At 57.9% G+C, this 45,728-nt stretch carries 31 protein-coding genes and 5 pseudogenes; 20 read left to right on the plus strand and 16 right to left on the minus strand.

All coding sequences use genetic code 11. The features are described from left to right. A partial coding sequence (locus tag XF30_RS10870; protein ID WP_146207789.1) for a transposase occupies positions 1 to 492 on the plus strand: 492 nt, incomplete at its 5' end. Positions 493 to 623: 131 nt separating this feature from the next. Continuing rightward, positions 624 to 812 carry a hypothetical protein gene (locus XF30_RS10875; RefSeq protein ID WP_349644137.1) on the plus strand — a complete coding sequence of 63 codons (189 nt, stop codon included), beginning with the start codon at positions 624 to 626 and terminating at the stop codon, positions 810 to 812. A gap of 38 nt (positions 813 to 850) precedes the next feature. On the opposite strand, the gene XF30_RS40070 is transcribed toward XF30_RS10875, so the two are convergent. Genes XF30_RS40070 through XF30_RS10885 form a run of 3 tightly spaced genes read right to left on the minus strand, consistent with a single transcriptional unit; the run spans position 851 to position 2,499 of the window. After that, the gene (locus tag XF30_RS40070; RefSeq protein ID WP_502696087.1) at positions 851 to 1,159 is read right to left on the minus strand and encodes a Pycsar system effector family protein; all 309 of its coding nucleotides are present in this window, start codon (positions 1,157 to 1,159) and stop codon (positions 851 to 853) included. After that, the gene (locus tag XF30_RS10880) at positions 1,141 to 1,386 is read right to left on the minus strand and encodes a Pycsar system effector family protein (RefSeq protein WP_109142671.1); all 246 of its coding nucleotides are present in this window, start codon (positions 1,384 to 1,386) and stop codon (positions 1,141 to 1,143) included. The genes XF30_RS40070 and XF30_RS10880 overlap by 19 nt, the downstream gene beginning before the upstream one ends. A gap of 9 nt (positions 1,387 to 1,395) precedes the next feature. Continuing rightward, complete coding sequence (locus XF30_RS10885) at positions 1,396 to 2,499, minus strand: Fic family protein (RefSeq protein WP_349644138.1); 1,104 nt, start codon at positions 2,497 to 2,499, stop codon at positions 1,396 to 1,398. A gap of 511 nt (positions 2,500 to 3,010) precedes the next feature. On the opposite strand from XF30_RS10885, the gene XF30_RS10890 reads away from it, so the two are divergent. Beyond that, positions 3,011 to 3,295, plus strand: coding sequence for a helix-turn-helix domain-containing protein (locus tag XF30_RS10890; RefSeq protein ID WP_109142672.1), 285 nt, complete (start codon positions 3,011 to 3,013; stop codon positions 3,293 to 3,295). Next, on the plus strand, positions 3,295 to 4,575 hold the full coding sequence (locus XF30_RS10895; RefSeq protein WP_244608904.1) for a type II toxin-antitoxin system HipA family toxin: 1,281 nt from the start codon (positions 3,295 to 3,297) through the stop codon (positions 4,573 to 4,575). Before XF30_RS10890 ends, XF30_RS10895 begins: the two co-directional genes overlap by 1 nt. Before the next feature lie 151 nt (positions 4,576 to 4,726). On the opposite strand, the pseudogene XF30_RS10900 reads toward XF30_RS10895, so the two are convergent. Next, a pseudogene (locus XF30_RS10900) lies at positions 4,727 to 5,367 on the minus strand (helix-turn-helix domain-containing protein). A gap of 469 nt (positions 5,368 to 5,836) precedes the next feature. Here XF30_RS10900 and XF30_RS10905 point away from each other — a divergent pair. Genes XF30_RS10905 through XF30_RS10930 form a run of 6 tightly spaced genes read left to right on the plus strand, consistent with a single transcriptional unit; the run spans position 5,837 to position 12,288 of the window. Next, entirely contained in the window at positions 5,837 to 7,156 is a 1,320-nt protein-coding gene (locus XF30_RS10905) for a lysine N(6)-hydroxylase/L-ornithine N(5)-oxygenase family protein (RefSeq protein WP_244608905.1), read from the plus strand. Further along, positions 7,153 to 8,433: an MFS transporter gene (locus tag XF30_RS10910; protein ID WP_109142675.1), complete on the plus strand. Its 1,281-nt coding sequence runs from the start codon at positions 7,153 to 7,155 to the stop codon at positions 8,431 to 8,433. Before XF30_RS10905 ends, XF30_RS10910 begins: the two co-directional genes overlap by 4 nt. Further along, positions 8,423 to 9,202 carry a phytanoyl-CoA dioxygenase family protein gene (locus XF30_RS10915; protein WP_109142676.1) on the plus strand — a complete coding sequence of 260 codons (780 nt, stop codon included), beginning with the start codon at positions 8,423 to 8,425 and terminating at the stop codon, positions 9,200 to 9,202. Before XF30_RS10910 ends, XF30_RS10915 begins: the two co-directional genes overlap by 11 nt. Before the next feature lie 54 nt (positions 9,203 to 9,256). Then, positions 9,257 to 9,556: a cupin domain-containing protein gene (locus XF30_RS10920; protein WP_244608906.1), complete on the plus strand. Its 300-nt coding sequence runs from the start codon at positions 9,257 to 9,259 to the stop codon at positions 9,554 to 9,556. 1 nt (position 9,557) lies between these two features. Beyond that, positions 9,558 to 11,135: a class I tRNA ligase family protein gene (locus tag XF30_RS10925; protein WP_109142678.1), complete on the plus strand. Its 1,578-nt coding sequence runs from the start codon at positions 9,558 to 9,560 to the stop codon at positions 11,133 to 11,135. Between the two features lie 19 nt (positions 11,136 to 11,154). Continuing rightward, positions 11,155 to 12,288 (plus strand): aminotransferase-like domain-containing protein, encoded by a 1,134-nt coding sequence (locus tag XF30_RS10930; protein ID WP_109142679.1) that lies wholly within the window; start codon positions 11,155 to 11,157, stop codon positions 12,286 to 12,288. Positions 12,289 to 13,379: 1,091 nt separating this feature from the next. On the opposite strand, the gene XF30_RS10935 is transcribed toward XF30_RS10930, so the two are convergent. Both XF30_RS10935 and XF30_RS10940 read right to left on the minus strand, forming a co-directional pair. After that, entirely contained in the window at positions 13,380 to 13,799 is a 420-nt protein-coding gene (locus XF30_RS10935) for an SET domain-containing protein (RefSeq protein ID WP_109142680.1), read from the minus strand. An 819-nt stretch (positions 13,800 to 14,618) separates the two neighbouring features. Further along, a complete protein-coding gene (locus XF30_RS10940; RefSeq protein WP_244608907.1) occupies positions 14,619 to 15,764 on the minus strand; it encodes a hypothetical protein in 1,146 nt (381 codons plus the stop codon). Between the two features lie 1,462 nt (positions 15,765 to 17,226). Between XF30_RS10940 and XF30_RS10950 the strand changes: the two genes are divergently transcribed. From XF30_RS10950 to XF30_RS38440, 4 genes are all read left to right on the plus strand, one after another. Further along, positions 17,227 to 17,850: a J domain-containing protein gene (locus XF30_RS10950; protein ID WP_109142682.1), complete on the plus strand. Its 624-nt coding sequence runs from the start codon at positions 17,227 to 17,229 to the stop codon at positions 17,848 to 17,850. Between the two features lie 1,127 nt (positions 17,851 to 18,977). After that, positions 18,978 to 19,763 (plus strand): helix-turn-helix transcriptional regulator, encoded by a 786-nt coding sequence (locus XF30_RS10955; protein ID WP_349644139.1) that lies wholly within the window; start codon positions 18,978 to 18,980, stop codon positions 19,761 to 19,763. 1,998 nt (positions 19,764 to 21,761) lie between these two features. Next, a complete protein-coding gene (rpoN, locus tag XF30_RS10960; protein ID WP_502696088.1) occupies positions 21,762 to 23,306 on the plus strand; it encodes an RNA polymerase factor sigma-54 in 1,545 nt (514 codons plus the stop codon). Positions 23,307 to 23,517: 211 nt separating this feature from the next. Beyond that, complete coding sequence (locus tag XF30_RS38440; RefSeq protein ID WP_192893103.1) at positions 23,518 to 23,685, plus strand: hypothetical protein; 168 nt, start codon at positions 23,518 to 23,520, stop codon at positions 23,683 to 23,685. 681 nt (positions 23,686 to 24,366) lie between these two features. Here the strand turns inward: XF30_RS38440 and XF30_RS38030 are convergent. The 3 genes from XF30_RS38030 to XF30_RS10985 form a co-directional block, all read right to left on the minus strand. Then, the gene (locus XF30_RS38030; RefSeq protein ID WP_244608908.1) at positions 24,367 to 26,622 is read right to left on the minus strand and encodes a di-heme-cytochrome C peroxidase; all 2,256 of its coding nucleotides are present in this window, start codon (positions 26,620 to 26,622) and stop codon (positions 24,367 to 24,369) included. Between the two features lie 72 nt (positions 26,623 to 26,694). Continuing rightward, entirely contained in the window at positions 26,695 to 28,050 is a 1,356-nt protein-coding gene (locus XF30_RS10980) for a cytochrome c family protein (RefSeq protein ID WP_244608909.1), read from the minus strand. Positions 28,051 to 28,174: 124 nt separating this feature from the next. Beyond that, positions 28,175 to 31,399, minus strand: coding sequence for a hypothetical protein (locus XF30_RS10985; RefSeq protein WP_244608910.1), 3,225 nt, complete (start codon positions 31,397 to 31,399; stop codon positions 28,175 to 28,177). A 793-nt stretch (positions 31,400 to 32,192) separates the two neighbouring features. On the opposite strand from XF30_RS10985, the gene XF30_RS10990 reads away from it, so the two are divergent. The 3 genes and pseudogenes from XF30_RS10990 to XF30_RS40075 all read left to right on the plus strand — a co-directional run. Next, positions 32,193 to 33,494, plus strand: a complete 1,302-nt coding sequence (locus XF30_RS10990) for a T6SS phospholipase effector Tle1-like catalytic domain-containing protein (protein WP_109142685.1) — start codon at positions 32,193 to 32,195, stop codon at positions 33,492 to 33,494. Positions 33,495 to 34,063: 569 nt separating this feature from the next. After that, positions 34,064 to 35,593 (plus strand): YbaK/EbsC family protein, encoded by a 1,530-nt coding sequence (locus XF30_RS10995; protein WP_146207674.1) that lies wholly within the window; start codon positions 34,064 to 34,066, stop codon positions 35,591 to 35,593. A gap of 90 nt (positions 35,594 to 35,683) precedes the next feature. Next, positions 35,684 to 35,791: pseudogene (locus tag XF30_RS40075) on the plus strand (hypothetical protein); the annotation flags it as partial. A 120-nt stretch (positions 35,792 to 35,911) separates the two neighbouring features. On the opposite strand, the gene XF30_RS11005 reads toward XF30_RS40075, so the two are convergent. The 6 genes from XF30_RS11005 to XF30_RS11030 form a co-directional block, all read right to left on the minus strand. Next, positions 35,912 to 36,817 carry a HesA/MoeB/ThiF family protein gene (locus XF30_RS11005; protein WP_158284346.1) on the minus strand — a complete coding sequence of 302 codons (906 nt, stop codon included), beginning with the start codon at positions 36,815 to 36,817 and terminating at the stop codon, positions 35,912 to 35,914. Next, positions 36,814 to 37,368 carry a Mov34/MPN/PAD-1 family protein gene (locus XF30_RS11010; RefSeq protein ID WP_146207675.1) on the minus strand — a complete coding sequence of 185 codons (555 nt, stop codon included), beginning with the start codon at positions 37,366 to 37,368 and terminating at the stop codon, positions 36,814 to 36,816. The genes XF30_RS11005 and XF30_RS11010 overlap by 4 nt, the downstream gene beginning before the upstream one ends. Further along, positions 37,326 to 37,733: a hypothetical protein gene (locus tag XF30_RS11015; protein ID WP_109142688.1), complete on the minus strand. Its 408-nt coding sequence runs from the start codon at positions 37,731 to 37,733 to the stop codon at positions 37,326 to 37,328. The genes XF30_RS11010 and XF30_RS11015 overlap by 43 nt, the downstream gene beginning before the upstream one ends. Continuing rightward, positions 37,733 to 37,981, minus strand: a complete 249-nt coding sequence (locus XF30_RS11020; protein ID WP_146207676.1) for a hypothetical protein — start codon at positions 37,979 to 37,981, stop codon at positions 37,733 to 37,735. Before XF30_RS11020 ends, XF30_RS11015 begins: the two co-directional genes overlap by 1 nt. 112 nt (positions 37,982 to 38,093) lie before the next feature. After that, on the minus strand, positions 38,094 to 38,792 hold the full coding sequence (locus tag XF30_RS11025) for an ImmA/IrrE family metallo-endopeptidase (RefSeq protein WP_244608911.1): 699 nt from the start codon (positions 38,790 to 38,792) through the stop codon (positions 38,094 to 38,096). Further along, positions 38,789 to 39,178 (minus strand): helix-turn-helix domain-containing protein, encoded by a 390-nt coding sequence (locus XF30_RS11030; protein WP_109142690.1) that lies wholly within the window; start codon positions 39,176 to 39,178, stop codon positions 38,789 to 38,791. The genes XF30_RS11025 and XF30_RS11030 overlap by 4 nt, the downstream gene beginning before the upstream one ends. Positions 39,179 to 40,206: 1,028 nt before the next feature. On the opposite strand from XF30_RS11030, the pseudogene XF30_RS11035 reads away from it, so the two are divergent. Both XF30_RS11035 and XF30_RS11040 read left to right on the plus strand, forming a co-directional pair. Continuing rightward, positions 40,207 to 41,399, plus strand: a pseudogene (locus tag XF30_RS11035) (EAL domain-containing protein). A 1,933-nt stretch (positions 41,400 to 43,332) separates the two neighbouring features. Then, positions 43,333 to 44,220 carry a TauD/TfdA dioxygenase family protein gene (locus XF30_RS11040; protein WP_244608912.1) on the plus strand — a complete coding sequence of 296 codons (888 nt, stop codon included), beginning with the start codon at positions 43,333 to 43,335 and terminating at the stop codon, positions 44,218 to 44,220. Positions 44,221 to 44,667: 447 nt separating this feature from the next. Here the strand turns inward: XF30_RS11040 and XF30_RS40080 are convergent. Then, a pseudogene (locus tag XF30_RS40080) lies at positions 44,668 to 44,880 on the minus strand (IS110 family transposase); the annotation flags it as partial. Positions 44,881 to 44,972: 92 nt separating this feature from the next. Here XF30_RS40080 and XF30_RS11050 point away from each other — a divergent pair. Next, positions 44,973 to 45,242: pseudogene (locus XF30_RS11050) on the plus strand (integrase core domain-containing protein); the annotation flags it as partial. Positions 45,243 to 45,728 lie beyond the last annotated feature (486 nt).

Raw genomic sequence — 45,728 nt, forward strand, 5'->3', positions numbered from 1 at the left:
GTCTTTCCCGGCACGCGCCACCAGCGATGCTGGGTGCACAAGACGGTCAATGTCCTGGACAAGGTCCCGCTCTCGGTGCAGGCCGCCATGAAGAAGGATCTGCGCGAGGTCTATTGGGCGCCGAACCGGGCATCTGCCGAAGCGGCGATCGATGTCTTCGCCGAGAAATACCGCGCCAAGTACGGCCGGGCGGTTGAATGCCTGATCAAGGATCGCGACGCGCTGCTGGCCTTCTACGACTTCCCAGCCGAACATTGGGATCACTTGCGCACCAGCAATCCCATCGAGAGCGTGTTCGCGACCGTGCGGCACAGGACGGTGCGCACGAAGGGCTCGTTATCGCCCACCACCGCCAAACTGATGGTGTTCAAGCTGGTGGTCGCCGCATCAAGGACCTGGCGGCGGCTCAAAGGCACAAATCAGTTGCCGAAGGTCATCGCAGGTGTCGACGGCATCGAGGTCATCCACGTGCCGGCAAACCACGCCGCCTGATCACCTCGTCACCCAAAATCCCGCATAGCTCCCCTCGGCTGCAGCGCTCCCACATAACTGGCGGGCGGCCCGGATAGCGCCGGGCAAGTTGAACGCCTTCGTTGATGCTGGCTCGCCGTATGGGGGGCCGGGTGAAGATTGAACTTGTGGACAAGGTAAGGCCGGCTTCGAACATCACCATTCAGGAGCGTCGATCAGCAGACGGGCTTGATGGACATGTCTCCATGATCCTCGGGAACGGCGTGCTCTACGATCCTGATCTGGAGCGTTTCTTCCGCGATCTTCCTCTCAATGGCGTTCGCTCACGTGTCGCTGAGTAATGCTGAGGCTTCGCGCTTTAAAGGCGCCCTACGCGAGGTTAGCGCAGCAAGTGTCGGATACCCCACCAGATTGGCGGCAGCGAAAGGACCAAGACTGCTGCGAACACGAACCCAGCCGCGATGTTGAACATCGTGAACTTAGGCGTGGCAATGCGGCCATTGACAAATATCTGCACACATAGATCATCGAGGTAACGCTCGGTGACGCTGTGGTTCTCTTGCGGCTTATAGCGCTCTGTTACTCGCGCATGATAGCGCCCGACTGGTATCTCGGCGACGTGCCGCCAATAGAGAAGGCTTTTGTCGTCGTCATCTTGCTGAAAGCGGTCTAAGACGACAGAATGCACACAAGACCGGCCGCGGCGAATAGGGGCAGGGCAACACAGAAGGCTACAGCGTAGCCAGCGGGTAGGGTGGCCTGCCCAGTCAGCAGGTTTATGGAGCCGATGATCCATGCTGAGGAAAACGTCAGCAACGCAGCGTTCTTTGTCTCCGCGAATCTAACGAAGTCGATGTTGCGGCTAAGTTGGGTTGAGAGGCGTTTCTCAAACGCTTCTTCCTGGTCGTCCTTCATCGTTCGCCATCAGGTTTGTGTGTCGACGAGCGAGTAGCTGGTGCTTCTGCCGCCGGCCGCATCTTTCTTGAGGATGCCGTGTGCAATCAGTTCCTCAATGTCCCTTGCCGCCGTCGCCTGGGACACCTTCGTGAGCTTTGCCCACTTCGAGGACGTCAGCTTCCCCTCAAATCCATCGAACAGGCGGTTGAGGACAATCCGTTGACGTGCATTGAGCTGGCGAGCCGCGTGACGATCCCAGAAGTCCGCTTTGCGGAGGATTCCCCCGAGAATGGCATCCGCGCCATCAAAGGCGCGATCCAGGCAATCGAGGAACCACGACGTCCAATCGGTGATGTCGAGGTCTCCTTTCTGGGTTCGTTCGAGGATGGTGTAATAGTCACTCCTCTGGCGCCGGATCTGCGCGGACATGCTGTAGAACCTTTGCGCGCTCTGTTCTGACCGGGCGAGCGCAAGGTCAGCGATTGCACGGGCAATACGGCCGTTTCCATCTTCGAACGGGTGGATGGTCACGAACCAAAGATGCGCGAGAGCGGCCTTCAAGACGGGATCGATGCCGGCGGCCTCGCCGTTGAACCACTTCAGGAAACCTCGCATTTCCTCATCGAGACGATCGGCCGTTGGCGCTTCATAGTGCACGCGCTCACGACCCATCGGACCCGAGACAACCTGCATTGGCCCGGTCTCGGCCGTGCGCCACGCGCCAACCACGATCTTAGTCATACCGCTTCGACCGGTGGGAAAGAGCGCCGCATGCCAGCCAGAGAGGCGTTCAGCTGTGAGCTCGTCCGCGTAATGTTCGGTGGCGTCGAGGATCATCTCCACCACCCCTTCGACGTAGCGGTCGGAGGGGGTGAGGGCACCAATGTCCATGCCTAAGCGACGGGCAATGGACGACCGGACTTGGTCACGGTCGAGAACCTCACCTTCGATCTCGCTCGACTTCACCACTTCTTCGGTGAGGGTCTGAAGAGTAGCTTCAGCTTTAAGCTGGAAGCCGAGGCGCTCCATGCGGCCGAGCAGACGACCCTGCTTATGACGCACGGCAACCAAGCAAGCGGTCGGCAATTCCTTGCATATTCCAGCGAAAAGTCGGCCATTGCGGTAATTCATGGATATACGGCATAATCTCATCATTCCTTGCAGAGATTATGGTGCGCATCCTCATCACCGGCAAGCTTATTCTCTTCAAAAGGTGCAGAGGAAAGTACGGCCGACCTCTGCATGGCGGACCCGCAGAAGCTGCTCCGCAGTGTCCTTAAAGGTCTTGCGTTCGCGAGGACGAACTTCTTGATCACTGCGAACGTGCTTCCCGTGCAGCTCTAAGGTGCCACTCCTCTGCAAAATGCAGGGCGCTGGTTGGGATCCCAGGCGCGCCGCGTGCGCGTGCCCGCGAGGAGCCGCCACTCGGTGTCACATCCGAGCAGGAGAACCGAACAGCCGAGGAACTTGCCGTAGCGGAGCAGGATTGGCGGGCAGTGCCAGGGGGTCTACTTTATGTCTCTGAAAACGTTGTGATTTTTGATATGTCAACGATCGGAATGTCGCCGAATGGCGACATGTTGAATTGTCAGCGAGCGACGACATATGCTAATGTAAGTGAACGCTGACATTTGGAGTTGTCATGCTTATCCGTACGCCTGCCGACCTCGGCGCCGTCATTCGAGACAGACGCAAACGCCTCAAGCTAGACCAGGTGACACTGGCCAAGCGGATCGGCGTCAGCCGTCAATGGGTGATTAACGTCGAGCATGGTCATCCCCGCGCGGAGCTGGCCCTTGTCCTCCGTGCTCTCGACGTTCTCGGCATCCCGGTGGACGCCAACAGTGAAGGGCCCAACAGCCGCAGGTCAACCTCCGCAGTTGATATCAATGCCATCGTCACCAAAGCCAAGAAAGGCAAGACATAATGGCCGAGCTCATTGCACTCTTGGATGGCACCGAAGTCGGTCGCGTCCGCAGTGACGCGCGCGGCCGGCTGACCTTCGTATATGACAATGCATGGCGCAACTCGGAGGGGGCCTATTCCCTGTCGCTTTCCATGCCGCTTGCCGCGGAGGAGCACGGTCCAAGCACTGTTCAGTCGTTCTTGTGGGGGCTGCTTCCTGACAACGAGCAGGTGCTCGAGCGCTGGGCCAAGAAATTTCAGGTATCGGCGCGCAACGTGTTTGCCCTCATCTCTAACGTCGGAGAGGATTGCGCCGGGGCCATCCAGTTCGTCACGCCTGATCGATTGGAGGCTCTGAAAACAGGCAAAGACGATAAGATCGAATGGCTGGATAAGCCGGAAATAGCAAATCGGCTTCGAGTCTTGCGCGAGGATCACGCTGCCTGGCGTCTGCCCAGCGACACGGGTCAATTCAGTCTTGCAGGCGCCCAGCCGAAAACCGCGCTTGTCCTCAAAGACAACAAATGGGGCATTCCGTCCGGGCGCATACCAACCACCCACATTTTGAAACCACCGACGGGCCATTTCGATGGTCACGCCGAGAATGAGCATATCTGCCTGCAGCTCGCACGCGAACTCGGGCTGCCAGCCGCCGAAACCAAGGTGATGCGCTTCGAACAGGAAATAGCGATCGTGGTTGAACGCTACGATCGGCAGGTCAGCGGGAACGACATTATCCGCGTTCATCAGGAAGATATCTGTCAGGCCCTGGGTATCCCGCCGACCAAGAAATACCAGAACGAGGGCGGACCTGCGCCTGCCGATGTGGTCAAGCTCTTGCGGACCTACTCGACAGACCGCGAGGCTGACGTTGAGACGTTCGTCAGCGCTTTGATCTTCAACTGGCTCATTGGAGGCTCTGATGCTCACGCCAAGAACTATTCATTGCTTCTGGGCAGCGGTCCTCTCGTGCGTCTCGCTCCCCTTTACGATATCGCCAGCATTCTTCCTTACGACCACGTCGGTCAGCGCAAAGTCAAGCTCGCGATGAAAGTCGGGGGTGAATACAAGCTCGATCACATTGGCTTGCGTCACTGGCAAAAATTTGCACGTGAGACGCGCGTCGATGCGGACGTGCTCATCACCAGGCTGATCTCCATGGCCGGGCAGATTCCTGACCTGGTGACGGACATTCGCACCGACGCGCAAAACGAGGGGTTGGAAAACGCTGTCATCGAGCGGTTGGCAACGGCATTGGGCACGCGAGCCAAGGATTGCGAACACGCTCTGAAGGGGATCTAGGATACGGATCATCCATCAATTGAAGGGAGTCTAGCGCAACCACGAGGTTGTTCATGCTGATTCGCCGCTCGCCGAACGGCTGCCTGACAAGCCCGTTGCCGCGTCACCTTTGCTCGTCCCGAGTTACGGCTTGCAAGCACTCGGCCGTCGCTCAACTTCGCAGGTCGAAACTAGCGAGCCGCTGCCGGTCTAGAATCATGATCTCGCGTTGAGTTTTGCCAACGAAAGCAAGAACACCACTATTGTGCAATTGCAACACTGCGCGTGAGACGGTCTCGATGGTCAAGCCAGGGTAATCCGCGATGTCTCGGCGAGACATTGGCAGTGACATAACATCAGCAGTCATGAGCCGCGCATCCATCTCATGCAAGAATGCGGCAACGCGCTCCAGAGCAGTCTTACGTCCAAGCAGCAGCATTTGGTTCTCCGTGTGCTGCAATTTAGCCTTGGTCATGCTGAGCAACGTGCGCCAGACAACTGCGTCAGTGTGGGTGATTGCATCAAGAGTGTGCCTCTTGGATCAGCCGAACAGCGCCCTGCGTAACGGCCTTCGTGGCAAAATCGGTGTACCCCACCATTCTCGAATCCGAAAATATCACCTGGTAGGTGAAACGGGCCAATCTGGCGTCGCCCGTCGGAAGGCAGCTTGTAGGCCCGTACCGCTCCTTTACTGACATGATAGACGTACTCGCCGAGTCCACTCTCGATGTAGATCGTCACCGACACTTGTTGTAACGCTGACGATGCGTGGAGGGTCGTGGTGATTTGCGCATTGTCGGCATAGATGGGCATTCCCGGTGTGTTGATTTCTTCCTACGAACCTCCGCGCTTCGTATTCCGTATGTTATGTCCGATTGCTGCCTCAATGTCGTAAATCCGACAGGAGCTGTCGGAGCAACTCCGCACGAAACGCCGTACGTGGGCATGTTCTTCTCGTCCAACAAGGCGCAGCTCGAGATCTTGTGGGTGGCACGGCGGTTGCTAATGAGCACAGAGATCACCGGATGAGGTGGGTGAAGAAGGTCGCAGGCGGACTTTAGTGTTCACACGTATGAGACTGTTGCCGGTTTCAACAGACGTCTTGCCAGACGCGGCTATTGCGGATGCGTCATTCACCACGCCTCCCGCGGCTACAGGCCAAGCCGCTGCCCCATCCCAAGTCACACAGACGTGCTTCGGTAATGAAGCGAAGGACCCGGAGAGGACTTACACGAGCGCGAAGGGCAAGAACTTACACGAGCTCAAAGAGACTTCTGTGGAAATGTTGGATGTCATCGGAATTGGGATCGGCCCATTTAACCTCAGTCTTGCAGCGCTTATTGAACCTACTCCGCTCCGCGCACTTTTCCTGGAGAGGCGAGAAACACTTTTCTGGCATCCAGGCCTCGCACTGCCGAACAGTCGCCTGCAGGTGTCGCCGCTCAAGGATTGCGTGACCCTCGTCGATCCTACCAGCCCATACTCATTCCTAAACTATTTGGCACTGCATGGCCGGCTCTACAGCTTTGTCAACAAGCGCAATGCTTCAACGTCCCGGCAGGAGTTCATTGATTATTACCGGTGGGTCGCAGGGCGACTCAATACGCTCCGCTTCTCGGAGGACGTCACGGATGTTGTTCCGTTTAGGAACGGCTACCGCATCAGCACAAATACAACCACATACCTGGCGCGCGCTGTTGTTGTGGGTGTTGGCGTGGAGCCCAAGATCCCTCCCTGCGCGAGATCTCTTCTATGTGACACTGTCTACCATGCAGCCGACTATCTCGAGCGGCAGCTTCCGCGTGCAAACGAGCATGTGCTCGTCGTGGGAGGTGGTCAGAGCGGGGCTGAGATTATTGAGGACATGCTTACTCGTTCTTTATCCACCCAAATCACGTGGGCAACGTCGCGTTCAAACTTGTTCTCCATCGACGACAACAGCTTTGTGAATGAGGCTTATACGCCCTCCTATAGCCGTCGCTTTCACGCCCTACCACTTCAGCAGCGCCGGGACCTGGTCGAGGGCGAGATGCTTACGAGCGATGGTATTTCGGTCGATTTGTGCAATCGCCTGTATGAAATGCTGTACGAACGCAGCGTGGATGGCACGCTGGCCGACCGTTTTCGTGTGTTGTCCAGCGTAGTCGTGAAAGACATCACGTCCCACAAAAAGCGCTGGCGAGTAGATCTAGATGAGATCGCAACGCAGCGAAATAGCTGCATCGTTGTCGATCGTATAGTGCTTGCTACAGGTTTCCAGCCACGTACGCCGCCCTTCTTGGAGGGCCTCCTCGAGGGCGCGTGTACGGAAGATGGCCTGCCCATACTCGGCCCGGACTACGCAGTCCGATTCGGTCGGCACATGCCAGGACCAGTTTATCTTCAAAATCAAAGCCGGGTGCAGCACGGATTGCAGAGTGCCAATCTATCTTTGGTGGCGTACCGCAACAGCCAAATTATTAATAGCCTCCTCGGCCGACCGTTCTATTTGAATACATCCGACAGGCAGATGATTGAGGTTTGCGCACCTTCAGACCCGTCTGAACGAGACAGCGGTGTGGTTGCGATGCGATCAACCCGACAGGTATTGGGTAGCACATGAACGGCGGCTCGACCTCACCGCTGCAGGGCCGGTTTGCGGATGGAACGGCCAACCCCGCCGACCAGCTTCCAGGCACGCTCGACTACCGCGCCTTTGTACCATTTTTGATTGCCTCCATCGTCATTGCAGCAGCTTACGGCACTAGCTTTCTATTGCCGGACTACATGGATGCGCTCGAAGCGGATAGTGGAGCCGCGGGTCTTATTATTTCCAGCGGTATGGCTACGACTCTCGTTTCCTGTTGCTTGGCTGGGTGGCTGGCAAAGCAGATAGGCCTATCACCCACGTTGACTGTCGCATCGCTCATTATGGCGGTAGCCATGCTAGCCTTTGCCGGCGCTGCCTTCGATATGCGAGCGGCGTACGTTGGAGGACTACTGGTGGGCGCTGCTTGGTCAGTGTTCTTCATTCTGGCGCCGCTGCAGATCATTCGCCATCTACGGCCATCAGCGCGTATTCAGTATTTGACGGTCCTATCCGGATCACAAATGGCTGGGCTCGGCCTAGCGACTCCACTTGGTCACTTGCTTGCGAAATACACTGGTTCGTTGGCCACGATTTATGCGGTGCTTGCGATTGCGTGCGTGATCGCCGCCGCCTGCGTAGACCTGACAAGACTCGCGATGTCGAAGCTATCGGCACTGGCTATGCCGGATATCGCGATTACACTTGCCGCGACTACGGCACTGCTTCAGCAATGCACAGCGCTCCCGATCGCCATGATTGCGATTTCGGCCTGTATCTTCGCGGGGCTGTCCACATATCAGAGCGCGTATTCCGCATCACGTCACTTGAATTCCGATCTGTTCTTTCTCGTTTTTACTGCTGCAAGCGTGGTACTGCGCTTCTCAGTCGCTCACATCATGGGCGGCCTGCCGTTACGCCGACTGGCGCTCACGCTCATCCTCCTGACTGCTGCGTCTCTGGTGCTGTTCCTTCTCAACGCTGGCAGCACCTCACTCTATATTGCGGCCACAGTGCTGTTTGCCGTCGGCTATGGGTTAAGCTATTCAACCTTGAACACGATAGCCGTCAATCTCGCCGGCGAGCACGGCGTATCGGTGCCCACCACCTCGCAGATCTTTACCCTCGCATACTTCCTCGGGCTCTTCGGCTTTCCTATGGTCGGAGGGCAGTTGGTCCGTGGATACGGCCTTGACGTGATGTTGCTGAGCTTATTGAGCGCGGCCGCTCTTAATGCGGTGCTAGCAACCCGCCTCGGGCAAAGCACAAGTGATCCGCCTCATCTTAAGAAGGAGCTCACACATGCTGACTGAGGCACAACAATCGAAATGGCATCAGGATGGATATCTTCGATTGGAAGGGTTCTTCGATCCAGCCACGCGCGACAAGATTTCTCGTTACGTTGAGGAAGTTGCACGTTGGAATGTAAGCTCCGATAAGTGGATGTTGTGGTTTGAGAAGACGAGTGACAGCCGGAAGATTATCTCCAAGGCCGAGAACTTCTTAGACTACCATGGCCCTCTACGGGAGGCGCTCCTGGCCGATGGGCGCATTCGTATAGCGGTCGAGACACTCTTGAATGAGAAGACACGGATGTTGAAGGAACTTCTGATCTTCAAGTATCCGGACAGTGGCGGATACCGCCCTCATCAGGACATCTACCATGTGCCGCACAGGATACCCGACCGCATGGTTCACGCAATTGCATCCATCGCCGTGGACGACTCCGACCCGGGTAACGGTGGGCTCTTCTTCACGCCAGCTCGCCATAGGGAAGGAATGTTTCCGATGGATGCCGGCGGCGTGATTTACCCGGAGATCGCCGAAACCTTCGCATGGGAACCGGTGAAATTGAAAGCTGGTGATGTTTTCATTTTCGACGATTATGCGCCCCATTACTCCTTGCCAAACAAGAGCGATCGGTCGCGTCGTGCGATTCACTTGGTATTCCAGCGCGCATCCACTGGGGGGCCGACACGCACCGAATACAACAGCATGAAGCGCGCCTACAACCCACCAGAGGAAGCGGTAGCCGATCTTGAAAACCTAAAGCGTCCCAATGGCATATTCTATCGCGACTGATAGCCACGTCCGAGGAAGACCAACGTGTACACGAGGCAGCTCGATCATTCTCTGATGAGATCCGAATACGGAGTTCTGGTCTGGCGCCTTTTGGAGCATCTGCCGGAGGGTCTCAGCCCGGCATTTGGCGCGTCAGTCGTGGAGCTCGCTCCAGGTGATGCGGTCGACCCGCACGAACATCAGGAGCACGAGCTGTGGCTGCTGATCTCTGGTCGCGGAGAGTTCGAAGTCGACGGCCACGTCCGTAATGTTAGCGAAGCGACCTTGTGTTACATGTCGCCACATCAGACGCACACTATCCGCAATATCAGCCAAGACAGCACTCTCAAGTTTATCTCGATCTGGTGGGAATGACGTGCGCACTTACTTTGTCTGCCCTGCGCCGCCTTGCCCTAACGGCAAACTACATCTGGGCCACATCGGCGGCGTGTATTTACTCGCTGATATCTTCGTCCGCTTCCAACGCATGACCGGCCATCGGGCCTATTACATCACCGGCTCAGACGAGCACGGCACACATACGCTCGAAACGGCACGAACGCTCGGCCGATCATTTAGCGAGGTCGCAGAACAATACGTTCATCAGATCCTAGAGTGTTTGCGTGCCGTGCAAATTACGCCTGATGTGTTCGTGCGCACATCTAGCGAGAGTCACAAGGAGAATGCGCTAGCGATATTCCGCGAGCTGCAAGAGGCCGGCTACATCGACGTACGGCAGGGCGTCCAGCTGTATTGCGAACGTTGCGATGAGCTCGTTGCGGACTCGCTCGCAACTGGCCGTTGCCCGGCCTGCTCATCGCCTTGCGACAGCAATCTGTGTGAGAGCTGCGGGCTGGCTGTTCAGCACGGCACAATCCGTGACGCACGGCACGTCACCTGCGGCCGCAATCTTGTGCTAAGGGCCATCAAGCAGGCCGTGTTCGACATGCCACGTCTCGCTTGCCAGCTGGACGAAGCCATTGGAGAAAGCGCGTGGCCCGAGCCGATACGCGCCAAGGCGCGCGCTTGGCTGCACCGGGAGGTGCGCGACTTGCCGATGACCCGCCATTTTAGGCACGGAGTTGAGGTAAGACAGCCTGAATCTCTAGCCGGCCAAACGCTGCTTACATGGTTTGAGGGCCTCTGGTGCTTCGACACCGGAATTCGCGAGCAATGCGACCGCTTAGGTCTGGACGCAAGCGCGACGTTGCACGACCAGAACAGCGAGCTTGTCTTCTTCATGGGCCAAGATAATCGCTTCTATTACACGCTAGGTGTGGCCGGCGCTCAGCTCGCCCGCGGCTACCCAATCCCAAAGAATCACTCCGTCCAGGATTTCTATAAGCTGGAAGGCGAGAAGTTTTCCACCAGTCGTGATCATGCTCTTTGGGCCGATGAAGTGGCGCGTGACGTGGGGCCAAACGTACTCCGTTATGCATTGGCGCGAGTGGCCAAGCCCTTTGGAACCGACGCAAACGAATTTAATCTCGACGGACTCATCTCGGCAGCGTCACGCATTGGGGTCTGGGAAGATGCGTTACGGCGGTGTGCAGAAAAGCCCCGTACAGTAGAGAGCACCGAACTCTCCCCGAATTTCCGCCGCTTCGCTGAGGATTATGCCGATTCGGTCACAGCACTGCGTTTCTGGGATGCGCTTGATATCATCGACAGCTACTTCGAGCTAGCTGGCTTCGCACATGCAGACGATTGGACATGGAATGCTGCGCAGATCTCACTGTTCCTGAGCCTTCTCTATCCCGTAGTACCTGAGTTGGCGGTGGCCTACGGCCGTCATTTCTTTGGCGGTGCGTGGCGGCCGTCCCTCGAGACATCGGCCATAGCAGCTCAGCCAAAGACGTTGGTGGACTTTCCCCGTTTCAGCGCGCCAATACCCGAAAGCTTCGCCGCAGAGTACAATAAGCGCTTTTGCAAAGAACAGATTTCGCAATCATGACGATCCGAATGACGAAGCCATGAATTCCCGCATCTCAAAACGCAGCGCCATCGCTCAGGGTTTCGCGCCGTTCGACTTCTCTACCGCGAAGCATGGTATTAATTTCGGCTACGGGCTTGCCGACCCGGTGATGTTTGCAGAACTGCCGTGGCCAGGCGCGTTTGATGGAGGTACAGGTGTGGCCCTCTCCGATCTACCGCAGTATACGGATGCGGCGGGTTTGCCGGAACTTCGCACAAGGCTCGCGCTGAGGTACGGTGTGGGGCATGACCAAATTATGCTTACGGGTGGAGCTTCACAGGCCTTGCAATTGCTTGCCGATGGCTGGATTGACCCCGGCGACGTGGTCCTGACGGAGGACCCCTCCTACTTGGGTGCACTGCGTACATTTTCGATCGCGGGTGCAACCGTGGTCCAGCTAGGTCTGGCTGCAGAGGGAGTGGATCTGAACGAAGTGGAGACAGTGCTGCAGACCATTGCCCGGGTGAAGCTTTTCTACACGATGCCAGCATTTCATAACCCAACCGGGCGCCAGATGTCGTGCGACCATGCGGCCAAATTGGCCGCACTGCTAGCCCGCAGTGGCGCTCTCTTGGTGCAAGATCTTGTCTATGCTGAGCTGCCCTATAACGGTCCAGTGCATTGGTTGGCGCCGGGCGACAACGTGATCAATGTCCATAGCATCTCAAAAGTTGCCGGGCCCGGACTACGGTTAGGCTGGGTGCTTGCGGAGTCGGACATTATCAACAGGCTTGCGCACCTCAAACGCGACGGCGGCGTAAGTCCGGTTCTAAGCAACGTCGTTTTGGGATTGTTGCAATCGGGCGCTCTTGACTCGCACATAACACGCTTGCGGGAGCACTACCGAGCGAAGCGAGACGGCGTACATAGGTTACTGCAGCGCAGCCGGATTTGCGAGCCGGACTATAGTGTGCCAAGCGGGGGCTTCTCGTTCTGGGTACGCCTTACCGCGGGTACGGATCCGGAGAGGTTTATTGACGCTGCAAGCCGCGAGCACGACGTGCACCTTACAAATGGTCGGATCTATGGCCCACGAAGTGGCCGTCACATGCGCGTGTGTTTCAGCTATCTTCCAATTTCTCTCATTGAGCAGGGGCTGGAGCGGTTAGGTAATTTGCATGCTAAACTCTAGACGCGCGTTGTATGCTTCAGCGGAGTATTCCCATCTGACGCGGGGTCGCAAGTCCAGCTCCAAGCGCCGACACTTCTGAAGAGAGCGGGGCTTACGCGGGCACACGAGTCGCTCCTTGCTTTGTTGCTCGCCGGCAAGATCGCATTGGGGCGTTCTAACCGATCCTCCCATCACTCGTCCGGACCTGGAAGGAATGTTTGAGCTGTATAAGGGGGCTTCGTTCCCGCGCACTGGAGGCAAAGTATACGATCCCGATTTGGAGCAAGAACGGCTCGCGACGAGCCGATTACTGCAGAGCCGGTCAGGCGTCTCATACCACAATCAGTGCAGCGCAAATGGAAGCTCCATACGTCCGGCTTGGCCGCCGCGGTACGGCCGATCCCGATGCCCCGTCCACTGACAGTGGTCGGATTGCGTGCTTACGATCTCATCCTGACGGTGCAAAGCTCGTGCAGGATTCGTCCCTTCTCGCGTCGACCGATGACGCTCGGCATGGCTGGTGTGATCTCGCGCTTTGCGCGCATGCTGATCGTCCCTACGGTAGCCACCACACCCGTGCGTGCATCTGCGGCGCCGCCGGGATGCCACTTTGTAATCCAAGCAATGACGAGTCGTCGGCTCCCATGCCGCCGCAAGACTTAAGTAATCGAAGGGCAAAGATCGAGCCGCAAGCGATCTCATCAAGTGCGTTTTTGAACAGCACATCTGCGACTCTGACGTTGCACAATCAGCGCATGCTAAGATACTTAAGGGCGCAGCTCCTGCACCATCTCAGCAGAGAATGGGGATTAAAGGAGCGTCGTCAGATTCTGAAGTAAGTGCGAGATCATCTGCGGAGATCTCATCTACGGTATTCTCTGGAGAGTTGTGAACTCCGCGTCGCGGCTATACGTCATCGAAAGCACGTTTCGGGACGTGCGGGCCAGGGCACTCTGCGCGCCAGAGATGTCGAACAAGGCTACACTCGCAATAATTTCAGGCTCGAGGAGGCAGCCGCAAAAAGCTGCGTCGGTCGATGGCCTTGCCGAAACTCTGCCCGTAAATTCGCCGACGAGTCAAGTTGTCAGACGGCGAATTCAATCCACTGCAGCCTAGCCCGTTGGGGCATCAACATTCACCGATGGTTCTTTATTCCACCATAGGTCACACGTTGGATCCAAGGACAGGTAATCGCAAGTCAGTTCTTCACCCGGTTGTACATCACGCGCGGTTAAAATTCGGCAATGATCGTCCTGATATGTGTTTGGCTGACTGCTGTGGTTCATGAAGCGGGCGTTGTCAGCATTGTACTCTATAACACCATCATTGGCCTTGTAGTTTCTTGGATAGGCATGCTTATCAAGCAGAGCTTTAAATGTTGGAGCTAGAGTATCGTACTGCTCAGGCGTCACCGCGATGTCAACGATCGGGTTGTGAATCCAAATCAGCGAACCTTTGGGCAAAAGGGCAGCGGAGAAAAGTCCAATACCGCCAAACTGGTCTGGCTTCAAAACAGTTTCAATAATCAACATTGAAGAAATCTCCTAACACCCAGCAAAGCTAACTGACATGAGCCGCGAAATCTCCTGCACAAATCGGTAGGGTCGTCTAATCGCGCCTCACGCCCCAAATCGGAATTTCGCATTCGTTGCGGCAGCGGCTGCTACGGATCGCCTTCCGCGTTACTGTCATCTTGGCGGTGCTGGAAGGGGCTGCAAGTCAGTGGGATCCGAGCAAAGATCCGCATATCAAGGCGGCGAGTTCATGTCGCCCGATCGAGACTGTAAGCCTACCAGCGTCGCGATACGCTTACTTTCCGGCGGTCCGGCAAGCCGCCGACAATGGCTTCACACTCTTGGGTGGTCTAAAGTTCGGTCTCCTGAAAATCCCGAGATATAACTGCTGCCATGCGGAACTCGTCGGTTGGGGTATCAGCGGACGCCTTTTCGAGGGGGCGGGAAGCAGCCTCTTTTCTGGGATGATGCGCCCCTGTCGCGGAGCCGAGGCCCCCGATCAATGGCAATGGTGTACAACGCAACGGCAATAACACCGTAGGTGTTCTTCGCAGCTTTGGCGTTCGGAAAGATCAAAGGGCGATGGCTGTGCGGCTCAACGAGGAGCCGCACAGCGATGATCGCGCAGGTTAAACGGGCAGGGTAGCGCTCACCCGCGCCCCCGAGAACCACGCCAAACTCGCAAGACTCGCTTTAGCAAGCTATGATCCAATAAGACGTCCAATACCGGGGCTATGTGAACGGGTTCTGAGCGTGGGATTGTCCCTCGGCATCTAACATTCTCGGCTGATGGATGTGCCAAACGTCATTGCGGCCTTCCGGCCTCAAGAGGGCGGTCTAACTCTCGCCCCGCCGCGGGGACGTCCTCTCAGCCCTGGAGGAGGACGCCGCAGCGGCTTGCCCCATCGACGGTCCAGGCAGCGATGGTGAGGCTCGATTCGCTGGCTGCGCGCTGGGCTGCGGATCGTTTTCCGGTCGCGATCTCGCAGGAATGGCAGGACCTGGCGGATTGAAAGGGGTGCTACCCCTCATCGTCGACGCGGGCACGAACAGCGCCGTGTAGCGGTCGTTGTGAACGATAAAACTGTTGGGTCGGCTGTCCTGGCTCGGCGGGACGTTGCTATGACCAAACGCAGCGGACGCCTGCTGGCCGCCCTGCCGGAAACTGAAGGGACGAAAGTCCGATTCTGAATCCAGGGCTTGGTGATGACCCTCGGTTGGCTCGAGAGACGACGATGGACCGGCGTTTCCCACCGTAGCCCACAGCAGATCCTGATCGTAGCCTTCCGCAGGAAGGATGAGCCGACCGCTGGCCTGAAACGGTGCTCCGGCGTCTTCGATCAGCTCGCGAACGACTGAACTGCCGGGCTCGCTCAGCTGGCGTCCGATGGCATCCCCTTCCGTATGGCTTAGTGTTCTTTGCCTCTTCGCAGGGTTCAACTCCCCGGTGTAATCCTCACCCATGAGGACCGCGTGACTTGAAGAGGGAGCGCTCCCGGTCAGCTCGTTCCGAGCCGGTTGGTAGCCGTCGCCCCAGTTGAACTGGAGTACAGCTTTTCCGCGGTCCGGTCCCTGGTGATCGCGCGCGGTTGGGAGACACGATGTCAGGGTGGGCTCGCCCATCATCCCCCGCAACGGGTTCTGATCGTGACCTTCCGCAGGTAGCTCTTTCGGCCAAGTCCAAGCTTCCCGCGGCGCGCTGTGCTGGGCGGCGGTGTCGCCGAGGTGTCTGGTGACGGCGTCTTCGGGATGAGGACCGTGGGCCCCCTGGTTCCCAAGTTCCAAAGCCTCGATGAGGCTGCGCTCTTCCTCAGACAAAGGAAAATAGTAGGGATCTGAAGAAGCTGGAATCTCTGCAACGGCAGGGGCATCAAGCTGCGGCACTTCATCCAAGTACGGCTCAAACTCCGCTTGCTGCTCTTGCGGTTGTGACCCTGCGGCGTGGTCACGGTCGAATGAGTTGATGCGGTTAAATAGGCCCATGGCAACTCCCCGGGTTTGAGTCGATTGGCGATGCCCGCCGATAGCGCCACTCTCTTTCGCTATATCAGAACCAGCTGTCGACAAGCTGACGCGCCTAGAGACTTACCGGATTGTGATCTCAGAACAGTCATTTCGCCGCTCTTGACCGCGATTCGTGACGGAACCGAGCAGGCGGCATGGCTTTGCGTCGTCGGGACGAGCACAATCGCGTCGGCACTCTGACGCCGCGACGATCTCGGCAACTGATTGTGGTTCTTCAGTCAACGCAGCGCGTTTTCGACGCCACCCCATCACCTTGCACCATCAAGCGTGTGGCGACAACGCTTCCTTGGCTCGCAGGCTCGTGTGCTGCACCGCGGCGGATGCTCTCGATTGGATTGCAGTTCTCAGCTGGCTCTGGTGCTCGGCGGGAAAGTCATAGAAAGCCAATGGGCTCCAGATTGGCGATCCTTGTCCGGTATTTAAGGTCACGCGCATGTTTGGCGCGGCTTTCGGCGAAGGTATCAAGTGCATGCTCCGCGACCGCCCCGGCTTGGCGCCATTGAAGTCTTGTATAGCCTTCTTGCCACTCCAAACCAGCTCGGGATGTCCTTGAGCACGTTGACGGTCTTGTGCTGCCGGCGCTCGTATTCGACCTGCGATTGGTCATTCAGGCCCGACATCATCGAAGGCGAAAGGTTCGGTGCATTCCCTCCAGCAGAGCCGAGAGCGCCTCCTGGATCGCCTGTCGACATAGCGCGCAGCTAAGGGGCGGGCAGCAGGGGATCGATGCTCCCAGTTCGCAGCGTTCAGACTGGAAAAATCAACAAGGTGAAGCCCATCCAACGCGAGCCGCTCGCGCCCCGGTCCTCACCTTGAGCCTGGCAATCTCGATTGCGCCGATATCCGTTGCGATGTTGCGCGCCGGCCATGGCCGTGCCGCACGGCCCGGCGCGACCATCCGCTCCGGCTTCAGCTCGCCAGCGTCTCCGAAACGCGGCAATTCCGTCTGGACGGCCCGGACGAACAGATGACGCGCTATGTTGCGGAGAATTTGTAGCAGTGCATGATCAACCGCAGACGGCTGACCGAAGGGCAGGATGTTGATCGCCTCGTCGGGCCACATCGGCTCCTTGAAGAAGTTCTCGCAGGTTCGCCATCCGCCCTGGATACGCTGACTCTCTGAGCGCGTATTCACCCAGATTCCTGCGCAGCTCCCGCTTTCTTCGTATTCACCCGGTCCCGTTCAAGACCTCTATGTGCAGAACCCGACAGCAAATGGCAGTTGAGTCGATTTGAATCGCAAAGAGATGCTTGCCTGAACCAAGCTCGCCAGTCCTGGCACGTCGATTGCTAAGAACCGCCTGCTACATCATGCCACTAACTAGACGCACAGGCCGAGACAAATCCAACTCGCCGTCCAAACCAATTCTCTAGCAGACAAGCGGCGCTGTTAACTGCCGCTCCGCTAACGGAGCCAGTCATGCTGATCGACACCTCCAAAATCTTCGACTCCATTCGCATCAACAAGAAGGAAGCGCGGGAGCGCCAAACCGCAGCGCTATGTGAATGGCCTGGTTGCCAGAACAAGGCTACCCATCCCGCGCCCAAGGGCCGCGACAATGCGCGCGAATATTGGCACTTCTGCATCGACCATGTTCGCGAATACAATGAGTCCTACAATTTCTTCTCGGGGATGGACGCGGAAGCGGTCGCGCGGTACCAGAACGACGCGCTGACCGGCCATCGTCCGACCTGGAAAATGGGCGAGAACATCAGCGCCCGCAAAATGGCCGGCAGCGCGGCCGATTTCGAGGACGACTGGCATGCCTTCTGCACGCAACTCGAGCTGAACGGACGCGCCGGTGCGCGCCCCCGCGCGGAGGCCAAGCCTGAGGCGCGCAAGATTTTAAATGCCGAGCGGAAAGCGTTGCAGGTGATGGGCCTAAATGCCAATGCGACGCTCGGCGATATCAAGGCGAAGTACAAGGCGATGGTCAAGCAGCACCATCCCGATGCCAATGGCGGCGACCGCTCTACGGAGGATCGCCTGGTCGAGATCATCAAGGCCTACCATTACCTGAAGACCGTGGTGCGCGAGAGCTAGGACGGACACGACTTGAACGGCTTCACCCCACCGGCCGCTACTAGCCCTTCATCGCGTGAAGGCTGCATCCGAGCTGGCGTGTAATCCGCTTCAGACCCCCACGCCTAGGCCGAGAGGCGCAGCATCTCCGCCACGCCGGAGTCTTTATCAACAGCGCGCCCCAGATCAATCCACGACGAGCCTTCAGTGGTTCTTTCCTCTTTCATTTGCTCGCTCCTCGGGGTTGCAACGAGTGGGCAAGTCCTCACGACGACGAAGGGGGCGGTTCGCAAAGGCGCGCCACAGCGAAACGCTGAAAGCGCCGGTCCTCGACTGCTCAAAGACCCCGCAAGATAAACTGCTGCTCCGCTGCTCGATTTCAAGGATGGAAAGGCCCGTACTGGAGTTAGGACCGAACTCACAGGCAGCTTCCATCCGGTTCCGCGTCAATGCAGGTGAGGCAACCGCAATCATGCTCTTGATCTATATCAATTGGATGTCGCGCCTGAGACGTTGTCGCATGTTTGACGTATGTCGCATCCGCTCGAAACACCTCAGATGAGACCGTCTTTCTCTGAGTGCCTCTATCTTAAGGGGCCATTTTGCCAAATCGGAAAGTGGTACGAGAATTGCTGTGCCCGCCATGCTGGTTCTTGGAAGTCCTGAGGATCGCATGCACGTTGTCGTCCTTATCAAGCAGCTGGTTGTCAATGTCCGCGAGTGGCGGCCCAACATGCGCAAGCGCCTGAGAGGGGCTGCACCGGTCCGTGACCTGGGGTGTGCCGAGTTGCGCGAAGAGTTCCGTGCCGAGCGCACTTCTTTACGTCGGCGCTCCAGACGTTGGTATGTTCTTACGAGAAGTGCTGACCTTGTCCGCCGCAACCGTTGCATCATTTGCCAGCCATACTTTCGAGGGGCTGGATACGCACGTGACGGTTCGGTAGCTCGGTTAGCAACCGGACCGGCCGGCAACGAACGAAGACAGCTCCGTGTTGGCTCAACCTGCGGGCGGCGCGCATCGGTTTGTTCCACCTATCTGATCGGCACGCGCTGGGACCCGGGCAAACATTTCGGGCCCGGCGCTTTCCCACCGCGTCCAGCTGCAAGAAGCAGAGCCAACACCTGTGCAAGTAAAATGAGAAATAGAAATGGATGACCAATCGCACGGCGCAATGCCACTCTCTTCAATCAGACGGGAAAGCCGCGGGCCAGACCTATTCAGCTTCGTCGATTGCGCTAAACAGACAAAATCAATCAAAGCGCTGTTCGATCTTCTTGTGAGTTGCGCAAGCAATGAAGGCTTTAATAAAGTCGCGTACGGAGCACTCACCTGCTCGAATGAGCGTCGTCTGCTGGACTATCTGCCGCCTCCGCCAACTATAAACTTCCCGTCTGATTGGTGCCAACGCTATGCTGAGCAAGAGTATCGAGCGATCGACCCGGTAGTCCGGCGGACAGCAATGCTGCCAAGCCCCTTTCTTTGGGATGAACTAACCCGTCGATACAAACTGCAGCCCCGTGAGCTGCGCGTCTTACACGAGGCCAGAGAAGCAGGTCTTAAGCATGGCATGAGCGTGCCATTGTTTGGATCGCAAGGCCGATTGGCTTTCGTATCGTTCGCATCTCCCTTCGATGATGCCGATCCACAGGATCGCATGGCTCATCTCACGACATTGGCGTCGGCATTTCACAACGCTGTCGCGCAGATTACACCGCCGCTTGATGAAGATTGCGCGACAGACATTCCGCTAACAGAGCGAGAAACAGAGTGCCTATACTGGGTCGCAGAAGGAAAGTCAGCCTGGGTCATCGGGCGACTTGTGGATGTCAGCGAGAATACCGTCAACTTTCACATGAAGAACGTCGTCAGAAAGCTAGGGGCGGCGAACCGGACAAATGCTGTACACAAAGCAACCCGACGCCGCCTGATTTAACTCCGCGCCCGTTTAAAGGCACGATCAAAGGCCCCGTCCTCGGGCGAGCTCTTCTGTTATTGCCGACGATCGGGACAACCGATCTCAAGTGGCTTCGACGATGTACTTCAACGAAAGCGGCTCAAACCAGATAGTTGGGCAGGCAAGCGCACGCGCGCGTATGCGGTGTCCCTCAACAACGCCCGGTGTGGACTTGGGGCGTCGTCGTTGCAGGCAAGTCTTGTTGCGCCAGACTCAATCCGCCTCCCAAGCGATCTAGTGTTGCTAAACAGGCGGCTCAACGCGACGGCGGAAGACGCCGACATGATCTTCATTCTCTCCAGCAACCGCTCGAGGCGATCGAGGCCGCGCCAGCCGTCCCGGCCTTACCGATCAGGCAATCGAGGTGCCGCTGCCTGATGTGATTCGCCGAGGCAAGGTGGTTCGCCCTATGGCAGCGGCTTGCCGGTGGACGAAGCCATGTCGCTGAAGCCGTGCGCTTCACCGAGGGGGCAGCGCACGGCTTACAATTGTGGCGCGATTTCCATCCACGTAGCGACCTGCTCGTGCAGCGAGATGAATCGCCTATCTAAGCATTGTGGTAAGGGTTCTCCAGCGCAACGACCTTGCCGCATGTTGATCTAGCAGGAGGTGAGCAGCCCAGGACAATATTGCCGTGGCGGCGACTGATGGCAAACTGTCTTGATCTTGATCCGCCGCTTGAGCTTTTCGTTTGGCCGCTCAATGGTGTTAGTATCCGGCATGAGATCTGCCGGTGCCAACGTTTCGCTGCGGTGTTCTGCAGCGTGTTGTATCGTGCTACCATCGGCACAGAGGCAGCGGGAGCACGAAATCCGGGTCCGGGGATATAGGCAATGAGCCGGGAGTTCGAGGTGGGAGCTGGTCACCTCTGCGACTCACTGCGTTGTAGCAAGAGCGCTAACTCGCAGTTGTCGTCTCGCCGCAGCTCAGATAGCGATGAGACGAGCGATTGGACTCGGTATCCAGCGAAGCTTCGGAGGGATGTTGTTTTGGGGCAGGCTCCGCCGGCAACACTGATATGACGCGGAGTGCGCTAAAGCGCCGGCAAGACTCTGCTGGCCAGCGATGAGGTGGTGCTCGATGCCATAGGCAACAGCATGGCGGTCTACGCCCGTGCGGACGCCCTTCGCCTCGTGTGAAGCAACTCGCGCAGGCTCTCGACAAACCGACAAGATCGTCCCGGCCACGCCGGCCAATTTGGAGGAGGAAAGTATCCTTCCCAGATTCGGATGCGTGAGAGGCCCAGAAGCGACATCGCGAATGCGTTGGGACCTTCGCCAGGATAAGTCGAAGCGCAGGCACAATAGTGCCCGCTGTTCGATCTTCCGCCGATTTGCCTCAGCAATTTGGGCGAGGGACTGGTTTTCGACGCACATGGGGCAGGCGCTGCGCTAACAAGCGGCGGACTTTAGGCAGCCGAACGCGACGATAACCTCGCAATCTCTTTTGGCGCACGGCCGATCTCGCGGCCATTTCAACCCGCCACCTCAACTGTTTTGACCGCAAGCCTTAGTGCCAATCCGTTTGGGGACGTTCTTCCATGATTGGCTTCAAAGTTCGTGTCAATTCCGACCGTGCAGCAAGGCTCTATGTCAATGGACTGTCGGAGTGACGGGCAGGTACCAATGAAGCCCAGCGCACCTATTGCCGGTGGTCCTACGGGATGGTGTAGGATCGCGGATACTCTCAGGACTCACCGAAACTGCCGCGGACTGCCAAGTCCTTCATCGGAGTGTCGCCACAGTGAAACTGTGGTGGTTCATGTCCTCGGGTCAAAGTGCCACCTCCTAATCTCTAGTTCTCTAGTTTCACGGAGAACGGAACTTGAGTTCTGCAAGAGTTTCGGTGTCCGGCTGTTGGCTGCCTTCATTAAATATCTCACCTCGCACCTGCTTTTGCGCGACATCAAATACGCGTGGATCAGCTCCTGACTAGAAGGGCAAAACGCGGGCCAACTTCAGTAAAGGTTCTTGCTTCATGGCGCTCACGCAGAGATTAGAGTTCCGGCAGTCGCAGTCGCTGGTCATGACGCCGCAGCTGATGCAGGCGATCAAGCTGCTGCAATTGTCTAATCTCGATCTCACGAGCTTCGTGGAGGAGGAGCTCGAGCGAAACCCACTGCTCGAGCGAGCCAATGACGATGTAGCTGGCGCCGAAGCCCCGACTGAAGTCGATCAGGTCAGCGGCGAACAGCTGGCCGAGGCAGTTGCGCGGAACGCCCAGGATGCCGCGCCGACCACCTATACCGAATGGGGCGGCGGCGCCTCCGGTGACGAAGACTACAATCTTGAGGCCTTTGTCGCGGCCGAGACAACGTTGTCGGACCATCTCGCCGAGCAGCTCTCGGTGGCCTTCACCACGCCCGCGCAGCGCATGATCGGCCAGTACCTGATCGACCTCGTCGACGAGGCCGGCTATCTGCCGCCCGATCTCGGCCAGGCTGCCGAGCGTCTTGGCGCATCGCAGGCCGAGGTCGAAAACGTCCTCGCCGTGCTGCAAAAGTTCGATCCGCCCGGCGTCTGCGCGCGCTCTCTGAGCGACTGCCTGGCGATCCAGCTCCGCGAGCTCGACCGCTACGACCCCGCGATGCAGGCCCTGGTCGAGCATCTCGATCTGCTCGCCAAGCGCGACGTCGCGGCGCTGCGCAAGATCTGCGGCGTCGACGACGAGGACATCGCCGACATGATCGGCGAGATCCGCCGCCTCAATCCCAAGCCCGGCATGAAGTTCGGCTCGGCGCGCCTGCAAACCATGGTGCCCGATGTCTATGTCCGTCCGGGTCCCGACGGCGGCTGGCATGTCGAGCTCAACAGCGACACCCTGCCGCGCGTGCTGGTCAACCAGACCTATTATTCCGAGCTGTCGAAGAAGATCGGCAAGGACGGCGACAAGTCCTATTTCACCGACGCGCTGCAGAACGCGACCTGGCTGGTGCGCGCGCTCGACCAGCGCGCCCGCACTATCCTGAAAGTGGCGACCGAGATCGTGCGCCAGCAGGACGGGTTCTTCACCCACGGCGTCGCGCATTTGCGCCCCCTCAATCTGAAGGCCGTCGCCGACGCCATCCAGATGCATGAATCCACGGTGTCGCGCGTCACCGCCAACAAATACATGGCGACCAACCGCGGCACATTCGAGCTGAAATATTTCTTCACGGCCTCGATCGCCTCGGCCGACGGCGGCGAAGCGCATTCGGCGGAAGCGGTGCGTCACCACATCAAGCAGCTGATCGATTCGGAGGAGCCCTCCGCGATCCTATCGGACGACACCATCGTGGAACGCTTGCGCGCCTCGGGCATTGATATTGCCCGCCGCACGGTCGCGAAGTACCGCGAAGCCATGCGCATACCCTCCTCGGTGCAACGCCGCCGCGACAAGCAGTGGTCAACGATCAACAGTCGAGCATCGGCAGGAACTGCCGTCCATGAAGAACTCCCAACCGTCGATTTGGACTCCACAAGTGACGCTTTGGATTTCCCTGAAAGTGAGTCTTTGACACGACATTTGTTGATTGGTGATTGAACGAAGCCGCTCGCGCCGACTGCCGTCTGAGAGGATCCGAGCGTTCTCAGAGCAGACCCCTTCATACAGGAGGTTTTCTGTTGCCTCAGGTGAGCCGCCGCATGCTCGAGGACACGACGGTGGGCAGTTTGTCGCCGGCAACGCAACCTAGCCGATTGTTTTAGCCGATCGCCCGTTTGGAGGAAGTTCATACGTTCCAGGTTCACTTGGTGTGACAGGGATCTCTTGGCCGCATCTCAACCAGATGGTCTGTGCGTCGCACCTTTTCCACGGCGTGACGCTCGGCCACGGCGAGATTGCCGAGCGCATCGCCTGCGCGCGAGAGCCTCGCAAGCTGCCGGTCGTGCTGATTACGGAGGAGGTGGTGAGCTTTCTGTAGGCAATCCTGAGCCTAACGAGCCGCATAGCGCTGACGACGTCTAGCCGCAGCATTAAGCGTTTCGGAAGTGGCATTCCTCGCGATCCCGGATATCGACAGACAGCGGATGATCATCCGGAAGCGGGCAAAGCCGGCAGGGACGTCATGCTCTCGCCACGACTTCTTAACATTCTAAGGGCCTATTGGCGGCTAACCCGGCCGACACGCAGGTATTTGCCGGCCGCCACAGCTAGCAGCCGCGTGATCCGCTCGGCTCACATCGCAGCGAATCTGAACAAACCCGTGACGGTGCACACAGTGCATCACAGTTTTGCGACCCATCTTCTAGAGCGGCGCCGACATTCGTGGGACCCATGTTGATGCGGTTTGCGCCGCAATTGGTCACCTTGACGCCTTCTATGCTATGACTGTCGCATGGGCCAGCCGACCAGGCACCGGCTCTCCCAAGTCGTTGGGAAGCCGAATTCCGCGTCGACGTCCTGAGCGGCATTCGGGCTCTGGGATAGGTGAGGGGCAGCGTCATCCGAAACCTCGAAAGGCTCGGGGTCGATCCAAGCGAAGTCGGCGTCGACGTCCTCGCTCTCGCGGCGATGGTGCACGCCGCCGACAGAGGGATGAACCGGCTCCGCGGAAGATCCAACGTAGCCGCGCCGACGTGCAGGTCGGCGGGCAACGCCTTGCTCATAGAGTCTTGAGATACTCGACAAGCGCTCGCCGTTCGGCGTCGGTCAATTCTGGTCCGATCACGCCAGGCGGCAGCTTCCTTAAGTCGGTTTCCTTCCCCTCGAAGGAATGCCCGCGATTGCTGTTCCCCAGCAGAGACACATCGAAGTTCGTCAAGCCGGGCGCACAGCTGTCGGCCGACTGAGCTTTCGTAAGAAGTCCGACATTGACCGGGTCGAACGCACGGCTGCCGACGCAGAACGACGTCGGCCGCTGGCCCTGCGGTACCAACATGTCTCTCAGCGTCGGAACGGACCCGTTGTGCAGATAAGGAGCCGTCGCCCACACACCGTCCAACGGACGCGCCCGGTACTGAGGTTCAAGGGCGAGAACAACTTCATCCTTGCCGTTGCGGCTTGCACGCGCCCCGACATAGACCCGCTGGTTTTGGCAGTTCTTTCTCGGCCCCCACATTTGACGCTTGGTTTCTTCAGAAGTGCCGTTCGCAGTCATCCATTGGTCAATCGTCTTGCCGACCACGTCCATGAGCGCGAGTACAAACAGAGGATCTGCCCCTTTATCTGCCGAAAGGCCACAACCTCCGGCTTTGTTGAGGTCATCTGCAGGATTTAATCCGAGTGACTCGGGTAGGTGAACGCGCCGCGTCGTGAGGACGCTGGATTGTTGGGGGTCGGTGCCGATCGCGGTGACCGGCATCTGGACCACGTTGAAATAATGCCGTCCGCCGATCTCCACCCAATTCTTCTCATTCTTGGCTGAACGATCGGGGTTCTCTGGGCTCCAGAACGAATCTTCCGGCCACTTTTTGTCGAAGGCAGTATCGTTGACCGGGCCCCGGTGGCATTCAAAGCAGTGAGCGCGATAAAGATCGCGACCTTGTTCGACGAGCTTTTCATCAATCGCCCAGGCCGGGTCACCGCGGAATTTCTCCTGCGCGTCCTTCCATTGGGGGGCCATGAGCCCGGTAAATTTTCTGCGGCCTGCATCGCCCGCCGAAAACGGATCAGCGCCGCGAAGAAGCTCTTCGAACCGTGCGACTTCGGATAGATGTATCGACGAGGCAAAAAGCGGCCGTCCGGGCGCGGCCGCTGTCATATTGATTTTCGCGCTGACACCGAGCGCCTCGCCGGAATTGCGAACGAGTTCGTTGAGAACAGAGGCGTCATACTGTGCCCAAAGGAAATACGGCGTGCCCCAGATTGGCGGAAAGCTCACGGGCGCATCGTGCCGCGCGAAATTGCCCTTGAGGAGTGGGTCCCGGAGTTCGCCAGTCACGGGATCGAGTAGGTTCGTATAGAAAACCTGGTTCCCGATCCGGTTCAGCGCATCAAGTCGACCGAATCCTTCATCGAGATCCGCCACTCCTTGTCCCGTCAAAAGTCTGTCGGTCGCTGCCTTTTGATTCTTGATCTTTTGAAGTGCAAGCTCCAGATCGCCTCGAATCTGCTTTCGATCGACGCTTTGCCCTTTGATCCGCTCCAGCTTGCTGGCGAAACGCTCAAATCGCCATGGCAACATCAGCGTGTAGCCGATCGATAGCCCGATGACTCTTTCAACTTCGCCGAGATTGACCATCGCCGGCCCACCGTCGAACCGTATACTGACATTCTTGTATTCGAGATGCCCCGTATGACAGGCGGCGCAGGTTAGTCCGATCTGATCTTCATATGGGGCGCCCGTCGTCGGATCGACACCGCCCTTGAGAATGGCAAAACCGACCGGCAAAGCGTTCGGGTTGTCGGGCACGCTTGGTGCCCAACCGGGGGTCGCGGTACCCCTATTCGGTGCATCGTCGTGATAACCATATGAGGGCGCATTACCGGCAAAGCCCTTTGAGCTAGGGCTCGGGATGAAGCCCAGGCGGCGCAGATAGTCCTCGTCGCTCAAGCTCGTGTAAGAGAAGGACAGCTCCGGGCGTTCCAGGGCCAAGAACCACTGATAGGGGACAGGAATGGTCGCCGTCCCCTGGGACGTGTGGTGGAACCAGTAACGCTGACGGGAGCTCCAGTTTTGCGGCAGCCAATAGGCGGCTTCGATCTTCGATGGCTCCGGCAGGGTCGCAGGCAATAATTGAGCGACCAGATTTGCGTCGTTCTTGATTTTGAGGGCTGCATCGCGAACCTTCTCCGGCGCGAAATACACCAGGCCGGCCGCCACGATCACGACAACAAAAATTGCAAACAACAGGCTGGTGATATGAGGCCAGCGCATTACCCAGGAATAAAGACGAGAGCCAAAAGAAGGTCTCCCCATAACGAGCACTCCATTAATCTTTTCGTGCGTCGAGCCGAGCCGGCAGACTGCCGCAAACGGTCGCAGCGTCTGTTACTTGTTCAGCAGTCGGCTATTGATGAAGGCGATCACGTCGGCCGTCTCGGCTGCCGTGCGCCGGGTTATTGTCGCCGCCGCCGGGCCCCTCTGCAAGAACGACGGGAACCAGCCGAAATTGCGAACATTCCAATCTTCTTTCGGCCAGACCGCGCGGTTCACGCCAAGCGCTGCGAAGTTTGCAATTCTCCTGGCGAGTGGTTGCGCTGTCTCGGTGTGACAGCTGACGCAATCGGTATTGAAGAAGTGGCTCTTGTTCGGATCGGCAATGGTATTGACGATCTCGATGATGCGGCTGTTGGGCACGTTGCCGTCGATAAACTCGGAGGTCGAAACACCTTTGCGATCAGCGGCGGGCAAGGGCGGATTTTGCAACGCCGCGTGTCGACAGGTGATCGGATTTTGATTGTTCGTACCCGGTTGCGGGACGACGTGTTTTCCGCCAATGATGCTGAACATCTGTGCCGCGTGCAGGCCATCAAGCGTCGGGCCGGGCACGGGTATTAGGCCTGCTTGCGGGACCCTTAGCATCGACACGAAAATCCAGGGCTCGGGCGGTGCGATGCCCATCACTGCCATGGTGTTGAGGCGCTGAGGCGAAAGATGCTTCTCAAGCAAGGTCTTGAGCGCATCGCGAAACGCCTTGGCCGATGCTCCTACAAGACCCGGATGCACGTTCAGATCACCGGCAGTCGAGACTTTAACTTTACCAAAATGTCCGGCGGCAAGCTGATCGCGCAAGGTCGCGACGTCACGAACGATTGCCTTAAAGGCCTCGTCGTCCGGTTTGAATCGCGGGAACGGCGCGCACCCGTCCAGCGGCGGATCCGCCTCGAGAGTGAAACTGAAGATGAGGTGGCCCGCGGTGTCGTGAACCTTGAAGCCGTCCGGCCCATTGGTCACCGGCTGAATGATGAGGCGGATTTGCGGTTGTCGGCCAAATTGGGCGATGACATCCGGCGCCAATCCCGGCGCGCCCGGATCGATACGGATGCCAGCCACAAACCAGGCGTCGATCTTTTTCACGGCATCGGGCAACTGAATTTGACGTACACCCGAATCAGGCACGCCCGGACGCTCCGGATTTTCCGCGTTGGCGATAAAGCGCGCGAAGTCCGCGTCGGAAAACAGCCGCTGGGGGGATCCAGAGGGACCGCGGAGATCGGACACTGCGATTAGATTGGCGAGATCGCCCGCCGACTTCGGCGGAGGAAAGAGAATTGACACATCATTAGGCGCGAGCGGCTTTGAGGCAGCTTGCGCCGGAGCCGTTGTGACGTCCAAAGCGGATGCGAACATCACTCCGGCCGCAAACAGTCGTGCAAGCCGCCGACGAAACATCAATCTGTGCATTTCACCCCTTGTCACCATTGGAAATCCCCCTGTAAGACCAAAAACTTCAGCATCAGCTGTCAAAAGCGGCGGTCCGCCGTTTCGCTCTCTCGCGTCGGCAATGCGAGCGACGGGATCAAACTCCTCATTCCTCACCGTAGAATTGGCTTTGCAGGGTCTTGAGTTTCGTCGGATGCAACGCCTCCTCAATACAGCCGAGGAACATCTCACTTCTTGCACTGACCCGTGTCCTGTCGACCGGCGCATGTGCCATGTCCGTTTGCAACGCGCGTACGGCCGCCCAGTCGTTTGCACGATCCTTGAGTAACTCGAACAGTGTTCGGCGATTGTTGGGCGGAGATAATCGGTCGTCCCTATACCGGTGCAATCGGAAGTGGGCGAAAGTGACCTTGGCCGAGATCTTGGCATCCCTGAGGGCGTCGGGAAGCGTCAGCAGGTCGAACCCTTCGAGCTCGCCCAGCTGCTGCATTTGATCCTGCGCTTCCTGATATTGCTCGCGGCCGACCAGTTGATACATTCCTCGCGGGCGAAACAGCCAACCGTCATCCGTTCCGGGTTGGTTGCCGAACAGATTGCCGTCGTAGTCAAGGACGAAGTTGGCCAATTCCTTGGGATGATTGAGCAATGAACCAATGTCGACCCCGGGCTTGTTTGCGGCCGCAAGCTTTGCGTTACTCTGGTCGATGCGATCGCGCCATTTCTGTGGGAGTTGTGAAGCCGCGCTGTACGAGAAATTCTCGCTGGTGCGCGTAAAGTCGGCGCTGTCGTAGGACACTGACCCAAGAATATAGGCCAGGATACGAGGATCGGTCTCCTCGACGCGATCCCATTCCTGCAACAAGGCCTTCACCTGCTCGGCCTGATAATAGGCCATGTAGCTCTTGCGATATGGCGGAACAGGTGGAGGAGCCGGTGAATGGTCCTTGCTCGATCCGGCCAACTGTTGCTCGTAGGCGGCGAGTTTTTCTTGATACTTCTCATAACCGCGCTTCTGCAGCCAATTGCTCTCATAGCAAGCAAGCAACGGCTGCGGCTTGATCTTTGGAGATGGTTGATATTCCTTCGCTAACTCGCCGGCGTAGGCAGCCCGTGCGAGCTTGGCGTCCTTAAGCGTTTCAAATGCGGACGCGACCGATCCATTCAGAAGATGGAATAACTTCACCTGCAGGCAATCAGCGTTGCTTTGCCTCTCGCGGGACTGATCGAAGTCGTCCTTCGGCACGCAATCCCAAAAGCGACCGCTGCTCAATGAGATGATATCTTCGGTCTTCTGGGACAACGTCCAGCCGAGTGGAAGGCTGTAAAACAGGCCTGTTATGTCCGTCCGGCCGAACGTCGGAAAGCGCTGCACACTGGGAGTCACTTCGACCTCGGGCCGACGATCGATGCTGGTTGCATGATTGAGCGCGACATAGGTTCGGGAGGTTCGCGTGCTCAGAAGCGCGCGTACCGGCTCCATGAGCTCACCGAACATGAATGACCCATGATCACCGAATTGCCCGCTGACGAGCGACAGGAGGTAAATCCTGAATCTTGGCGCGTCGGAGGTGCCCTTGATGCTGTTAAGCTTCTCAATCAGGTCGAGCGCGGTCTCAATCCCAGAGTTTTCCACGTATCCGCCGTCCACCAGGCGCGCGTGCGGATGAGAAGTTATGCAGTCATTCTTGACCGAGACGGTCGCCGCCGGCGTCACCCACGGAAATCGCGCGCTCGTGAAAGCAGCTGTGCTAAGCGGAATACGAAGCGAGTGGCTCTTGACCGTTTGGTCAGCCCCGGTGCCCGTGCGTTCAAGCGATGCAAGAACACACAGGTCCGTGTCTTTCGGGTGCAGCGGATCGAAGTCGAAGGGAGAGATGACAGCCCGTTTGCCGCTACCGGCATCTGTCGTGTTGAACAATAGGGCCGGCATGTTGTTGCCGGGCGCCCAATGGGACTGATAGTCGGCTTTTAGCAGATTGGATCGATCGTCCCCGCCATTGTGGCTGCCAAGCATCCTGTCACCGGCGTTCTCCAAGGTGTATTCGAGGAAACGCGCGCGATCGAAGGCAGGAATCGCAAACGGCGAAAACATTTGAGTAAAATCAGTAAACAGAAAGCCGGCGACCAAAGGCGATAGAAAATCCGTTGCCAAGACGCTCGCAACCCGCTGCTCGACCGGGCCGGGAGCATCAACATCTTGGACCCGCCCAACCCCGGCAAGGAAATCTGCGATTTTGGGGCATGTCTTTCCGTCGACGGCATTAGAATCAAGGGACGCATTTTCGGCGTGGAGCGCAGCGGCGAAGATTGCCGAACCGACGCTGCCGCCGGACACACCGCTTATCGCAAACAGATGTTGGCGAAATGCCGGGCAGAGATCCTGCAGTCGCGCTAGGAACCGCGCCGCATTGTTGGCGGCATAGATCCCTCCACCTTGAGCCGCCACAATGAAGACGGGATATTCGCCGAGCCTCTTGGCTTCCTCCACCCGCGGCTTCTGCAAAAGCCACTCGCGGAATGCGCCGGCAGCGGACATGCGCGCTTTCTCCGGCGGGCTGTTTGCTTCAGAGACGGTACGCAGTTCGTGGTTGTCACCTCCGAATAAGGAGGCAAGCAGGAACAAGCCGCCAAAGACAACCGGAATAAACGGAAACGCAAATCTGATCGTCAAGAGAGCAAAATGGACCGTGAGACCAATGACGCAAACCGCAAAGAGAGCGATCACGCCGAACGATCCAAGAAATTGTGCGAGCCCATCAGGTAGCAGGATGAATGCTGTTGTCAACAGCACGATGCCGCCAATCGAGAGCGCGAGAAACCTGTAGCGGATGAAGTAAGCGTTGTTGGCGCGGCTCGCGATATCAATCGAGCGATCTCTTGATCCTATTCGCCAAGTAAATGCCACGAAACAGGCGAGCATGATCAGCATGGCGATCGCGAGAATGAGCAGCATGTTCCGCTCAAACGCCAGCGCCTGGTCTTGAATGCGGAAGATACTGCCGACTTCCTCGACCTCCCCGATCTTTCGCGCCGGCCGTGATGCGAATTGACCTGCTGTGGCCGCGATGATCGGCAGTGCTCCAAGCAGGATGGGAGCAAGTCTTATATATAAGGCCAGGCGCCCCGAAGGCTTAGGGATTTGCGGCAGTGATGCAGTTGTGAGCTGAAACGCACTCGCCCAAATCGCGATGGCAATCACACCTAAGGCAGCGAACTCCTTGAACGTCACCCAACCAAGGTCGTCGGCGGCTATCCGATAGAGCTCCTGAATCTGATCTGGCAGATAGAGCAACACTGAAATAGCTGCGGACAGAACAATTATCCATCGAAGGTTGCGCAATAGGGTAAACAGCTGCTCGCGCACACTCATCGCATCATCTCCCTCACATATTTATGGAGATTGCTGGCCAGCCACTGAAAGAGGCTCTGGTACTAGGCATTCGCGCCAGCTCACGTTGAAATTGTTCAGCCCGTAGCGTACGAGCGACTTAAAATAGATTGACTTTTGGACACGCTCTTAGATAGCGCGTCAAATATTGTGCACTTCCCTACAGGAGTGTGCCGGCTTTGTCGATATGTTCTGCGCGGCGATCGGAGAGTTTTCCTCCGAGTGACCTCCACTTCTTTTGCATGGGAGCGCAAATCACTTGCCGACGTATGACTCCCCTTGAGGCGGCTGGCAAAGCCTGATCGCAAACGCTCAGTACGAACCGCACCGTTCCCGGTAGGAAGAATACGCGCTTGCCGGGCACGGGGTGCATGAGGGTCCGCGACGAATCTGCGACCGATTGGCTTTCGATGAGACGTCTTGCTGCTTGAATGCAGGATCTGGCACTGTTGTTCATCGTGACTCCGCGCGGAAACGCAAAAAACCGGCGCAGCCGTTGCTCTAGTCTGTGGGATACGGAGTGTGGTTAGGGCGGTGTGTTGCGCTCCTGCCGCTGGCATAGCTAAGAATAACAGCGATCCGGGGGGGCGGTGCTCTTGGGATATAGAAATGGGTTACGGCGACTCGCCTTCAGTCTTAGCGGTCCGAGCTTTCGTCGCGCATGTGACGGTTGAGACACAACCTGAAAATTGGTCGTGCGCCTGCCGGCGCCGCGTTTATTGGTGCGCTTGGCTACCGGAGTCCTCTCTGAGGGCGGCCAAGTCGGAACCCTTCCATGAAGGTTTTTCGCTGGGTTGAGCGCGTCGGGCACACGATTGGGCTGTTGCTCGCGATTGTGGCCATTGTCGCGATCGGAGTGATCGTCGGTCGTCCTGCAGAGAAGAGTGGCAATCAGCCGAACTTTGCAGGCGCAGAGCAGCAGCAAAAGCGCCTCGCGGTCTTTCTTGACGGGACATGGAATAGCGTCAACAGCAACACCAACGTCTGGCGAATGAGGGCTCTCTGTGCGAGCAAAAGCGCGGATGGCAAACCTCAACTCGTCTACTATGAGGTTGGGGTTAACGGGTTTTTGGGCGGTATTTTCGGTCAGGGGCTCGATGAAAACATTCGCCTCGCGTACGAGTGGCTCATCGAAAATTACAACGAAGGCGACGAGATTTTTATTTTCGGATTTAGCCGGGGTGCTTTCACAGCCAGGGCCTTGGCTGGATTGGTTGCCATCAATGGTGTCCTGAAGGCTGGCTCTCCGATCGGGGTGACAGAGCTGTTTGATCGCTACAAGAAAGGCGATGAGGAGAGCATTTGGCGATTGAAGGATATCGCAGCGAGTGGAGACACTAGCAAGTTGTCGGAGCAAGAAAAGTGGCTTCTCAAATACTCGCAGCCTGCTCAAGTAAAGGTAATGGGTGTGTGGGATACCGTCGGCTCCGTCGGTCTAGCGGCAGGGAACATTCCGGGCATTAGCCGTTCTCAGTTCGATTATCTCCAAACAGGACTGCGCATCCATATTTTGAACGGCTATCACGCCCTTGCTATCGATGAGCATCGCAACGACTTCGCTCCCACGCTTTGGGATGTTCGTCACCCCAAGGATCCCGGCGCGGTCATCGCAAAGCCGCGCCCGCTTTCCGGAATTGAGCAGCGTTGGTTCGTAGGTGCCCATGCCAATGTCGGGGGCGGCTATCAGACCGATCTTCTCGCCCAAGCTCCCCTGCGTTGGATGATGAAGAAAGCAGAACTGCACGGTCTTTCGTTCCGATCGGAGGTCGATCTCGATGGAGACGCCGTAACAGCGCCGATTGCCGACTCGTATACGTCCTTTGGTTCTGGTCTCTATGCCTGGTTCACTTCGCCTTTGTATCGGATCATCGGCAGGGAGCCGGCTGTCAGGGAAGACGGCAGCCATATCAACGTCAATGAGACGATCGACGCTAACGTATTCAAGCGATGGCGAGCTGATCCAACGTATCGCCCGGCAAACATTGTCGAATGGGCGCAGCGTAAGAAGGTTGATCCAGCTCAGTTTCAAACCTCCGTGCGGGCCGACGATCCCCGCGTCGAGGTGCCAGACCCGTAAGTAGCATCGGCGAGGGCGCCAGCTCACCACATTCCGCCGAGGTGGGCCAATTCGGTACGTGAAACTCTGCAGAGTGATTAGCCAAATGGTTCAGCCCAGCGCCTAAAACCGCTAATCGGAATCGCGGTATGGTCGCGAATGATTCTTTTGTCACTTACGTCTGCAAACCTAGCCGGCCACCGGCGGGCGGAATTTTTCGAAGAGTGCCAAGTACCGACTTGGGCTCTTCCTCTTGCGAGAGATTGCCAAGCCGAACACGAGCGCCAGGTGGGGCTGCTTCGTTGGAGCGTCCCGAGCAGCGCGTGTCGATACATAGTAAGCCGCGTCGCTCAAACAAACCGCGCGCCGGTTCGGCGGAACGCGGGCTTGAGTGACGCCAAGTTTGCGCATATTGGCCGGGAGTGATTCTCGAATTGAACTGCTGCGCAGGGGCGAGAAAGTATGCAGCAATCTCGATGGTTGCGCCTCAGAAACAATTGCGTACGGGTTGCATTGATTGAGACGAGCGACTATTCGAGCATCTAAAACAGCAGGAGAACATTGCCCAGTTTGTTGTCTTTGCCGAAGGCGTGAGAGAGGTTTCATCTCAAGCTATTTCTCTTCTAAAAAGCCATGACGTTCATGTCGTATTTCTTGATGGCCGGACGCTGGGGCAGGGCCACGTATTAAGCAGTTTTGTCTTCGACAACAAATTGACGGAGGTGCATAACCTTCAGGTCAATTTGGTCTGTGATGAGATCGTCAAGCGACTTAAGAAGCTCTTTCATACTGTGCTCTCTGACATTGCGGCTCCAGTTTATGATAAGCTCTACGGTAGCACGAAGTTTGCTACCGAGCTTGCGATGAGGAAGGAGGAGGGTCTCGTCGACCAAATCATGTCAGACCTGGATTTGGAACGCCGGCAATCGACTCAGCAACTTATCGCTGTCGATGTTGGGACCGGAACAGGCCGGCATGCCTTTCGTATCTCGAAATACTTCTCCCGTGTTTATGCGTTCGATTTCTCCACGCACATGATAAGGGTGGCTAAGGAGAAGAAAGTCGCGTGCGACGATCGACGCATAGCCTTTTCCGTTGCCGACTTCGAGTACGAGGAGGTGGACGGCGAAAGCGACTTCGCAGGAAAAGTGGACTTCGTCTGCGCAAGCTTTGGAATGGGCAGTTTTGTGGAGGACACTCCCAGAATGCTTCGGCGCTTCCATGAGTGGCTGAAGCCCGGCGGAGCCGTGTTGTTGAGTTTCTATAATTCAAATACAATCGTCGAGAGCATGAAGCCAAACTGGAGGGACACCTCGCTGGCAGCACACATAGACGCCGATCGACAGACGGCCCAAGTCGCGCTCGAGGATATGACCTTCTACATTTTCTGCAAGCCGTATCAACCGCAGATGAAAGAGCAAATTAGCGGCTTGTTTGAGATCCGAAGTATGATCTCGTATCCTTGCATCACAGCTATCCTCCCGAACAGCATGTTCGACTTAAAAAATGCTAAGGACTATTTTTCTCATCTCGATGAGCTTCTGATAAGAGACGACTCGTACTTCTATGGTCACTACGTTCTCGTTTATGCAGTCAAGAGAGCCGACGCTTCCGGTTACGAACGCGTTCGGTCGTTCTTGGCATCGAGGCAAATAGCATGTGAGACCTTGCGACACGCCGCGGTATTTCGAATCCGAGATGTACGCAGAGTGCTGAATTTGAAAGACGGTCAAATGGCCAAGACGGTCATCTTCTCGGTCGGTAAGCAAAAGCAAGACGGCATGCCTCGCGTCGCTATCGCTGTTGTGCCAGGAGACAAGGAAGTCGCAAAGGAGGAGATTGCTAGAGAGCTTGGCATGTCAAAGAACTTGGTTAATCTGGCTACCCACGAGCAAATCAAGACGATGGGGTTCGTCCTAGGTGCGGTCTCGCCATTTGGTTTTGAACAGCACAACGCTAACTATTTCATAGACGAGGCTTTCGAGGAGTCGAGTGAAGACTATGTGTACATGGGAAGCGGGGACAACTTTCAAACGCTCAAGTTGAGAAAGAGTGATTTCTTAGAGTTGACAAAGACCTATACGCGGCTTCGCGCTCAACGTCTGAGATCGCCAGACTAGGCTCCTATTTCTATAAGAATTACGCCCCGGGCAAGCGGAGCTGGTTCGCCGTTACGACGGTCAAGCCGTGGTCCGCGTCGGAGTAACGCAATATCCGCCAGGCTCGGCGTCACAGACACAGCCGAGCTCAAGCCCGATCTCGTCGATCCCTGCGCTAACATCAGTATGGGCACCTCGCTGTTGGGCAAGGTCAATGGCATCGTCATGAAATGGTATGGCGCGCCGCTCCATTCGGCCGTGCGATCGACGTATTTCGATGGGAAATACACCAGAGCTCTCTCCATGGAGAAAATCTCCACGAATCGGAGCGGGCGGGTCCTACTCTCCGGGTTCGCTGATTCCCCGCCTTTCCCTCAACCGCCTTTCACGAAGATGTGGCATCCGCAGGAAGCGCTCGGCATCGGCGTCTTGCGGCTTGCCGCGAATTCCTTCGCAGTAATAGCAATCCGGTTTCGGCTTCGCCGTGGTGAGTTTTGGTACGTGGCCATAATAGTTGATCAGGCGCTGCGGCTCTCTCATGCCGGTGACACCGACCATGAACTCGGTTGCGGCGAGCGCGGAGACGACGCCATTGATTGGCGACACGGAAGGGCCGGTCTCGCGCAGTACCTCCACCGGCACACCGTAGATCGCGGCGCGGCCCACCTTCTCGGCGTCCGTGCTCAGGTATAGTTCGACATCGCGCCGATCAAGAGCATCTAGGCAGTGCAGGCAGCCGCCGCCTTGCCATGCGACGCAGATGCGTCCGCCGTAGACGCCTTCCTCCGGTACGTCAGAGGCGAGATCGATATATGATTTCGCGTAGGCGGCGCACAATTCGTTCAGAATCGCGCGCGGGCCGTCCTCATCGAAGCAGCCAAATATCCAATCGGCCTGCTTCACGGTAGCGAACACTTCTTCGCTGATCAAGCTTGCCCTTATCGGCGTGACGCGAATGGTGGGATCGATCTCGCGCACAAGACGCGCGGCCAGTTCGACTTTTGGACTGCCAGGCACCGGATCATCATTTCTTGCGCCGACGAAGCGGTTGCGATTTGTCTCGTCCAGTTCCTCGTCGTCGACCAGCGTGATGCTGCCAACGCCGAGCAGGGCGAGGTGCTGGACGAGCGGGCTGCCGAGCCCGCCGACGCCAATAACCGCGACGCTCGTGGCTCGCAGCTTGCGCTGCCCTTCCTCGCCGAAGAGGCGGATGTTGCGGTCGAAGCGGGCAGGAAGATCACTCATCCCCAGCCTCCCAGAGAAAAGTTGGTCGGCTTCAGCACGCGACTGCCCTCGACAATCCCGTCCAGCGGACGCGGGATCTTGGGATTGTCGAGCCAGAGCAGGGCGTCGAACCCGGACTTCGCGACGACGATGGCGAGATAGGGGCGCTTCTTGAGCCGCCACCACATGTGCGGCACGGTCTCCTGCAGCCCAAGGCGATCGGCGTAAGAGAAGCCCGCGGGCCATGGACCGGGATGCGAGTGCAATTCCACGAGCGACGTGTCGACATCGTGCGCGCGCTTGATCAGCGCGGCGCGCGTTTCATCGGCCAGCTCCAGATAGTCGTCCTGCTGCACGATGAAGTCGCCAGGACCAAGCTTCTTGGTTTCCGCGACCTCGAAAGTGACCTGATGATCGCTGCGCACGGCGCGGGCAAACAGGAACGCCGCTTGCTCTTCTTCGGAGTCAGACGGCAGCAGGTGCGTCATCAAATCATCGAGCGCGCCGTTCTCCAACTTCAAAAATGCCTTCATGCCCCCTCCCGCAATCGCACCGTGAAACTCCGCACCCACGCGAGCAGGTTCGAGCCCTTGCCCACGTCGGTGGTTGCCGACCAATTCTCCACCGAGCACGAGAAATGCAGCCACTCGCCGGAGAAGGGCGGGGGCGAAGGTGGAGCGCCCGTGTGATTCGGTGCGGCACCTTCGAAATTCAGTCCGGCCAGCGCGAGAAATCCGTAAGGCGCATCGCCGGGGTAGTTGCCCTTGATCAGAAAACAGACCGGCAGCTCGCTCACCGCCTCGTTGCCGATGCGCCAGCCTTCGGGCAGCACGTAACTGGGAATCCTGAACCAGTCTTCCCCGTTCGATTCCGCGTGCTCGACGTCGCCGAAGTGGCGGCGCAGCAGGGCCAGCTCGTGCCTGATACGCGCGCGCATCAGCCACGCTTCCAGCGGTGCTTCTTGCCGAATCCCTGGCCCGGCTTGATCGCGATGATCTCGCCCGGCACAAGCGTCCGTTCTACGTTGTGCTGGTCGACCTCGATCACGCCCTGCGAGAGGTCCCAGCCGCCCAGCTCGGCAATCTGTTCGGTCGTGATCGTGTCCTCGTCCCAGGGAAATTCCTCCCCCTCGATGTTGATAATGTACTTCGGTTCCTTATCGGGTTTCGCCTTCGCCTGACTCATCTTTCCACTCTCCATGTTCGTCCTTTCCGGGGGGCTGTAGTGCCGATCCAGATGTCTGCGCCAGAATGTATGCCAACGTTAGCTTATATAGCTAACACACCCGGCAAAAAAATCAAAGGGTCAGCTGGCCGCTCTCCGGGCGGGCGAAAAGATCATCGAGCCGGATACGGGCGACTACAGGATTTACATCAAAGATTTCAGCCAGTTCGCGGGCGGCGCGCTCCCGCTCGTCCTCTTTGAGCGTGGGCAGGGCCAGCCCGCCGCGTTCCTCGCAAAAGGGGACCGCCGCCTTGATAACGAGACCGCGGGGCATCAACAGACCGCCGATCGCCCGATTCGCCTGGAACTCCCACCAGCGCCCGTCGTAACGCGACTCGTGCGCCGTGCCGTGAACGTCCCGGCAGAGAATTTCCGGTCGGTCGCTTCCGTCCTCGAACAATTTCGGCGGCTTCTCGCCGAGGGCGAAGAGATGCGTATGAAGCAGGCCGTGCCCCGCCTCGTGGGCGAGCGTCGTCCGGATGCGGCGCTCGGAGACGCTGCCACCTTCCTCATCCAGCGCCGTCGTGATCACGATGCCCGTGACCCCCTTCGGCCCGAACGATGTATAGCCGAGCACGCCGTCGGGAAGCGCCTCGTATCGCGGTGAGATCTTGAAGTGCTTTTCGACGAACCGTTCGACCCTGACGGCTTCGGGTATGTCGGGCATCAGCCCCGCGGCTTTCAAAGCGTCGGCGCAGATGCGATCGATCTCCGCAGGCTTGTAGAAAGGGCGGGTCGCGAACGGCCCCCGGTTCGCCCGGTACGTCCTCACTTCTTGCCTCCTTTGGGCGGAGGCTTACTCTTATTGACGAGCTCAAGAAGCTGTTGCGGCGTCAGCTTCTTATCGACGAGCGTGCGGAACGCGAAGGCGTAGCCGGGGTCCTGCTCAGTCATGCGTTTGATTTCATCAAGCGGCGCGCGCTGGTCATGCCGCTTGATTTCCGCGACATCGAGCTTCAGCAGGCGCGACATCTCCTCCAGCATTGGCTCGGAGGGAAAGCGCCGACCGTGCTCCACGTCGGAGATGAAGGGGGGTGAGCAATCGAGTTTCTTTGCGAATTCACGCAGCGAGAGGTCGAGCTCTTCGCGGCGTTCGCGGATTTTTTGGCCAAGCGTTTTCACCGTGTAAGCATACCCAGCGAACGACTCGACCGTCAAGAATGGGAACGCGGAGCACGCCCTTCTGAGCCTCGTGGGCGAGTTCGCTAATGGCTATGCCGCGGCGATCTGGATGATTTTGAAGAAGGCCTACGAGCTGGCGCTCATAGGTGTGATGGTAAGAAAGGCAGCCGTTCACGCTTCTGCTGGCTGTCAGCCACCAAATTTCCTCGTAGTCAGGGGCACGATGCTACATTGCGAAAGAACGGTCCACGGAACCAGGTCTCGACTTTCGCTAGTCCGAACTCCTAGGCAGTGCGCGGTCTACCGCCGGAAAAACGGCCGGAGCTCGTTAGGGGGCGTCTGGGTGACCAGCTGGGACTAAGCCAGCTTGGGCCTGGATGAAACGTGCGCCGGAGCTTCGAATGCCGCGATTGCAAAATGCGATGCGGTTTGATCTAACTACCTCTGCCCCCAATCGGGCGGCCAAAATCGTGCCAAGCCGATTTGGTCGGATCGAGAAAGATCAGTAAGCTCAAGGGATTGCGGGCGTAGTTCAGTGGTAGAACGGCAGCTTCCCAAGCTGCGATTCCGCAGGTCGTTTCCATCCGCCGGCGTTGCTTATGAGCGGTACTTGAGCATGAGCATCGGCCAGGTGGTCACGTTACGGCTGCCACCGTAGCGGCCGGGCGAGGGTCAACCCTGTGTATTCGACACAATGCGTGGCCGTACCGCGCCGAACTATCCGACCTACGGCTACGAGCCAGTTGGCATCGTCGAACGCGACAGAGGCGCCGCAGATGCTACTATTGCTATTCCATTGGGCGAGGCGCCTTGCGGCCCGTCCAATTGCAGGACACCCCGCGCTAGCATCGACCAACGGCTCTGGTGAAAATCTAAGGGAGAGTACGGGACGCGAAAGCGCAGGATGGGGGCAAGCTTAAACATCTGCCAAGGCATTCCAGACAATTTTACGAATATTGGCTCCTTTAAGCTTACCTGAAAGGTTCAACAATCGAGCTGAAGCTCTCCATATTTAAGCCCGCCGCGCTGTTAACACACCGCCGCGAAACGGGGAGTGGTTTGCGATGGACAATGGGGTTGGTGAGATTGCCGGACCGAGCCTAAAGACTTTCGGAAGGCGGAAGATGACGCCGCGCGTATGCGTGGCCGACAGCAAGCGCCATCTGCGGGCTTTCATGAGCGAGGTGCTCGAGGATCTCGGCTTCGTGACAAGCGAATGCAGCAGCGCGAGCGAGCTGCAAACTATACTCGCCGCCGATCTGCCGGACCTGGTCCTGCTTGGCATTGGCGGCAACCGCATCGAGCCTGGCCAATTCCTGCAAGTTCTGGTACGCGATGCCTTCGAGGGCAAGGTTCTCGCTGTCGGCGCGCGCGATTCGATCGTAGTGAAGGCGGTGCAGCAGGTCGGGGAGGAATATGGGCTTGCGATGCTGCCACTCACCACTCCCTTTGCCGCCGACACGCTCCGTGAGCGCGTGGCGATGCTACTGCCCGAGGAGCAGGTCCCGAGCCCGGCGGTGCATGTCGGCGAGGCGCTGCATGGGGGCTGGCTCGAGCTCTGGTATCAATCGAAAATCGACGCGCGCTCGCTCGTTCGCCGCGGCGACGACACCCGACCTGGGGCTTGGTCCCGCCAGCCTATTTCATCCCAGAGGAGCACGATCCCCATTTGCGCGACCTGTCGGAGTTCGTGATCGAGCGCGCCTTGCAGGACTGGCACTATCTCCTGGAGCGGCAGACCGCGGTCGACCTTTCGATCAACTTGCCCGCAGCCTACCTGAAGGAGCCGCAGGCCGTCCGCGACCTCTGCCGCCGGATGCTGATGCATCCAGCCTTCGGTGGGCTGACGATTGAGATCGCCAGCGTTGAGGCGATCCGCGACCTCGATTTCCTGACCGAGATCGCTCGCGAGATGAGCTTCCACAATATCGGCCTGTCGATCGACAATCTCGGCGTCAACTGGCCGGAGCTGATGGGACTGGATAGGATTCCCTTCATCAAGTTGAAAGCCGACCGGCGATTCGTCGCGGGCTGCGGCAATGACAGGCTGAAACGCACGGTGTGCCGTCACGTCGTCGAGCTTGCCCAGGGCTACGGCGTCCGCGCCGCCGCGGAAGGCATCGAGAGCGGGGCTGATTTGATGACGGTGAGCGAGCTCGGCTTCGACCTCGTCCAAGGCTATCTGTTCGGCAAGCCGATGCCGCTGAAGAATTTTGCTAGAAGCGCTTTGACGCGCACCGTGATGGAGCAGAAGTGAGGGCGGGAGGGCTCACACATAACGCCGCGCGAAGAACACGCAGACGACCATCAGCGCTGCCGCGGCGAATCCAGGCAGCCGGCTCGTGCAGGCCGCTGCGTGCGTAAGGCACGCAATTGATCTATGCTCGTACGTATTTGCGGCAAAGACATGTAGCTTCAGTGTGCCCCATGGTCGACAACTGAACGAGTATCCACGTATCCTCATCTACCTTGCGGGTACGTCATGCAATTCAGCTGTTCGAGCACTGAGATCATACGCCCATATGGAATTGAGCGGCGCGCTCGTAGAAAGCTTGGGTTGGTGCGACGTTTTCTCAGGTCTGGAGCCGGTGACAACCCAACATCCCGATGCCTTGCGCCCGGCGATTGAATTTGCCCGGTCAAAGTTTGCTCATCGTCGAACCGCCCGTCTCAAGCCGGTTTCCCAGAGGTATCGGCGGGTTCGCCGGCACCTTGCGTCGGCGCTATGCTGCCCTCCAGCGAATGCTGTAACTACGAGACTGACAAGCGAATAGTCAGTTCATTTGTATGCACCGGGCGGATCGTTCCCGTTCCCGCTTGAGTCCTGGTGAACATGTTGTCTGCGTCAGTATCAGATGGAGTTTGAAGTTAGTTTGAGCTCCTTCCGCGTTCGACAGCGGCTGGCCTGCGCTGCTCCCGGTTACTGCGCCGTCGAAGCCAAAGTGTGCTTGTCCGCTTTCAATGTGAAGGTCTCGGCGCCGGTGCTTGGATGCATTCCAGGCAGCTGGGCTACGAGCAAGAGCAGCGACAGCCCCTGAAAGACCGACGCTATTGAGCTGCCCGGTCCAACGGCCGTCGAGCTGCGTCTGGCATAGTTCAGGCTGGGCCTTATGGTGGGGGCTTGATCGTGCGGCGCATTTACGTGCTTCGCAAATTATCGAGGGGAGGAAGAGACCGCGATCATGAAGGAGAAGAAATTCAGGCTTATGAAATCCGACGTGGCGTTCAGTGTCGTGTGGCTCATAGTGAGGCAAAAAATAGCCGGCCGGAATCTGCGGCTTGCAGTCTGAGAGCGGAAAGACGCCTTTTCGTCTCAGAGGAGCGATATTCTGGGCGGTCGGCGCTCGGTTTCTGGTGGTGTGCTCAACTGCCACGAAGCCAGACAGCATGTACTCCGTAAGGAAATTCTTGCGTCTTTGGGCAGAACCAAAAGGGCAGGTCACTGCCGGGACGACCTGCATTCGCGCCGAGTACAAATTTCGAAAATCGAGGGATTGAGCCCGTTGTTTAAACTCCATCGGAAGTTGCAAGTTACTAGTTTTGTACGGCTCTCCCGCTAGCCAAGCGACCAGAGCAAGCCAATGATCGGCCGGCGAAACAAGCCGCGCCATTGAAAACAACTCGAGGTCGCAAACAAATAGTTGTGAACCCGTTGAAGTAGCCATAATTGCACTATACATCTATAGGTAGAGAACCCTTAGCGGTCCTGCCTGCTTTGCAAGCGCAGGCCGCGAACCAGTTCCGATTTTCATCACTCCGACGAGGCCGTTCGGGTTGGTATGAGTGCGACCCGGTCGCTGTTGGAGGAGTTTCCACGCACGAGCTCTTAGACGAAGCGAACGTCACGCAAGCTCGAAAAGAAAACTGGTTTCGTTTCATGGACTGGACATGTGTTGCGTCTATGATCCGCACTGTTGATCAGGCGGCAGATCGATCTGGTGGCCGTATATGCGAATGTCCTCGACGGGACGGCATTGCCGAGTCCGCACTCAGACGGAGTGAGATCCTAAGATGCTGGTCGTGTGTATTGGACTTCAGCCGCCTAATTGTGGGCGCGGCGACCCCCACGGTCAGACAATTCGGATCCGTGTCCGCAAGACGGCCTTGCCGTGTTCGTCGACCTGACACGACCACCAAACACGTGGCGTTTGTAGCAATCCACAGAGAGAGGCGCCGTCATGAGTGGCACAATGACCATCGATAACGTCATTTCGCGAGCAGACATCGTCAAACACGCGGACCGGCTGGGCGCCGAAATCAAGAACCTTAAATTGTCGGATGATTTGCCCGACGAGGTCTTCATAGCCTTCTACCGGCTGGTGCTGGAGCATAAGGTTATCTTCTTCCGTGATCAGGGACATCTCGATGGTGCCCAGCAACAACGCTTTTTGCTACGATTCGGCTCGCTGATACCGAGTCCCACAATGGTGGATACAAGGGGAGGCTTCACAGCCGGGAAGACGCTGCCTGACCGCGCCCGCAGTCATATCGACCAAATGGAGAATGAGGTCGTCTTCTGTGCCACCCGCCCAGCAATTTCAATGCTGTGGGGTTCAGGGATTCCACCTTTTGGCGCGGACATCGCTTGGTCGAGCAAGGCGGTCGCCTATCTCGACCTTCCCAATCCCCTGCAGATGTTGGCCGATAACCTTTGGGCTGTGAGCTACGCCGCATTCGATCTCACTGCGACTGAGAGGGCCACCGAAAACAACAAGAGCGGATGTGGCGGCGCATCTACCGGAACGATCCACGAAACGACATATCCGATCGTTCGTGTTCATCCTGAAACCGGCGAACGTATGCTATCGCTTGGTCGTTCCGTGCAGAACTTTGTCGGCTTGCAGCGCTATCCCAGTCAAAAACTGTTCGAGCTGCTGCAATCCTACCTTGTCGCGCCGCGGAGCACTCTGCGCTGGAAATGGCAATCCGGCGACGTCGTAATCTGGGACAATCGCGCGACAGAGCCGTATCCCCTCAACAAGATCGGCAATCCTTATTGGGCCATGGACCAGCGTGCAATCGGGGCCCGCGTACCGCACATGAAACGGCCGAAATCACGGGCTGCTAAAGCTGCCTAGCGCAATCAGCAGGTCCGAAATTCGTACAACGCCGGCAGCGACCGAGTTGCTGCACGGCATATCAAACCGAGCCGGGCCTTCTTGTGCTCAGGGCCGCTAACCGGCGCGGGCAAGCTGCTTCTTTCTTGTCCGGAGAATTTCTGAGAAGGCGCGAGCAGTCGGTGCTATTCTCGTTGGGGAGCCGAGCAATGCGAGCCGGCCCTTGTCTATCGGTGCTAGGGCGTTGAAAAGTTGGGGCGCATCGAGCTTGGCGATACGAAGCGCTATTCGAGTTGAAAGCGACCGCGGACAGCGAAATAACTCACACACCAGGGGCCTGATCACTGACCAATGTTCCAGGTGTGCCTCGCGCAGTTTAGTTTAGGATGGCGCTGACTTTCAGTTAAGAGGATGCAGCCGCGTGTTTGTAGAACCACGGCGAGCGCGCCCTTACAGCGAAAAAGTCCTATAGGCCGGCGAAATCAATCTTACATCGTGTCCGAACTGCCGAATCTCCCGCGCCCAGTGATGAGCGGTCGCGCAAGCCTCGATGCCAACCAAACAAGGTGCGAGCGAGGAGAAGAACGGCACGATCTCGCCTCGCCGTAGGCGTTGGCGACTGCTCACTTGGCCTTGGCGGTCAACTGCATGGATGTGAAACACGTGCTTCGAAATGTCCATGTCGCGACTTCCATAGGAAAAGCTCCTGTTAGCGGGTCTGTACATCGCCAGTATATCGCTGGCGCCGATGGAGCGGGGCCGGCTTCCCCATCAACGGTCGGCTCCGGGATGAATTGCTGAACGAGACGCTGTTCACGTCGCTGGCTCAGACCCGCGTCGCGCTCGGATGCTGGCGCGCCGACTATAACTACACACGACCGCACTCACAGCTCGGATGGAAGACGCCCTCCGAGTTCGCCTTCACCTGCCACCCGCGCCGGGATCTGGCGCTGCGCTATGCCGATGGCTCCGCGCCAGCTCCCGTCGCTAGCACCGTCCCAACTGGGCAAATCCATGGCTTGAGCGAACTCAGAACTGGATGAAATCTGGGGCAAGTCACTCTGCTTCTCGCGGTCGGGCATGGGTTTGATCGTCCGGCGAAGGCGGCCTGAGGCGGCCATTGAGTTCAATCAACGGATTCCGTTCACGGCCGGAAAACTACGGGCACCGGGGTTTTGTTCTCCGGGCGGAGAACTACCGGGAATGGGACGGCATGCTCAGAATCTTGAGGGTTCTGTGAGGTCGCGGGGCAAAGTCCAGCCGCGCGCTCTGTCGTAGCGTGCGACCTCATAGAAGCCGGATTGAACGAAGCCGCGGAGTTGTGGGCGCTATGGCGATAGTGCAGCCGGTGCAGGTGCGGAGAAGGCGCGCCCGTACTCGCCGCGCGTCGGCGAGACATTCAGCAGATGTGAGGGGCCCGATTGATGGGGCCAAGAGCGCGAACCAGCGAGCTGCGGATTCCGACGAAGTCGCCCAGGCGTACCGATATGAAGTCGCCCGTGGATTCCGAGACGATGTCGCCCACTTTT

Origin of the sequence: Bradyrhizobium sp. SUTN9-2, from assembly GCF_003122645.1 — a bacterium.
GTDB classification, from domain to species: domain Bacteria; phylum Pseudomonadota; class Alphaproteobacteria; order Rhizobiales; family Xanthobacteraceae; genus Bradyrhizobium; species Bradyrhizobium yuanmingense.

Excerpts from the sequence above, each read along its gene's own strand:
- XF30_RS10880 (WP_109142671.1), bottom strand. The coding sequence starts at position 1,386 with ATGAAGGACGACCAGGAAGAAGCGTTTGAGAAACGCCTCTCAACCCAA.
- XF30_RS10885 (WP_349644138.1), bottom strand. The coding sequence starts at position 2,499 with ATGAATTACCGCAATGGCCGACTTTTCGCTGGAATATGCAAGGAATTG.
- XF30_RS10890 (WP_109142672.1), top strand. The coding sequence starts at position 3,011 with ATGCTTATCCGTACGCCTGCCGACCTCGGCGCCGTCATTCGAGACAGA.
- XF30_RS10895 (WP_244608904.1), top strand. The coding sequence starts at position 3,295 with ATGGCCGAGCTCATTGCACTCTTGGATGGCACCGAAGTCGGTCGCGTC.
- XF30_RS10905 (WP_244608905.1), top strand. The coding sequence starts at position 5,837 with ATGTTGGATGTCATCGGAATTGGGATCGGCCCATTTAACCTCAGTCTT.
- XF30_RS10910 (WP_109142675.1), top strand. The coding sequence starts at position 7,153 with ATGAACGGCGGCTCGACCTCACCGCTGCAGGGCCGGTTTGCGGATGGA.
- XF30_RS10915 (WP_109142676.1), top strand. The coding sequence starts at position 8,423 with ATGCTGACTGAGGCACAACAATCGAAATGGCATCAGGATGGATATCTT.
- XF30_RS10920 (WP_244608906.1), top strand. The coding sequence starts at position 9,257 with ATGAGATCCGAATACGGAGTTCTGGTCTGGCGCCTTTTGGAGCATCTG.
- XF30_RS10930 (WP_109142679.1), top strand. The coding sequence starts at position 11,155 with ATGAATTCCCGCATCTCAAAACGCAGCGCCATCGCTCAGGGTTTCGCG.
- XF30_RS10935 (WP_109142680.1), bottom strand. The coding sequence starts at position 13,799 with ATGTTGATTATTGAAACTGTTTTGAAGCCAGACCAGTTTGGCGGTATT.
- XF30_RS10940 (WP_244608907.1), bottom strand. The coding sequence starts at position 15,764 with ATGGGCCTATTTAACCGCATCAACTCATTCGACCGTGACCACGCCGCA.
- XF30_RS10950 (WP_109142682.1), top strand. The coding sequence starts at position 17,227 with ATGCTGATCGACACCTCCAAAATCTTCGACTCCATTCGCATCAACAAG.
- XF30_RS10955 (WP_349644139.1), top strand. The coding sequence starts at position 18,978 with ATGGATGACCAATCGCACGGCGCAATGCCACTCTCTTCAATCAGACGG.
- rpoN (WP_502696088.1), top strand. The coding sequence starts at position 21,762 with ATGGCGCTCACGCAGAGATTAGAGTTCCGGCAGTCGCAGTCGCTGGTC.
- XF30_RS38030 (WP_244608908.1), bottom strand. The coding sequence starts at position 26,622 with ATGGGGAGACCTTCTTTTGGCTCTCGTCTTTATTCCTGGGTAATGCGC.
- XF30_RS10980 (WP_244608909.1), bottom strand. The coding sequence starts at position 28,050 with ATGCACAGATTGATGTTTCGTCGGCGGCTTGCACGACTGTTTGCGGCC.
- XF30_RS10985 (WP_244608910.1), bottom strand. The coding sequence starts at position 31,399 with ATGAGTGTGCGCGAGCAGCTGTTTACCCTATTGCGCAACCTTCGATGG.
- XF30_RS10990 (WP_109142685.1), top strand. The coding sequence starts at position 32,193 with ATGAAGGTTTTTCGCTGGGTTGAGCGCGTCGGGCACACGATTGGGCTG.
- XF30_RS11005 (WP_158284346.1), bottom strand. The coding sequence starts at position 36,817 with ATGAGTGATCTTCCTGCCCGCTTCGACCGCAACATCCGCCTCTTCGGC.
- XF30_RS11015 (WP_109142688.1), bottom strand. The coding sequence starts at position 37,733 with ATGCGCGCGCGTATCAGGCACGAGCTGGCCCTGCTGCGCCGCCACTTC.
- XF30_RS11020 (WP_146207676.1), bottom strand. The coding sequence starts at position 37,981 with ATGAGTCAGGCGAAGGCGAAACCCGATAAGGAACCGAAGTACATTATC.
- XF30_RS11040 (WP_244608912.1), top strand. The coding sequence starts at position 43,333 with ATGACCATCGATAACGTCATTTCGCGAGCAGACATCGTCAAACACGCG.